The 53,814-nt window shown below is 70.0% G+C and carries 61 protein-coding genes, 1 tRNA gene and 5 pseudogenes (1 of these 67 only partly in view); 44 read left to right on the forward strand and 23 right to left on the reverse strand.

The annotated features are described in order from the left end of the window. The first annotated feature begins 138 nt into the window (after positions 1–138). Both B116_RS0103055 and ndhC read left to right on the forward strand, forming a co-directional pair. On the forward strand, positions 139–783 hold the full coding sequence (locus B116_RS0103055; protein WP_027659178.1) for a C39 family peptidase: 645 nt from the start codon (positions 139–141) through the stop codon (positions 781–783). A 106-nt stretch (positions 784–889) separates the two neighbouring features. Then, a complete protein-coding gene (gene ndhC, locus B116_RS0103060; protein WP_018721334.1) occupies positions 890–1,267 on the forward strand; it encodes an NADH-quinone oxidoreductase subunit A in 378 nt (125 codons plus the stop codon). Between the two features lie 72 nt (positions 1,268–1,339). On the opposite strand, the gene folP is transcribed toward ndhC, so the two are convergent. Further along, on the reverse strand, positions 1,340–2,209 hold the full coding sequence (gene folP / locus B116_RS0103065; protein WP_027659179.1) for a dihydropteroate synthase: 870 nt from the start codon (positions 2,207–2,209) through the stop codon (positions 1,340–1,342). 153 nt (positions 2,210–2,362) lie between these two features. On the opposite strand from folP, the gene B116_RS0103070 reads away from it, so the two are divergent. From B116_RS0103070 to B116_RS0103085, 4 genes are all read left to right on the forward strand, one after another. Then, the gene (locus tag B116_RS0103070) at positions 2,363–2,998 is read left to right on the forward strand and encodes a DivIVA domain-containing protein (protein ID WP_018721332.1); all 636 of its coding nucleotides are present in this window, start codon (positions 2,363–2,365) and stop codon (positions 2,996–2,998) included. Next, entirely contained in the window at positions 2,995–3,516 is a 522-nt protein-coding gene (locus B116_RS0103075; RefSeq protein WP_027659180.1) for an SRPBCC family protein, read from the forward strand. Before B116_RS0103070 ends, B116_RS0103075 begins: the two co-directional genes overlap by 4 nt. A 79-nt stretch (positions 3,517–3,595) precedes the next feature. Beyond that, positions 3,596–4,195, forward strand: a complete 600-nt coding sequence (locus tag B116_RS0103080; RefSeq protein ID WP_026321537.1) for a DNA-3-methyladenine glycosylase I — start codon at positions 3,596–3,598, stop codon at positions 4,193–4,195. After that, positions 4,192–4,803, forward strand: a complete 612-nt coding sequence (locus B116_RS0103085) for a hypothetical protein (RefSeq protein ID WP_018721329.1) — start codon at positions 4,192–4,194, stop codon at positions 4,801–4,803. The genes B116_RS0103080 and B116_RS0103085 overlap by 4 nt, the downstream gene beginning before the upstream one ends. Before the next feature lie 28 nt (positions 4,804–4,831). Here B116_RS0103085 and B116_RS0103090 read toward each other — a convergent pair whose 3' ends face one another. Continuing rightward, complete coding sequence (locus B116_RS0103090; protein ID WP_018721328.1) at positions 4,832–5,623, reverse strand: enoyl-CoA hydratase-related protein; 792 nt, start codon at positions 5,621–5,623, stop codon at positions 4,832–4,834. Between the two features lie 4 nt (positions 5,624–5,627). Then, entirely contained in the window at positions 5,628–6,446 is an 819-nt protein-coding gene (locus B116_RS0103095; protein WP_018721327.1) for a PaaX family transcriptional regulator, read from the reverse strand. 190 nt (positions 6,447–6,636) lie between these two features. On the opposite strand from B116_RS0103095, the gene B116_RS26170 reads away from it, so the two are divergent. Together B116_RS26170 and B116_RS0103105 are read left to right on the forward strand one after the other, a co-directional pair. Then, a complete protein-coding gene (locus B116_RS26170) occupies positions 6,637–6,804 on the forward strand; it encodes a DUF3117 domain-containing protein (protein WP_018721326.1) in 168 nt (55 codons plus the stop codon). 246 nt (positions 6,805–7,050) lie between these two features. After that, positions 7,051–8,517 carry a leucyl aminopeptidase family protein gene (locus B116_RS0103105; RefSeq protein WP_027659181.1) on the forward strand — a complete coding sequence of 489 codons (1,467 nt, stop codon included), beginning with the start codon at positions 7,051–7,053 and terminating at the stop codon, positions 8,515–8,517. A gap of 102 nt (positions 8,518–8,619) precedes the next feature. Here B116_RS0103105 and B116_RS0103110 read toward each other — a convergent pair whose 3' ends face one another. After that, positions 8,620–9,207 carry an O-methyltransferase gene (locus tag B116_RS0103110; RefSeq protein WP_027659182.1) on the reverse strand — a complete coding sequence of 196 codons (588 nt, stop codon included), beginning with the start codon at positions 9,205–9,207 and terminating at the stop codon, positions 8,620–8,622. Between the two features lie 330 nt (positions 9,208–9,537). Here B116_RS0103110 and B116_RS0103120 point away from each other — a divergent pair, with 330 nt between their 5' ends. The 3 genes and pseudogenes from B116_RS0103120 to B116_RS26175 all read left to right on the forward strand — a co-directional run. Then, positions 9,538–10,821, forward strand: a complete 1,284-nt coding sequence (locus B116_RS0103120; protein ID WP_082312680.1) for a S1C family serine protease — start codon at positions 9,538–9,540, stop codon at positions 10,819–10,821. A gap of 72 nt (positions 10,822–10,893) precedes the next feature. Further along, the gene (locus B116_RS0103125) at positions 10,894–11,310 is read left to right on the forward strand and encodes a Sec-independent protein translocase family protein (RefSeq protein WP_018721322.1); all 417 of its coding nucleotides are present in this window, start codon (positions 10,894–10,896) and stop codon (positions 11,308–11,310) included. A gap of 226 nt (positions 11,311–11,536) precedes the next feature. Beyond that, positions 11,537–11,671 (forward strand): annotated as a pseudogene (locus B116_RS26175) (tyrosine-protein phosphatase); the annotation flags it as partial. A 50-nt stretch (positions 11,672–11,721) separates the two neighbouring features. Here the strand turns inward: B116_RS26175 and B116_RS0103135 are convergent. From B116_RS0103135 to B116_RS0103145, 3 genes are all read right to left on the reverse strand, one after another. Beyond that, a complete protein-coding gene (locus tag B116_RS0103135; protein ID WP_018721320.1) occupies positions 11,722–12,870 on the reverse strand; it encodes an Mrp/NBP35 family ATP-binding protein in 1,149 nt (382 codons plus the stop codon). 85 nt (positions 12,871–12,955) lie between these two features. After that, positions 12,956–13,561: a DUF1003 domain-containing protein gene (locus B116_RS0103140; RefSeq protein WP_020608250.1), complete on the reverse strand. Its 606-nt coding sequence runs from the start codon at positions 13,559–13,561 to the stop codon at positions 12,956–12,958. Then, complete coding sequence (locus B116_RS0103145; RefSeq protein WP_027659185.1) at positions 13,554–14,840, reverse strand: magnesium transporter MgtE N-terminal domain-containing protein; 1,287 nt, start codon at positions 14,838–14,840, stop codon at positions 13,554–13,556. The genes B116_RS0103140 and B116_RS0103145 overlap by 8 nt, the downstream gene beginning before the upstream one ends. A gap of 33 nt (positions 14,841–14,873) precedes the next feature. On the opposite strand from B116_RS0103145, the gene B116_RS0103150 reads away from it, so the two are divergent. Both B116_RS0103150 and B116_RS0103155 read left to right on the forward strand, forming a co-directional pair. Continuing rightward, positions 14,874–15,743: a PhzF family phenazine biosynthesis protein gene (locus B116_RS0103150; protein WP_027659186.1), complete on the forward strand. Its 870-nt coding sequence runs from the start codon at positions 14,874–14,876 to the stop codon at positions 15,741–15,743. A gap of 100 nt (positions 15,744–15,843) precedes the next feature. Continuing rightward, complete coding sequence (locus tag B116_RS0103155; RefSeq protein ID WP_027659187.1) at positions 15,844–16,353, forward strand: hypothetical protein; 510 nt, start codon at positions 15,844–15,846, stop codon at positions 16,351–16,353. A 2-nt stretch (positions 16,354–16,355) separates the two neighbouring features. Here B116_RS0103155 and B116_RS0103160 read toward each other — a convergent pair whose 3' ends face one another. After that, positions 16,356–17,090, reverse strand: coding sequence for an HAD family hydrolase (locus tag B116_RS0103160; protein WP_027659188.1), 735 nt, complete (start codon positions 17,088–17,090; stop codon positions 16,356–16,358). Positions 17,091–17,188: 98 nt separating this feature from the next. Between B116_RS0103160 and B116_RS0103165 the strand changes: the two genes are divergently transcribed. After that, a complete protein-coding gene (locus tag B116_RS0103165) occupies positions 17,189–18,100 on the forward strand; it encodes a DMT family transporter (protein WP_020608249.1) in 912 nt (303 codons plus the stop codon). Here the strand turns inward: B116_RS0103165 and B116_RS0103170 are convergent. Beyond that, positions 18,088–18,942: an SDR family NAD(P)-dependent oxidoreductase gene (locus tag B116_RS0103170; RefSeq protein WP_027659189.1), complete on the reverse strand. Its 855-nt coding sequence runs from the start codon at positions 18,940–18,942 to the stop codon at positions 18,088–18,090. The genes B116_RS0103165 and B116_RS0103170 overlap by 13 nt on opposite strands. Before the next feature lie 152 nt (positions 18,943–19,094). Here B116_RS0103170 and B116_RS0103175 point away from each other — a divergent pair, with 152 nt between their 5' ends. Then, positions 19,095–20,051 carry an HpcH/HpaI aldolase/citrate lyase family protein gene (locus B116_RS0103175; RefSeq protein ID WP_018721312.1) on the forward strand — a complete coding sequence of 319 codons (957 nt, stop codon included), beginning with the start codon at positions 19,095–19,097 and terminating at the stop codon, positions 20,049–20,051. Between the two features lie 58 nt (positions 20,052–20,109). Here the strand turns inward: B116_RS0103175 and B116_RS0103180 are convergent, their stop codons facing one another. Beyond that, on the reverse strand, positions 20,110–20,616 hold the full coding sequence (locus tag B116_RS0103180; RefSeq protein WP_027659190.1) for a DUF4190 domain-containing protein: 507 nt from the start codon (positions 20,614–20,616) through the stop codon (positions 20,110–20,112). Between the two features lie 122 nt (positions 20,617–20,738). Here B116_RS0103180 and B116_RS0103185 point away from each other — a divergent pair, with 122 nt between their 5' ends. Then, positions 20,739–21,647, forward strand: coding sequence for an SDR family NAD(P)-dependent oxidoreductase (locus B116_RS0103185; RefSeq protein WP_018721310.1), 909 nt, complete (start codon positions 20,739–20,741; stop codon positions 21,645–21,647). Positions 21,648–21,723: 76 nt separating this feature from the next. Here B116_RS0103185 and B116_RS0103190 read toward each other — a convergent pair whose 3' ends face one another. Continuing rightward, positions 21,724–22,245 carry a DUF4190 domain-containing protein gene (locus B116_RS0103190; RefSeq protein WP_027659191.1) on the reverse strand — a complete coding sequence of 174 codons (522 nt, stop codon included), beginning with the start codon at positions 22,243–22,245 and terminating at the stop codon, positions 21,724–21,726. 164 nt (positions 22,246–22,409) lie between these two features. Between B116_RS0103190 and B116_RS0103195 the strand changes: the two genes are divergently transcribed. Next, positions 22,410–23,606, forward strand: coding sequence for an acyl-CoA dehydrogenase family protein (locus B116_RS0103195; protein WP_018721308.1), 1,197 nt, complete (start codon positions 22,410–22,412; stop codon positions 23,604–23,606). Positions 23,607–23,614: 8 nt separating this feature from the next. Here the strand turns inward: B116_RS0103195 and B116_RS0103200 are convergent, their stop codons facing one another. The 3 genes from B116_RS0103200 to trxA all read right to left on the reverse strand — a co-directional run bounded on the left by B116_RS0103200 (position 23,615) and on the right by trxA (position 25,632). Continuing rightward, complete coding sequence (locus tag B116_RS0103200; RefSeq protein WP_027659192.1) at positions 23,615–24,022, reverse strand: CoA-binding protein; 408 nt, start codon at positions 24,020–24,022, stop codon at positions 23,615–23,617. A 133-nt stretch (positions 24,023–24,155) separates the two neighbouring features. Continuing rightward, on the reverse strand, positions 24,156–25,205 hold the full coding sequence (locus B116_RS0103205; RefSeq protein ID WP_018721306.1) for an Rv2578c family radical SAM protein: 1,050 nt from the start codon (positions 25,203–25,205) through the stop codon (positions 24,156–24,158). A 64-nt stretch (positions 25,206–25,269) separates the two neighbouring features. Beyond that, positions 25,270–25,632 (reverse strand): thioredoxin, encoded by a 363-nt coding sequence (gene trxA, locus B116_RS0103210; protein WP_018721305.1) that lies wholly within the window; start codon positions 25,630–25,632, stop codon positions 25,270–25,272. 556 nt (positions 25,633–26,188) lie between these two features. Between trxA and B116_RS0103215 the strand changes: the two genes are divergently transcribed. The 9 genes and pseudogenes from B116_RS0103215 to B116_RS0103250 all read left to right on the forward strand — a co-directional run bounded on the left by B116_RS0103215 (position 26,189) and on the right by B116_RS0103250 (position 31,936). Next, a complete protein-coding gene (locus B116_RS0103215) occupies positions 26,189–26,704 on the forward strand; it encodes a MaoC family dehydratase (protein ID WP_018721304.1) in 516 nt (171 codons plus the stop codon). Between the two features lie 116 nt (positions 26,705–26,820). Continuing rightward, positions 26,821–27,336, forward strand: coding sequence for a hypothetical protein (locus B116_RS0103220; protein ID WP_018721303.1), 516 nt, complete (start codon positions 26,821–26,823; stop codon positions 27,334–27,336). Positions 27,337–27,371: 35 nt separating this feature from the next. Then, positions 27,372–27,995: a TrmH family RNA methyltransferase gene (locus B116_RS0103225; RefSeq protein WP_018721302.1), complete on the forward strand. Its 624-nt coding sequence runs from the start codon at positions 27,372–27,374 to the stop codon at positions 27,993–27,995. Between the two features lie 15 nt (positions 27,996–28,010). Beyond that, positions 28,011–28,247 (forward strand): annotated as a pseudogene (locus tag B116_RS28060) (DUF6758 family protein); the annotation flags it as partial. Between the two features lie 77 nt (positions 28,248–28,324). Further along, positions 28,325–28,483, forward strand: a complete 159-nt coding sequence (locus B116_RS27755; RefSeq protein WP_018218449.1) for a hypothetical protein — start codon at positions 28,325–28,327, stop codon at positions 28,481–28,483. Between the two features lie 6 nt (positions 28,484–28,489). Next, positions 28,490–29,353, forward strand: coding sequence for a PH domain-containing protein (locus B116_RS0103235; protein WP_018721301.1), 864 nt, complete (start codon positions 28,490–28,492; stop codon positions 29,351–29,353). A gap of 130 nt (positions 29,354–29,483) precedes the next feature. Beyond that, a complete protein-coding gene (locus B116_RS0103240; RefSeq protein WP_027659193.1) occupies positions 29,484–30,338 on the forward strand; it encodes a PHP domain-containing protein in 855 nt (284 codons plus the stop codon). 40 nt (positions 30,339–30,378) lie between these two features. After that, positions 30,379–30,993 carry a MarC family protein gene (locus B116_RS0103245; protein ID WP_027659194.1) on the forward strand — a complete coding sequence of 205 codons (615 nt, stop codon included), beginning with the start codon at positions 30,379–30,381 and terminating at the stop codon, positions 30,991–30,993. Between the two features lie 31 nt (positions 30,994–31,024). Further along, on the forward strand, positions 31,025–31,936 hold the full coding sequence (locus B116_RS0103250; protein ID WP_018721298.1) for a RecB family exonuclease: 912 nt from the start codon (positions 31,025–31,027) through the stop codon (positions 31,934–31,936). A gap of 23 nt (positions 31,937–31,959) precedes the next feature. Here B116_RS0103250 and B116_RS0103255 read toward each other — a convergent pair whose 3' ends face one another. Further along, on the reverse strand, positions 31,960–32,388 hold the full coding sequence (locus tag B116_RS0103255) for a Fur family transcriptional regulator (protein WP_018721297.1): 429 nt from the start codon (positions 32,386–32,388) through the stop codon (positions 31,960–31,962). A gap of 163 nt (positions 32,389–32,551) precedes the next feature. On the opposite strand from B116_RS0103255, the gene B116_RS0103260 reads away from it, so the two are divergent. Further along, positions 32,552–33,034: a DUF2231 domain-containing protein gene (locus tag B116_RS0103260; protein WP_027659195.1), complete on the forward strand. Its 483-nt coding sequence runs from the start codon at positions 32,552–32,554 to the stop codon at positions 33,032–33,034. A gap of 3 nt (positions 33,035–33,037) precedes the next feature. Here B116_RS0103260 and B116_RS0103265 read toward each other — a convergent pair whose 3' ends face one another. Next, entirely contained in the window at positions 33,038–33,472 is a 435-nt protein-coding gene (locus B116_RS0103265) for a hypothetical protein (protein ID WP_027659196.1), read from the reverse strand. A 94-nt stretch (positions 33,473–33,566) separates the two neighbouring features. On the opposite strand from B116_RS0103265, the gene B116_RS0103270 reads away from it, so the two are divergent. Both B116_RS0103270 and B116_RS28065 read left to right on the forward strand, forming a co-directional pair. Continuing rightward, entirely contained in the window at positions 33,567–33,749 is a 183-nt protein-coding gene (locus B116_RS0103270) for a hypothetical protein (RefSeq protein WP_027659197.1), read from the forward strand. Positions 33,750–33,907: 158 nt separating this feature from the next. Next, positions 33,908–34,186, forward strand: a complete 279-nt coding sequence (locus tag B116_RS28065) for a hypothetical protein (protein WP_027659198.1) — start codon at positions 33,908–33,910, stop codon at positions 34,184–34,186. Between the two features lie 14 nt (positions 34,187–34,200). Here B116_RS28065 and B116_RS28070 read toward each other — a convergent pair. Beyond that, positions 34,201–34,566, reverse strand: a pseudogene (locus B116_RS28070) (FmdB family zinc ribbon protein); the annotation flags it as partial. Continuing rightward, positions 34,457–35,086 carry a 5-formyltetrahydrofolate cyclo-ligase gene (locus B116_RS0103285; protein ID WP_033667264.1) on the reverse strand — a complete coding sequence of 210 codons (630 nt, stop codon included), beginning with the start codon at positions 35,084–35,086 and terminating at the stop codon, positions 34,457–34,459. The gene B116_RS0103285 and the pseudogene B116_RS28070, both read right to left, overlap by 110 nt. Positions 35,087–35,210: 124 nt before the next feature. On the opposite strand from B116_RS0103285, the gene B116_RS0103290 reads away from it, so the two are divergent. From B116_RS0103290 to B116_RS0103315, 6 genes are all read left to right on the forward strand, one after another. After that, on the forward strand, positions 35,211–37,388 hold the full coding sequence (locus B116_RS0103290; protein WP_155255715.1) for a GGDEF domain-containing protein: 2,178 nt from the start codon (positions 35,211–35,213) through the stop codon (positions 37,386–37,388). A gap of 9 nt (positions 37,389–37,397) precedes the next feature. Beyond that, positions 37,398–38,354, forward strand: coding sequence for a UTP--glucose-1-phosphate uridylyltransferase (locus tag B116_RS0103295; protein ID WP_018721290.1), 957 nt, complete (start codon positions 37,398–37,400; stop codon positions 38,352–38,354). After that, positions 38,351–39,664, forward strand: a complete 1,314-nt coding sequence (locus B116_RS0103300) for a molybdopterin molybdotransferase MoeA (protein ID WP_027659201.1) — start codon at positions 38,351–38,353, stop codon at positions 39,662–39,664. Before B116_RS0103295 ends, B116_RS0103300 begins: the two co-directional genes overlap by 4 nt. 43 nt (positions 39,665–39,707) lie before the next feature. Continuing rightward, positions 39,708–40,355, forward strand: a complete 648-nt coding sequence (locus B116_RS0103305; RefSeq protein ID WP_026321531.1) for a GNAT family N-acetyltransferase — start codon at positions 39,708–39,710, stop codon at positions 40,353–40,355. A gap of 178 nt (positions 40,356–40,533) precedes the next feature. Beyond that, positions 40,534–41,352, forward strand: a complete 819-nt coding sequence (gene sepX / locus B116_RS0103310; protein WP_027659202.1) for a divisome protein SepX/GlpR — start codon at positions 40,534–40,536, stop codon at positions 41,350–41,352. A gap of 193 nt (positions 41,353–41,545) precedes the next feature. After that, a tRNA-Ala gene (locus B116_RS0103315) sits at positions 41,546–41,619 on the forward strand. Positions 41,620–42,012: 393 nt separating this feature from the next. Here the strand turns inward: B116_RS0103315 and B116_RS0103320 are convergent. Then, entirely contained in the window at positions 42,013–43,008 is a 996-nt protein-coding gene (locus tag B116_RS0103320; protein WP_027659203.1) for a CDP-alcohol phosphatidyltransferase family protein, read from the reverse strand. Between the two features lie 594 nt (positions 43,009–43,602). Here B116_RS0103320 and B116_RS28075 point away from each other — a divergent pair. Beyond that, positions 43,603–43,869 carry a CDP-glycerol glycerophosphotransferase family protein gene (locus tag B116_RS28075; RefSeq protein WP_027659204.1) on the forward strand — a complete coding sequence of 89 codons (267 nt, stop codon included), beginning with the start codon at positions 43,603–43,605 and terminating at the stop codon, positions 43,867–43,869. A 42-nt stretch (positions 43,870–43,911) separates the two neighbouring features. Here the strand turns inward: B116_RS28075 and B116_RS0103330 are convergent, their stop codons facing one another. From B116_RS0103330 to B116_RS28080, 4 genes and pseudogenes are all read right to left on the reverse strand, one after another. Further along, positions 43,912–44,226: a hypothetical protein gene (locus B116_RS0103330; RefSeq protein ID WP_223874499.1), complete on the reverse strand. Its 315-nt coding sequence runs from the start codon at positions 44,224–44,226 to the stop codon at positions 43,912–43,914. A gap of 16 nt (positions 44,227–44,242) precedes the next feature. Then, positions 44,243–44,641 (reverse strand): annotated as a pseudogene (locus B116_RS24655) (mycothiol transferase). Positions 44,642–44,709: 68 nt separating this feature from the next. Continuing rightward, complete coding sequence (locus tag B116_RS0103340; protein ID WP_027659206.1) at positions 44,710–45,378, reverse strand: esterase/lipase family protein; 669 nt, start codon at positions 45,376–45,378, stop codon at positions 44,710–44,712. Between the two features lie 216 nt (positions 45,379–45,594). After that, positions 45,595–45,898: pseudogene (locus B116_RS28080) on the reverse strand (alkaline phosphatase D family protein); the annotation flags it as partial. A gap of 210 nt (positions 45,899–46,108) precedes the next feature. On the opposite strand from B116_RS28080, the gene B116_RS0103345 reads away from it, so the two are divergent. The 8 genes in view from B116_RS0103345 to B116_RS0103380 are tightly spaced (at most 5 nt apart) and all read left to right on the forward strand, a layout consistent with a single transcriptional unit that may run on beyond the window. Beyond that, positions 46,109–46,432, forward strand: coding sequence for an NADH-quinone oxidoreductase subunit A (locus B116_RS0103345; RefSeq protein WP_018721282.1), 324 nt, complete (start codon positions 46,109–46,111; stop codon positions 46,430–46,432). After that, a complete protein-coding gene (locus tag B116_RS0103350) occupies positions 46,423–47,535 on the forward strand; it encodes a hypothetical protein (protein ID WP_027659207.1) in 1,113 nt (370 codons plus the stop codon). The genes B116_RS0103345 and B116_RS0103350 overlap by 10 nt, the downstream gene beginning before the upstream one ends. Then, complete coding sequence (locus tag B116_RS0103355; protein ID WP_018721280.1) at positions 47,528–48,457, forward strand: complex I subunit 1 family protein; 930 nt, start codon at positions 47,528–47,530, stop codon at positions 48,455–48,457. The genes B116_RS0103350 and B116_RS0103355 overlap by 8 nt, the downstream gene beginning before the upstream one ends. A gap of 3 nt (positions 48,458–48,460) precedes the next feature. Beyond that, positions 48,461–49,024 (forward strand): hypothetical protein, encoded by a 564-nt coding sequence (locus tag B116_RS0103360; RefSeq protein WP_027659208.1) that lies wholly within the window; start codon positions 48,461–48,463, stop codon positions 49,022–49,024. After that, positions 49,021–49,323 carry an NADH-quinone oxidoreductase subunit NuoK gene (locus B116_RS0103365; RefSeq protein WP_018721278.1) on the forward strand — a complete coding sequence of 101 codons (303 nt, stop codon included), beginning with the start codon at positions 49,021–49,023 and terminating at the stop codon, positions 49,321–49,323. Before B116_RS0103360 ends, B116_RS0103365 begins: the two co-directional genes overlap by 4 nt. Then, on the forward strand, positions 49,320–51,185 hold the full coding sequence (locus B116_RS0103370) for a proton-conducting transporter transmembrane domain-containing protein (protein WP_027659209.1): 1,866 nt from the start codon (positions 49,320–49,322) through the stop codon (positions 51,183–51,185). Before B116_RS0103365 ends, B116_RS0103370 begins: the two co-directional genes overlap by 4 nt. 4 nt (positions 51,186–51,189) lie before the next feature. Next, complete coding sequence (locus tag B116_RS0103375; protein ID WP_018721276.1) at positions 51,190–52,680, forward strand: complex I subunit 4 family protein; 1,491 nt, start codon at positions 51,190–51,192, stop codon at positions 52,678–52,680. Between the two features lie 5 nt (positions 52,681–52,685). Beyond that, a protein-coding gene (locus tag B116_RS0103380) for an NADH-quinone oxidoreductase subunit N (RefSeq protein ID WP_026321528.1) crosses the window boundary here: on the forward strand, positions 52,686–53,814 show its 5' portion. It continues 272 nt past the right edge of the window; only the first 1,129 of its 1,401 coding nucleotides appear in the window; it begins with the start codon at positions 52,686–52,688; its stop codon lies off the right edge, out of view.

A 53,814-nucleotide genomic window follows, 5' to 3' on the forward strand; every position in this document is an offset into this window, starting at 1 on the left:
CCCGGGCCGCCCGAGTAGCACCCCCTCCGGGCGAGACCCCCCCTTTGTTCGATCTCTTCTCGAACCACCCCTTGCGACCCACCGGCGCACCCCCCTCTTTGCGTCCGTGGCACCCCCGAGCGGAAGGCTTCGATCATCATGCGTACCGACATCCTNCGCAAGACCGCCCTGACCGCTGCTGGCCTGATCGCCACCGGCGGCGCCATCGCCGCCCCCGCCAGCGCCGCCTTCGCCGCCCCCACCGCGCAGCCCACCGCGCAGAGCGAGCGCGACGGCACCCGCGTACTCCCGGTCGACTACGAGGCCCAGCCGAACTTCTACTACTGCGGCCCCGCCGCCGCCCGCAACGCCCTGTCCGTACAGGACAAGGAAATCGACATGGACACGATGGCCAAGCGGATGGGCACCACCGAATCCGGCACCGACTCCATCAACGACATCACCCCAGTGCTGAACACCGAAACCGGCAGCGACGTGTACCGCAGCGTCGAGATCTCCACCCCCGCAGCCGACGACAAGCAGACCGACACCCTGCGCGAAGACATCATCCGCACCGTCGACGACGGCCGCGCCGTCGTAGCCAACATCGCCGGCACCGCCACCGACACCAACGGCGAGAGCCACTCCTTCGCCGGCGGCCACTACATCACCGTCAACGGCTACCGCGACGCCGGCAACGAAGTGAAGATCGCCGACTCGGCGAACCCGAACACCGCCGAGTACTGGATCACCACCGAAGCCCTCGCGGACTGGATCGCCACCCGCGGCTACTCCACCAGCTGACCACCACCAGACCAGGGCCGGCCCCCACCAAGGGGCCGGCCCTCGTCGTTGTCCGCCGAGGCCGGATGGGTGCGGGCCCGGGGTTGGACCGGTAGTCTGAGCCACCGTGACCGGTTACCTGGGCTCATACGCGATGCTCGGGCTCCTGCTCCTCGCCAGTCTGCTCTTCTTCGTAACGGCCTTCTCGGCCAACCGGATCCTGCGCCCGGCCCGCCCTGCCGAGCCGCCGGGTAAGCGCGCTACCTACGAGTGCGGGCTAGACCCGGTGGGCGGTGATTGGGCGCAAGCCCAGATTCGTTACTACGTGTACGCCTACCTGTACGTGTTGTTTGCGGTCGAGGCGGTCTTTCTCTTTCCCTGGGCTGTGATCTTCAACCGGCGTGGCTACGGGCTGGTCACCGTCGTGGAGATGGCGATCTTCGTGGCGGTGCTGGCGCTGGGCATCCTCTACGCCTGGCGGAAGAACATTCTGCGCTGGACCTGACCGCTCGGCAGCGGCTTCCGGGTGGTGGCGGTGCGCTCCGTGAGGCCGCGCCGGGTGGACGCAGGTGGTGCGTTACGCCAGACCGCGCCGGGTGGACGCGGGCGGGCGGTCTCCGCGGATGGTGGCCACCATGTCCAGGACCCGGCGGGTCGCCTGCACCTGGTGCGCCCGGAACACCCGGGCGCCCAGCCAGGCGGAGATGGCGGTGGCGGCGAGGGTGCCCTCCAGTCGCTCGACGGCCGGTAGGTCCAGGGTCTCGCCGATGAAGTCCTTGTTCGACAGGGCAACCAGCAGCGGCCAGCCGGTCCCGGCGAGCTCGTCGAGGCGGCGGGTGAGCTCCAAGGAGTGGTAAGTGTTCTTACCGAAGTCGTGGGCCGGGTCGATCAGAATGCCGTCGGGCCGTACCCCCAGCGACACCGCCCGCTCGGCGAGGCCGGTTACGGTCGCCACCACGTCTGCCAGTACGTCGTCGTAGGCGACCCGGTGTGGCCGGGTACGCGGTGCAAGCCCGCCCGCATGTGAGCAGAGCAGCCCGGCGCCGGTCTCCGCCGCGACCTGAGCCAGCGCTGGATCGGTGCCGGACCAGGTGTCATTCAGCAGGTCCGCGCCAGCGGCCACCGCCGCCACGGCTACCTCAGCACGCCAGGTGTCGATCGAGATGACCACGTCGGGGAAGGCAGCGCGGACCGCGGCGATGGTGGCCACGGTCCGGCGGATCTCCTCGGCCACGTCGACCTCGGCGCCAGGGCCAGCCTTGACCCCGCCGATGTCGATGATGTCCGCGCCCTCGGCAACCGCGCGCTCCACCGCGCGTAGTGCGCTCTCCTGCCCGAAGGTCGCGCCCCGGTCAAAGAACGAGTCCGGGGTGCGGTTGATGATCGCCATGACTCCGAGCTCACCGGGGCCGAAGGTTCGTCGGCCGAGCCGCAGTGCGTCCGCCATCCCGCCTCCCGAGGGTGTCGCCGGACCTCCCGGCCGTCCCGACGCTAGTCGGTGCCCGCCGAGCTGGCCGGACCGGCGGTCGATTCGCCTGCTCACCGGGTATCTGGGGTGGTGGGGTCGCCCCGCCCCGGGTGACGTGCCACGATCTGGTGCATGGGTCAGGTTCTGCTCCTGCTGGTCGTGGCGCTCACCGTCGCGGCGGTGGTCTTCGGCGTGGCGGTGTTGGTCACCGGTCGGGATTCGGGTCTTGTGCCAGCCGAGCCGGACGGGACGGCGGTGCCGCTGCCCAGCACCCGCCCGCTGCGGGAGTCCGATATCGGCCAGGTGCGGTTCGACACCGCGCTGCGTGGGTACCGGATGGCTCAGGTCGACCAGGCGATGCGCCGGGCGGCGTACGACATCGGCTACAAGACGGAGCTGATCGGGGTGTTGGAGGCAGAGGTAACCGCGTTGCGTGAGGGGCGCAACGCCGACGCTGAAGCACTCTTACGCGCCCGCGAGCAGGCGGCCGGAGCGCACTCCGGGGCCGCCGTTGATCCACCCAGTGGCGCAGCGCAGCGGGCCCAACCGCAGACCGGCGAGGCCGCTGGCGAGTCGGCGGATGAGGCCCGCTCCGGGGGCGAGGTCCGGTCCGGCGGTGAGGTCCGGTCAGAATCCGAAGCTCGGTCGGTTGACGAGACCCGATCAGACGCCGAGGCTCGTTCCGGCGGTGAGGTCGTGGGTGAGTCGGCGGAGGATGCTCGGTCAGCGGGCGTAGCGGACTCGACAGCCCGGTCGGAGTCGGTGTGACCGCGGGGGACGACGCCGAGAAGTGGGCCACCGCCGACGGCGCTGGCCTACCCGAGGTGGCGCGGCCAGGGGCCGCCGAGGTCACCGCGGCGGTGATCGTTGACGCGTCGGCCGAGCAGGTCTTCGCGGCGCTTGTCTCCTGGGAACGACAGGGAGAGTGGATTCCCTTCACCCAGGTCCGGGTGATCGAGGGGGACGGCGGCGAGGGCAGCCTGGTCGAGGCGGTCACCGCGATCGGACCGGCCACACTCCGCGACGAGATGCGGGTGGTCCGGGTGGACGCACCGTACGAGGTGCGTGTGATCCACTGCGGGAAGCTGCTGCGCGGCCCCGGCGTGCTGCGATGCACCCCGCTTGCCGGAGCGCGGACCCAGGTCGTCTGGCACGAGTGGTTCCAGCTTCCGGGCGGGGCGGCTGGACGGGTGGTGTGGCCCTTCTTGTGGCCCGGCTCGAAGGTCGGCCTCACGCAGGCCCTCCGGCGGTTCGGGCGGCGGGTGGAGCAGGGGCGCCTCCCCTGATCTGGGCGGCGGGTGGAGCAGGGCCGCCTCCCCTGATCTGCGTGGCTGGGGTGTCGGTGCGGTGTCGTAGCGTTGATGCGTGACTGATCTTGTGATTGGTGTCGATGGATCGCCCCGCTGCGCCTGGGGGGCGGGCACACCCGACTACGCCGTTTACCACGACACCGAGTGGGGTCGCCCGCTGCGCGGCGACGACGCCCTCTATGAGCGGATGACGCTGGAGGCGTTCCAGTCCGGGCTGTCGTGGCTGACCATCCTGCGGAAGCGAGCCGCGTTTCGGGAGGCGTTCGATGGGTTCCGGATCGAGTCGGTAGCAGCCTTCTCGGCGGCGGACGTTACCCGGCTACTCAATGACGCCGGCATCGTCCGTAACCGGGCCAAGATCGAGGCGGCGATATCCAACGCGCGGGTCGCGCTGGAGCTTCCGGTCGGTCTCTCCGCCCTGCTCTGGTCGTTCGCGCCGCCACCGCGGCAGGCCCGGCCGGCCTCTTTCGCGCAGGTGCCGGCGCTGACCGCCGAGTCCACCACGATGGCGAAGGCGTTGAAGAAGCGGGGTTTCCGGTTTGTCGGCCCGACCACTGCGTACGCGTTGATGCAGGCCACCGGCATGGTTGACGACCACCTCGCCGGTTGCCATGTGCCGGCGATCGATGCCGACGTGATGGGATGGAGTACATGACGACCGACACCGTGGACCGGGCCGACCAGGAGCCCCGCACCGACGGCGCGGACGCCTGGGCCGTGCTGCTGCCGCCGGGGCGGTACGAGGCGGAGCGGCTCGTGCACCATGACACGTTCGAGCTGAACAGTGCCGAGGGAACACAGCCGCGCCTGGGAGACCAGGTCGCGGTGCTGGTAGATGCGCCGTCCAGGCTGGTCGCACTGGGTCGGGTCACCGACATCGGCGACCTGCGTCCGGAAGGCCCGCCCGTGGAGCGGGTCGAGCCGCGGCTGGTGATCACGTATACCCGACGGTCTTTCGACACTCCGGTGTCGGCCGATGGCCTAGCGGTTGACGGGCCGGTCACACCGCTGGACCCGACGGCGTTCCAGGCGCTGGCCGACCAGCTCGGCCCGCCCCCGCCCCGACAGCCCTGGATGGTCAGTCTCAACCTGCCGATTGAGGCCGTGTCAGCGGCGGAGGCGGTCCGGGAGTTCTGGGCCTACGTGCAGGAGTTGGGCCCCCGCGAGCTACCCGCATTCGTCTGGCCGTCCGGCAACGAGCTGGCCATGCAGACGTTCGTCCTCGGCGAGGAGGCCAACCAGGACCCGGAGGAGGATGACTGACCGGGGGCAGACTTCGCCCCCGGCGCCGTCAGCGGCCCTCGAAGACCGGCTTCTGTTTGGCGACGAAAGCCATGGTGGCTGACCGGTGGTCGGTGGTGGCGCCACAGATCGACTGAGCCTGTGCCTCGGCGGCCAAGGCGTCGGCGAGAGTGCCCGCGTCCGCGATGGAGAGCTGCCGTTTGATCGCCCCGTACGCGATGGTTGGGCCAGCCGCCAACCGGGCGGCCAACTCCTGTGCCGCCGGCAGCACCTCCTCGTCGGTCGCGACCAGCCGGTTGAGCAGGCCGAGCTGGTGGGCCTCCGTCGCCCGTACCGGCTCGGCGAGCATCAGCAGCTCGACGGCCTTGGCGTGGCCGACGAGCCGGGGCAGCGTCCAGGAGGCGCCGGTGTCGGCGGCGAGCCCAACCTTGGCGAACGCCATCAGGAAGCTGGTGGAGGGTCCGCCGACCCGGATGTCGGCGAGGAAGGCCAGTGAGGCACCCGCCCCGGCGGCCATGCCGCCCACGGCGGCGACGACGGGTTTGGCCAGGCCCGCCAGCCGGGCAGCGATCGGGTTGTAGTGCGTTCCCACGGTGTCCAGTGGGTTACCCTCGCCGGACTCCAGCGTCTGTACGTGCTCGCGCAGGTCCTGACCGGCGCTGAACGAACCGCCCGACCCGGCCAGCACCACCGCCCGGCAGCTTCGGTCGCTCTCCAGCTCGGCCAGGGCGTCCCGGAATGCCTCCTTCAGCCCCGAGTCGAGCGCGTTCATGGCCGTGGGCCGGTTCAGGGTGAGGGTGACGACGGCGTCGGTGCGGTCGATGAGGAGTGGCTCGGTCACGGTGTCAATGACCTTTCTGTCCAGTTATGCGGTTACCGGCGTCGAGGCATGTCTCGACGTAGCGGTCGGCGGCCGGCCGTAGCCGGGCCGCGTGACGGTCGAAGAAGCTGCCCGCGGCGGTGCCCGGCCAGCGCTCCGGGAGCAGCGCCGGCGGCAGCTGCGGGTCCCGGAACAGGAAGGTGCGCCACGCGTGTACGAGCCGGAACCGGGCGGCGTACGCCTCCTCGTCCGGACTGCGTACGGTGACCCCGCCGAGTAGCGCCCGCTGTTCGGCGACGAACTGCTCATATGCCCGGCCGATCTCGGCCAGGTCCCAGGCGCGGCGGACAACGCCCATCGCGCCCGGCGTGCCGGCGACGTGCGCTGCGGTGAACCGCTCGTAGTGCACCCCCGCTTCGTCGAGGAGCAAGTCAACGTCCTCACCCGGTCGGGTGGCCACCCACGTGCACTCGTCGAGTGTGCCGTAGCCGAGGAAGCTCAGGTTCGCGGCGAGGCGCTGGCGTTCCCGGCGGGTGGTTGGTGCCGACACGACAAGCAGGTCGAAGCGCCCGTCCCAGCCAGTTTTGCCGGTGCGGTAGATCCGCGTGGCCGCCTCGTCCAACCGGCGAGCGGCTTTCGGGGTGATCGCGTAGCCGGGTCCGGTGGCCATCCGGAGGGGTTCGAGCCAGCCCTGACGCACCATCCGGGAGACCGCCGTGCGTACCGCTGGCGGTGCGATGCCCAGTGGTGCCAGCAGCTTGACCAGCGCAGCGACCTGCGCCCGGCCACCTCGGGGCCGGAGGTGGTCGCCGTATAGGTCGAAGAGTGCCGACCGTGCCTGCATGACCGCACATTGTGACAGGCCTTCTCGGGATAAGCTAGGTTCTGTTACATCAATACCGCCTCGGTTTGGGTCCGGCGGTGTTCATCAGGGAAAATCGTTGGTCGACACCCCGGTGAAGGTTGCGGGTGGTCGTGGCGAAGTGGCTGTGGGGCAACCCACCGACCCTGGTTCAGGTCTGAGGGGAGACAACATGGCGGCGATGAAGCCGCGGACGGGCGACGGTCCGCTGGAAGTCACCAAGGAGGGCCGTGGCATCGTCATGCGAGTCCCACTGGAGGGCGGTGGCCGGCTCGTCGTCGAGATGACTCCGGACGAGGCCAACGCGCTCGGTGAGGCGCTGAGGGCGGCTGCCGGCTGAGTACGGACCGTCTGCGCCTCGCGTGGGCGGTCCATCCGCCTCCTGATCCACCGGCGTTTCCCGCGCCGGTGGTCGTAGGCGTTGCTGAAGCGGGACGGCGAGGCGGTGGCTGCCCGGGACTCCGGGCGGCCACCGCCGGTCGTCGCCGACCCCACCGCGCTGCCCCGGCAGTCGGTTAATGGATCTTCTCCTGACCTGCGGAGGTAGCTCCGCGGGCTTCACTTCTCCTGGAAGGTACGGCGTCGCGTGCTCGCCATCCGTCTACTCGCCGAGCCTGAGCGGCTCGATGTCCTGGCCCTGCCCGTCCGACCCGCTGCCGAGGCGGAACCGTCAGCTCAGCTGGTGTCCGTCGCGGCGGCCCTGCCCGATGGGGTCGCCGACGAACTCGCCGGGCTGCTGCCGGTCGCGCGGCTGAGCGGCGATGCCGGCCAGACCTGGGACCAGATCCGACCCGGACGGGTACCGGTCCGCCTGTTCCCGTTCGGCATCGGGGCCGGGGACGAGGCGGCCTGGCGGACCGCCGGGGCCGCCCTCGCGCGCGCGGCGGCCAGTGCGGAGCACGTCACGCTCCCGCTACCGGCGGCTGCCACCCCAGCGGCCGTACGGGGGCTGGTGGAAGGGCTGCTCCTGGCGTCGTACCGGTTCCGGCTCGGCGCCGACGAGGCCGCCCCCGCCCTGGCCGCGGTTGACCTGGTGGCGTCGGATCCAGCGGAATACGCCGACGTGGTCGCGGGCGCCCGCACCACCGCGGAGATGACCCGACTCGCCCGCGACCTGGTGAACATGCCCTCGTCGGTTAAGCACCCGGAATGGTTCGCCGGGCAGGTGGCCGACGCCGCGGCCGACGTCCCCGACCTGCACCTGCGGGTCCGGGAACCGGAGGAGCTGGCCGCCGAGGGCTTCGGCGGGATCGTCGCGGTGGGCTCCGGCTCCGCCAACGGTCCCCGACTGGTCGAGCTGGACTGGCACCCGGCCGGGGCGCGGATGCATGTCGTGCTGGTCGGCAAGGGGATCACCTTCGACACCGGGGGGATCTCGATCAAACCCCCGGCCGGCATGAAGCTCATGCGCAAGGACATGGCCGGCGCGGCGGCGGTGGTGGCAGCCACGTTGGGGGCGGCCCGGCAGCGGCTGCCGGTCCGGGTCACCACCCTCGCCCCGCTCGCCGAGAACATGGTCAGCGGCGCCGCGTTCCGGCCGGGCGACATCATCCGCCACTACGGGGGCGTGACCAGCGAGACCACCAACTCCGACGCCGAGGGCCGGCTGGTCCTCGCCGATGCGCTCGCCTACGCCGTACGGGAACACCAGCCTGACCTGGTCATCGATCTGGCCACGTTGACCGGTGCGAACGCGGTGGCGCTGGGCAAGCGCACCGGCGCCCTGTACAGCGAGAACGACCGCCTCGCCGGGGATCTGTTGGCGGCGGTCAACGCAGCCGGTGAAGCGGCGTGGCGGATGCCGCTGCCGACCGACTATGTCGACTACCTCAGCAGCGAACTCGCCGACCTGTACAGCGCGCCAACCCAGGGAGCCGGGTCGGTGGTGGCGGCACTCTACCTGCGCGAGTTCCTCGGCGACCTGCGGGACCGGTGGGTGCATGTCGACATGTCGGCGCCGTCCTGGTCGGAAGGGGCGGACGCGGAGTTGACTCCGGGCGCCACCGGTTGGGGCGTCCGTTCGCTCCTGCGTTGGCTGGACACGCTCGGCTGACGCGGGTCCGCCCGCCCGGGCGGTTGCGCCGGCCCGGCCCCGCTCTCCGCTGGAGCTCCGGCTGTCCGCTGGAGCTCCAGCAGACAGCCGGTGTCCGGTCGCCTAGCAGCGCACCGCGGTGAGTAGCCCGTGGCCGACTGGGAGCAGGGCGGGGATCCAGTACTCGGACTCCCGGATTGCCTTGATCGTCTCCCGGGTGGTCACCGTCTCCACGTCCCGGGCGGTAGGGTCGGCGATCCGGCCGTCGGCCAGGGCGCCGTTGAGGGCGAGCACTCCACCCGGTCGGAGCAGCCGGTGGGCGGCCTCCACACAGGCGGCGAAGCCAGTTGCCTCGGTGTCAGCGAACACCAGGTCGTACGCGCCGTCGGCGAGGCGTGGCAGCACGTCCAGCGCGCGACCGGTAATGATCCGGCTCCGGCCAGCCGGGAAACCGGCCTCGGTGAAGATCCGGCGGGCAATGCGCTGATGCTCGACCTCACCGTCGATCGTGGTCAGCACCCCGTCCGGGCGCATCCCGCGCAGCAGCCAGACACCGCTGACGCCGGTACCGGTGCCGATCTCCACTACCGCGCGGGCGTTCCCCGCCGCGGCCAGCAGCCGCAGGGCCGCACCCGCACCGGGGGTTACCGCATCGAGGCCGACCTCGTGGGCGAGCGCGCGGGCGGTGCGCAGTACGAGATCCTCGGTCACGTACGACTCGGCGAGCTGTAGCGCCTGGGTCGAAGAGCCGGAATTGGCGACCGTGGCGATGGGGCACCTCCGGACGGCGTTCGGGTCGGAGCGGGCTCCGGGTGCTGCGGCAGCATGATCGGAACACGCCCTTCAGGGGTGAGTGGGGCACTGTGAGCCTAGAGGCGATGTGCACGGGGCGCAGCCGCGCGTCCCGGCATTGACGATCACGGTGGGCAACCGTGACTCCACCCCTGGCTTCCGTGCAATCCTGGAGGCGGTGCCCGAACGAGTGCGACGGGTCGAGCGTGGTTGGCGCGGATGGGCCCGGGACGAGTGGGAGGCAGCGACGTGACCGATGGCTGGGACTGGCGCCAGCCCGGGACGGGTGCCGCAGCGGCGGGCTCGTCGTCGGCCTCTCCTCCGTCCGGTGGACCGGGTTCGCCCTGGTGGTCCGACGCGTTGGCCGACCCGTGGCGGGACCCGATGGCACCGGCAGCGGTGGTCGTGCCCGCCGCGCCGGTTCCCGGCACCGAGCCGGAGCCGGTTACCGACCCGGACTCGTCGGCCCGCCCCACACTGTGGCACCTGCTGATCATTCCGTTGGTTGCGGCCCTGCTCGCCGGTGCGCTGGGGGGTGCGCTCGGCTACGCGTTCGCGATCCGGGGCGGTACCGCCCCGGTCCTCGGTGGCGCTCCGATCCAGCCGCCGGAGCTAGCCCAGCGCCAGCCGGAGTCGCTCGCCGGGGTGGCTGAGCGGGTGCTGCCGAGCGTGGTCACGGTTCGGGTGGCGGGTCCCGACGGGATGAGTGAGGGTTCCGGCTTCATCGCCACCACCGACGGCTATGTGATTACCAACGACCATGTGGTGGCGGGTGCGACCGGGCCAGCCACGGTGATCTTCAATGACGGGAGCTCCGCCCCGGCCACCCTTGTCGGCCAGGATCCGGAGTCGGACATCGCGGTCATCAAAGTCACGAAGGAGGGGCTCCGCCCGGTGGCGTTCGGTGACTCGGAAGCGCTCGCGGTCGGCGATCCGGTGTTGGCCATCGGGTCGCCGCTCTCCCTGGCCAACACGGTCACCGCCGGCATCATCAGCGCCCTCGACCGGACGATGCAGGCGGGCGAGCCGGGCGGCCCCACCCGCTACTACGCGGCGATTCAGACCGACGCGGCGGTCAACCACGGCAACTCCGGTGGCCCCCTGGTGGACGGTGCCGGACGGGTGATCGGGGTCAACTCCACGATCAAGTCGCTGGTCGCCGAGGGGCAGGAGGCCGGCAACATCGGGCTCGCGTTCGCGATTCCGATCAACCAGGCCAAGCGGATCACCCAGGACATCATCAGCACCGGCAAGGCCCGTCGTACGGTGATCGGCGCCCAGGTGGGCGGCCGGGGTGTGGGTGCCGGGGTGGGGGTCCGGTTGGTCTCGGTGGAGCCCTCCGGTCCGGCGGCCAGCGCCGGGCTGCGGGCGAATGATGTGATCGTCGCGCTCAACGGGCGGCCGACGAAGGAGCCGACCGACCTGATCGCCCTGGTCCGTAAGTTCGCACCCGGATCCGTGGTGGTGGTGGAGTACCGGCGTGGCACGTCGCGGCGGAATGCCTCGGTGACCCTGGTCGCGGATCTGAAGTGAGCCGCCGGGCCCCTGCCGAGTTAGCCTGTGACGTGCGTAGGCTTGCGCTGAAGCCGAAGGGAGGATCGTGCGGTGTTCGACAACCTGAACGTGTGGGAGCTCGGTGCGCTGCTGCTCCTGGCGCTGTTGATCTTCGGTGACCGGCTGCCCTCGGTCATCAGTGACGGTCTGCGGATGGTGCGTAACCTGCGCCGGATGGCGACCAACGCCACCACTGACCTGAGTCGGGAACTGGGCACCGACATCCAGCTCCAGGACCTGCACCCGAAGGCGTTCGTTCGCAAGCACCTGCTCAGCGAGGAGGATGAGGCGGCGATTCGGAAGCCGTTGCAGGGGGTTTATGACAACCTGCGGGCCGATGTCACCAGCGTGCACGAGGAGCTGAAGGACGTCGCCACCGCCGTTGACCCGGCCAGCCGCCCAGCCCCGACAACCGGCGGTGCCTCGCCCGCGCCCACTCCTCGGATCAGCTACGACGACGCGACCTGACTGGCGCGACCAGCCATGACGACGCGACCTGACTGAAGGCGCAACCAGCACGACGGCCCGGCTGAGTGACGGCGTGACCAGCTACGACCTGACGGACGCCTCGGCAGGGCCTGGTTGCAAGGCCGAACTATGGTGCCGTGGCATGACTAGCATCGACTGCGGATCGACGCCGCCCGTCAGTGCCGCCGGCGATGACCCAACGGCGGCGCGGGGCAGGGAGCTCTTCCTGGCGACTCGGAACACCACCGTCGAGGCATCGCTGAGCTCCACAGTCGCCGTCCTGACGATGCCCGGCTACCTCCTCGAGAATGGCCTGACCGCAGCCGAGATCAGCAACCTACGTGCCCGCCTGATCGGCTGACCGGCGGGCCCAGCAAGAGATCTGGGGGAGTAGGGCTCGACCAGGTTGAGCTAGCTGCCGGCCGGCTTGAGGCCCAGCGGTTTGCCGAGCAGCGACTCACGTCGTACCGCGAGCCGGTCGGCGACCTGGCCCAGCGCCGCGGCGGCGGGGGAGGCCGGCTCGGCGAGCACGACCGGGTTGCCCTCGTCGCCGGCCTCGCGGACTCGGGTGTCGAGCGGGATCTGACCGAGCAGCGGCACCTGCGCACCGATGGCCTTCGTCAACGAGTCGGCGACCGTTTGGCCGCCGCCGGCCCCGAAGACCTCCATCCGGGTGCCGTCCGGCAGCTCCAGCCACGACATGTTCTCGATGACACCGACCACCCGCTGGTGGGTCTGCAACGCGATCGCGCCGGCCCGCTCCGCCACCTCGGCGGCGGCGGTCTGCGGCGTGGTGACCACCAGGATCTCGGCGTTGGGCAGCAGCTGGGCCAGCGAGATTGCCACGTCTCCGGTGCCCGGGGGCAGGTCGAGCAGGAGCACGTCCAGGTCGCCCCAGTACACGTCGGCGAGGAACTGCTGTAGCGCCCGGTGCAGCATCGGGCCGCGCCACACCACGGCGGCGTTGCCGGGAGTGAACATCCCGATCGAGATGACCTTCACGCCGTGCGACTCGGGCGGCATGATCATGTCTTCGACGCGGGTGGGCCGCCCCTCGGTCCCGAGCATCCGCGGCACCGAGTGGCCGTAGATGTCGGCGTCAACCACCCCGACGGAGAGTCCCCGGGCGGCCAGCGCCGCCGCCAGGTTGACCGTCACGCTGGACTTGCCGACGCCGCCCTTGCCGCTGGCCACCGCGTACACCCGAGTGCGGGAGCCGGGCTGGGCGAACGGAATCACCGGCTCCTGGTCGGTGCCGCCGCCGCGGAGTTTGGTCTGGAGTTCCTTGCGCTGCTCGGGGCTCATCACGCCGAATTCGATCTCCACCCCCGTCACCCCCGGCACCGCGCCCACGGCGTCCGTGATGTCCGAGCGCAGCTTCTCTTTCAGTGGGCAGCCGGCGACGGTGAGTAGCAGCTCAACCTGAACCACGCCGTCGTCGCCGATCTCCGCGGAGCGGACCATGCCCAATTCCGTGATGGGACGGCGGATCTCCGGGTCGTTGACAGTGGCCAGGGCGGCCTGAATCGCGTCGGAGACGGTATTGGCGGGTGCAGACATGACGGCAATGCTACGTCGGGGACGACGTGGCGCCGTTCTGGGCGGCAGTGGTGTGAGCGAATCGATCACGGACCGGGGTCGGCGGTCACCGGTTCCCGGCGCCGGTGCGGCCGTCCCCGGCCGAGTCGGTCTCCACCTCATCCCGGGGTTCGTCGAGCCCGTCCCCGTCAACCGGCCACCCCGGAGCCCGGTGTTGCCGGTGTAACCGGCGTTGGGCGGCGTCGTCCAGCTCCTCGGCGAGCCGGGCCAGCTCGGAGCGGAGGAAGTCGCGGGTGGCGACCTCGCCCATCGCGTTGCGGAGCGCGGCGATCTCCCGGGCCAGGTACTCGGTGTCGGCCTTCTGAGCGGTCGCCCGACGTCGGTCCTCCTCCAGCGCCAGCCGGTCCCGGTCCGCCTGGCGGTTCTGGGCGAGCAGGATCAGCGGCGCTGCGTAGCTTGCCTGCAACGACAACATCAGAGTCAGGAACGTGAAGGTGTACGGGTCGAACCGAAGATGCGCGGGGGCGAGCGTGTTCCAGATGAACCAGGTGGCGATCACCACCGTCATGTAGACGATGAAGTGGGCGGTGCCCATTCTCCGGGCGATCGCCTCCGACCACCGGCCGAAGGCCTCCGGGTCGAACCGGGGCAGCTGGACGCGGCGGACCTCGCGTGGCTGGTCCAACCGCTCCGGCCGCCGCCGCTCAACCATCCGCACCGTCCGACGACTCGCCGGTGACGATCGGGGCGGGCGGCCGCGCGTCTCGGTCCCGCCAGTCCCGCGGCAGCAGATGGTCCAGCACGTCGTCCACTGTGACCGCGCCCACCAGGCGGCTACTGCGGTCGATCACCGGCATGGCGACCAGGTCGTAGGTGGCCATCCGGCGGGTGATCTCAGGTAGCGGAGTAACCGGCCGCAACGGGTCGATGTCGTTGACCACCACCCCACCCAACAGGTCGGCCGGCGGTTCCCGCAGCAGCCGTTGGAAGTGCACGATTCCGAGGTAGCGGCCGGTCGGTGTGGTCATCGGCGCCCGGGTGACGAAGACCTGGGCGGCCACCGCGGGGGAGAGCTGGGGTTCGCGGATTCGGGCCAGTGCCTCGGCGACCGTGGCGTCCGGGGGCAGAATCACCGGCTCGGAGGTCATCACCGAGCCGGCCGTGCCCGGCATGTACTTGAGGAGCTGGCGTACGGGATCGGCCTCCTCCGGCTCCATCAGATCGAGCAGGACATCCTGCTCCGGTGGCGGCAACGCGCCGAGCAGGTCGGCGGCGTCGTCCGGGTCCATCTGCTCCAGCACGTCCGCGGCCCGCTCTCGGTCCAGTGCGGCCAGGACCTCCACCTGGTCGTGCTCCGGCAATTCGCTGAGTACGTTGGCCAGCCGTTCGTCGTCGAAGGCGGTAGCGATTTCGTTGCGCCGTTCGTCGGGCAGGTCCTGCAGGGCGTTCGCCAGGTCCGCGGGGCGCATCTCATCTAGGACCGCCAGCAGGTTGGCGGTCCCCCGGTTGTTGGCGATCCCGCTCAACCCGCGGACCCGGTCCCACTCGATCTGGCGCAGGTTACCGCGGCGGGTGAGTCGACCGGTGTGCTCGCGGACGGCGACCCGGGCCAACGTCCACTCGTCGCGGGTCGCCTCCATGGCGATATCCACCACGACCCCGGCCAACCCGTCCGGGTGGATCTGCACCCGGCGGTCGAGTAGTTCCTGGAGGACGAGCAACTCGTTCGGGCGCTTCTCGAAACGGCGCAGGTTGAGGGTGCCGGTGCCGAGAACCACAGCGTCCGAGTCGATCGAGGTGATCCGGTTGATCGAGAGGAAGATCCGCCGCCGCATCGGCATCTCGGCGACCAGGCCGACCACCTCCGGCGGGTGCTTTGTGGCCCGCAGCCGAGCTACCGCGTCGCGGACCCGGCCCACCTGGTCGCCGTTGGGGTCGTAGACGGCGACTCCGGCGAGCCGGGCGATGTAGACCCGGGTCGGCGTGCTCACGCAGACCAGCCTAAGCGCCTACTGTCTATCAGCATGTCGACCCTGGATTACGAGATCGTGGACGTCTTCACCGATCGCCCCTTCGCCGGTAACCCCCTGGCGGTGGTGTTCGGCGCCCACGGGTTGGCCACGGAGCAGATGCAGGCGCTCGCACTGGAGTTCAACCTCTCCGAGACGGTCTTCGTGCTCCCACCCACCCGGGCCGACGCCACCTATCGGGTACGAATCTTCACCCCGGTTGACGAGTTGCCGTTCGCCGGTCACCCGAGTGTCGGCGCGGCGGTCGCCGCCAGCCGGCGGGGTCTCTTCGCCGCCAGTTCGGTGCGGCAGGAGTGCGGTGCCGGTGTGCTGCCGATCGAGGTGACCGCGACCGGCGCGACGCTGACCGGCGGTACGCCGACGCTCGGCCCCGAACTGGATCCGGGGCCGCTGCTGGAGGTGGTTGGCCTCACCGGGGTTGACCGGGCGGGGCCGGCGCCCCGGGTGGCCGGCTGCGGCCTGGAGTTTCCGTACCTGTCGGTGCATCCGCATGCGGTACCACGCGCCCAGCTGAATCCGGGGGCAGCGCAGCGGTACGGAATAGAAGACGTCGCGGTCTTCTCCTGGGATGCCGAGTCGCGGACCGCGCACACCCGGGTCTTCGTCCCCGGGCTGGGTGTGCCGGAGGACCCGGCGACCGGGTCGGCCGCCCTGGGGCTGGGGGTGTGGTTGGTGGCCAGTGGGTTGCTACCTGGTGCGGGCCGAACCGGTTACGCCGTCCGCCAGGGCAGCGAGATCAACCGGCCATCCTCGTTGGCCTGCACGGTCACCGCGGCCGACGGGGCCGCCCTCGGCGCTACCGTCGCCGGTCGGGTGGCACCGGTGGCCCGAGGCGAGATTGTGATCCCGCCGTTCGTCGGTTGAGCGGCGCGGGCGTTGTCTTGGCTGCCGCGGTGGCAATGCGAATCTGCGTCAACCCCCGACCGTGGGTGCGGACCTGCGGTGGGTGCGGGAGGATGCGGGGGTGAGTGACGCGGTACGACGCAGCAACCTGCTGGTTGACGAGGCGCTAAAGAAGGCGGCCATCGCCTGGGTCGGTGTCGCTGACGGCCCGGCGTCCGCGATCTGGTGTGTGCCCCAAGCGGGCGCGCTCCTCGTGGTCAGCGGGCCAGGGGAGCAGTCTGCCCCCGGGCTCGCCGACGCGAGGCGGGCGGAGGTCACGCTGCGGGGTGATCACGGCGGCCGGATCGTCACCTGGCCCGCGGAAGTGACCCGATTGCTGCCCGGTACCGAAGACTGGGAGACCAGCGCGCCACTGGTAGCGGCTAAGCGGTTGAATGCACCGGGTTCGGCTGCCGACCTTGTGGCCCGCTGGGCGGCGGCCGGTTGCGCGCTCAACCGCCTCGTTCCCGCCGGCGATCCGCTGGCCGGCTCGGCACTTCCCACCGCTTCGCTGGCCCAGCCGCCCCGCCCGGCGGCGGTGGTTCGGACTACCCGCAAGCCGTTCCGGCTGCACCGCGTCCGACGGCGCTGATCTCAGCCGGCGACGACTTCGACCGCCTGGTGCTGCGGAGCGGCCCCCGGCGATCCGGCGTCGATCAGGTCGACCACGGCGGACAGGGAGGCCAGTTCCGGCCCGGTCCAGCCGGTGTCGGGGTTGAAGGTCAGATGGTCGGCGAGGTCCGGGGCCGCCAGGCGTACCGCGCGTAGCCCGGCCCGCTCCGCCCCGGTCAATTCCTGACTACCCCCGTCCCCGACGTACAGGCAGGCGGCGGGCGGTAGTCCCAGGTGTCGGCAGGCGGCCCGGTACAGCTCCGGGTCAGGCTTGCAGCGGCCGACTTGGACCGAGAGGACTCGGACGTCGAGGAACGGATAGATCGGTAGCTGCGGCAGGAACGCGGGCAGTTCGTGGGTGCAGTCACTGACCAACCCGATCCGGAGCCCGCGCTGGCGCAGGGCGGCGAGGGTTGCTACCGCATCGGCACGAAGGCGGGTGTCCGCGCGGATGGCGTGGAACCGGGCGATCACCGCCGACCGGAGCGCCTCGGTTGAGGGCTGAACCCCGGCCTGCGCACAGACCCAGCGCAGGGTCGCCTCGGCGGCGCCCAGGGCGCCGGTAGCGCGCTGGTAGTAGGTGCGGTTGAGGACGTTGACGAACACCTCCGGCGGGCAGCCGAGCAGCTCAGCCGTCGTACGGTGGGCGTTGCCGCGCCGTATGGCGCAGGTCAGTGTGCCAAAGAAGTCGAAGAGCACCGCCTGGAACCTGGGCATCGGGGCCTTTCGGCGGTGAAGGGTCGGCGGTGAGTCGCGGACGATCGTAATCGAAGGCTGATCGAGCCGGCTTCGGATACGTGTGACTATTGCTCTTTGTGCCTGCCCTGCCGTCCCGATTGCCACCGGAGCCGCTGACCGTCGGCGCGCTCGCCGTAGCCGTGCTCGCCGTGTCGTCCTCCGCGCCGCTGGTGGCCTTCGCCGCGGCACCGGCCCTGGCGGTCGCCTTTTGGCGCAATCTGCTCTCGACCGTGGCGCTCGGTCCGGCCACTCTGCTCCTTCGACGGGCGGAGCTGCGGGCGTTGGTTGCTCCGGCTGGACGACGGGCCGGCCGGTACTGCGTCTTCTCTGGTGTCGCGCTCGCCGCGCACTTCGCCACCTGGATGCCGAGCGCCAAGCTCACCACGGTGGCGGCGGCTACTGCGCTGGTCGCCACCCAACCCGTCTGGCAGGGGCTGATCGCGCAGGCCCAGGGGCGGCGACTGCCGAGGGCGGTGTGGGTCGGCGTCGGGGTGGCGGTCGCCGGCGCGGCACTAGCCACCGGGGCCGACTTCGCGCTCTCCGGGCCGGCGTTCCTCGGTGACCTGCTCGCGATCCTCGGCGGAATGTTCGGCGCGGTCTACACGGCGCTGGGGGAGCAGGCTCGTCGAACGGTCAGCACCACCACGTACACCACCGTCTGTTACGGCGTCTGCGCCCTGATCCTGCTCGTGGTCTGCTGGGTCGGTGGGGTGCAGTTGTCCGGCTTCGACACCCATACCTGGCTCGCGGTGCTGGCCCTGGTGGCCGGTGCCCAGCTGCTTGGTCATTCGATGTTCACCTACGCGCTGCGTCGGGTCTCGGCCACCACGGTCAGTATGCTGATCTTGTTGGAGGCGCCCGGTGCAGCGCTGATCGGCTGGGTCTGGCTGGGCCAATTGCCGCAGCCGTTAGCGCTGCCGGGCCTGGTGTTGCTTCTGGCGGGTGTCGCGGTGGTGATCCATAGCAGCGCGCGGAGCTATCGCGCCTGACCTGTCCCGGAGTCCGGGCTCCCGTCGATGCCGACCGCCGTTGCGCTGGCTGCCCAGAGTTGAGCAGCCAACTGCGGATCAGTTGCTTTCCGGACTGGTTGGCGGAGCCGAAGATCCTGGTAGTACCCGCCGCTGTGGAGCCGTTCCGGAGCCTGTTTGGCGAGCCAGACCAGGGTCTCGGCCCCCTTTTCCGCGCTGCGGGCCGGCAACAGGCGCATGGCGAAGGTGATCAGCCGGCTGTCACCGCCGAATCGGGTCCGCACCACGCCCGGGTGGAAGCAGTACGTCGGCAGGTCCGGCCAGCGTCGGGCTGCCTCCGTGGTGAACAGGATGTTCGCCTGTTTGCTGGTGCCGTAGGCGCTCATCGCGCGGTACCGGCGCAGCGGCTGGTTGAGATCGTTCGGGTTGAGCGACCCGCTGCGGTGGGCGGCGGACGCGGTCACCACGACCCGGCCGAGCCGATCCCGCAGGAGATTGGTCAACAGGAACGGCGCGAGATGGTTGGTCTGAATCGATAGCTCGTAGCCGTCAACGGTGGTGGTCGGCGTGAGCGCGATCGTCCCAGCGTTGTTGGCTAACACGTCGATCCGGTCGTATGCGGCGCGCAGCCGTTCTGCCAGGGCACGGACATCGTCGAGGACGGCGAAGTCCGCGCGGAACACCTCCGGCAGTTCGCCAGCAGCGTCCCGGACCTGCTCGGCGGCGACGTGGAGGCGGGCCGCATCGCGCCCGACGAGTACCACCTGGTCGCCCCGGCAGGCCAGGTCAATGGCGGCGGCGAGGCCGATGCCGGAGCTGGCTCCGGTCACCACTGTCAGCCGACGCCCAGTGAGATCTTCCACAGGTCCGTTCACCCCAGTCACGGCACGAGGTTACCGTGACGTCCCACGTACTTTGAGCATCGTTAAGCCGTCTGTTTGGATCGCTAAGTCCACATACGTCTGCTGGTTGAGGTGGCGCCGGCCTGTCGCCGGACGCTGGAAGGAGCGCTTACATGACCGCAGTCGGTCGCCCCCGTCGGTCCTGCCTCGCAGTACCGGGTTCCAGCGTCAAGATGTTGGGGAAGGCGCAGGGCCTCCCCGCCGATCAGGTCTTCCTCGATCTGGAGGACGCGGTCGCCCCGCTCGCGAAGCCAGACGCGCGGAAGAACATCGTCGCCGCCCTCAACGAGGGCGACTGGACCGGCAAGACCCGGGTGGTCCGGGTAAACGACCTGACCACTCCATGGACCTACCGGGACGTTATCGATGTCGTCGAGGGCGCCGGCGCCAACCTGGACTGCATCATGCTGCCGAAGGTGCAGGACGCCGGCCAGGTGCAGTGGCTGGATCTCACCCTCACCCAGGTGGAGAAGACCCTCGGTCTCCAGGTCGGGCGGATCGGTATCGAGGCGCAGATCGAGAACGCGGCCGGCCTGGTGAACGTTGATGCGATCGCTGCGGCGTCGCCCCGGGTGGAGACCATCATTTTCGGCCCCGCCGACTTCATGGCATCGATCAACATGAAGTCGCTGGCGGTCGGGGCGTTGATTCCGGACTACCCGGGCGATCCCTACCACTACATTCTGATGCGCATCCTGATGGCCGCTCGGATGCATGACAAGCAGGCGATCGATGGCCCGTTCCTACAGATCCGGGACGTTGACGGGTTCCGCGATGTGGCTAAGCGGTCCGCCGCGCTCGGCTTCGACGGGAAATGGGTGCTGCACCCGGGCCAGCTGGAGGCCGCAAACGAGGTCTACTCGCCGGCCCAGGACGACTACGACCACGCCGAGCTGATCCTCGACGCCTACCAGCACTACACCTCGGAGGCCGGGGGGAAGCTCGGTGCCGTGATGCTCGGCGACGAGATGATTGACGAGGCGTCGCGCAAGATGGCCCTGGTGATCGCGGCGAAGGGCCGAGCAGCCGGGATGGTTCGTGCCTCCTCCTTCACCCCGCCGGCCCAGTAGCAGGCCGGCCCCCGGCGGCCTGGGTTCTCCCGGGGCGGCCCGCTGCGGCTGGGTGGGCTCAGACAGTGCTTGCGGTTCCGGCAGTGGCGATAAGGACGATCACCACCACGTACAAGACGGCGAAGAGAACTCCCAGGCCGGTCAGGATCCAGCCGACGATGATCGCGGCCTTCGCCATACCGGCACCGCTCTCGCCGGTTTCCCGGATTTGCTTCTGCGCGACGTGGCCGAGGATTGCCCCGACCGGCGCGGTGATGCAGGACATGAGCCCGACCAGCGACAACACCAGGGCGGCGATGGCCAGACCGTTCGTCTTCGGCTGCGGGTAGCCGTAGCCCGGGTACATCGGCTGTGGGTAGCCGCCCGCCGGGTAGGCGCCCGGGTACGGGCCGGTCGGGGGGTATTGGGCGCTCCCGGCAGGTTGGCCGGGGGCGGGTTGGCCGCTTGCCGGGGCGACAGGAGTGGACTGCTGCCCCGGAATGACGTGTTGCTGACTGTCGTCCGGCAACCCGGCGAGGGGTCGAGTGGGGTCCTGCCAGTCGCCAGAGGACGGGGGGTAGGTCATGGTCGTGTTCTGCTCTCCATCAAGGTACTGGTGAGCCGTCAGGGTAATCAGCCGAATGAAACTCGGGGAAACCGCCACCGCGCCGCATTGCTCGGCCCGGGGCAAACAGGCAGGATTCTGACATGGTGATTGACGCGAGAGCCGGCAGCCGACCGAGACGAGACGCGAGTCGTCGCGGCGCGGCCCGCCGTAGCCGGGCGACGGGTGGTGGCCCCGACGGGCCGGACGGTCCGGGCGGGCAGGACGAGCGTGTACCCCTGCCGGAGCCGGTCACCATGCGGCTCGACGGAAGGGTGGCGTTGGTGACCGGAGCCGGCAGCCCGGACGGAATCGGGTACGCGACCGCGCGTCGCCTCGCCGACCTGGGCGCGCGCGTCGCCATCGTCTCCACCACTCGCCGCATCCACGAGCGGGCGGCCGAGCTGGGGGTCACCGGATTTGTGGCTGACCTGACCGACGAGTCGGAGGTCGGTGCGTTGGCGGATGCGGTCACCGAGCAGCTCGGTGACGTGGAGGTGTTGGTCAACAACGCCGGCTTGGCGAGCCGGGCGAGCCCGGAGGTATTGCGGCCGGTTGCCCAGCTCAGCTACGAGGAGTGGCGCGGTGAGATCGATCGCAACCTCACCACAGCCTTCCTGTGTAGCCGGGCGTTCATCGGCGGGATGGCCGAGCGGGGTTGGGGCCGGATCGTGAGCTTGGCGGCGACCGCTGGCCCGGTCAACGCCTTGCCAACTGAGGCCGCCTACGCGGCGGCCAAGGCTGGCGTCGTCGGGCTGACCCGGGCGTTGGCGATGGAGATGATTGCGGACGGGGTGACCGTCAACGCGGTAGCGCCGGGGACCATTCACACCGCCGCGTCAACGATGGCCGAGCTCAAACAAGGACTCGGTACGCCGGTCGGCCGGCCGGGCACGCCGGACGAGGTGGCGGCGTCCGTCGCCTTTCTCTGCTCGCCGGCTGCCTCCTACATCACCGGCCAGATGCTGGTGGTGGACGGCGGCAACAGTGTGCGCGAGGCGCAGTTCCGCTGACCTTGCGACACTCGGGTGGGCGGGACTGCCCCTCGGCGGCCGGGCCCACGCCCCCGGGGCCCGTCGGCGTTCCGACTTAGTACGTGCCGTTGTCGTTGCCGCCGATGGCGGCCAGGACCGTCCATCCGCAGCAGGCCAACAGGCCGAACGCGGTGAAGATGTAGCTGAGGATCAGGCCCACGGTGGCGAGTTGGCCGCCGGACTCGCCGCTGGTGCGCAGCTGCCGGCGGGCCAGGTGGCCGAGGACGATGCCCGCGGGTGGGAATACGAAGGCGAAAACCAGGGAGAGGACGGCGAGGACGTTCGTCGCAGAGCTCTTCGGCGGGCCGTAGAGATGGTGCTGTTGCTCCCACTGTTGCTGCTGCCCCCACTGGGGCTGCTGCTGCCCCCACTGGTGTTGCTGTTGTTCCCATTGTTGTTGCTGTTCCCACTGCTGCTGCCCCCACTGGGGCTGGCTGCTCTGTGCGGCATCGTGCTCCGGCGGCTGGTCTGGGCCGGCTCGGTGCGAGGGAGGTGGCTCCGGGCCGGCGGTGGGCTGTTCCCAGGGAGACGCGGGCCGGTCGGGATCCGGTGGACCGGACGACGGTGGCTGGCTCACGATCTTCTCCTCCTGCCGAGGTCCCTATGGCCGGACGCTACCCCGGCCGGTGAAACTTTTCACAGCGGTTGGGGGGACTGGTCATCTTGGCGGCAACGCCCGCGCCGCCGATACTGGCCGGGCATTTGGTTACTCCCGAGTAGTGGATCGACCCGGAGGCGGATATGGCTCGACTCGCCCAAACACCCGGCCTGACGGACGTGCAACAGTCGATTCTGGAAACCGTCCGGGAGTTCGCGAACAAGGAGATCATCCCGCACGCGCAGCGGCTGGAGCGCGCCGACGAGTACCCGGCCGACATCCTGGACGGGATGCGCGAGATGGGGCTGTTTGGCCTGACCATCGGCGAGGAGTACGGCGGCCTGGGAGAGTCTCTGCTGACCTACGCGCTGGTGGTCGAGGAGCTGTCCCGTGGTTGGATGTCGATCTCCGGGATCGTGAACACCCACTTCATCGTGGCGTACCTGATCTCTCAGCACGGCTCGGTTGACCAGCGGGCTCGGCTGCTGCCGAAGATGGCGACCGGCGAGGTGCGCGGAGCGTTTTCGATGTCCGAGCCGGAGTGTGGCTCCGACGTCTCGGCGATCACCTCGCGGGCGGTCCGGGACGGTGCGGATTTCGTCCTCAACGGCCAGAAGATGTGGCTGACCAACGGGGCGTACGCATCGGTGGTCGCCACCTTGGTCAAGACCGACACCGGTGCCGATTCGGTGTACGGGAACATGAGCACCTTCTTGCTGGAGAAGGAGCCGGGCTTTGGGGAGACCGCTCCGGGCCTCACCATCCCGGGAAAGATCGACAAGATGGGCTACAAAGGGGTCGAGACCACCGAGATGATTCTCGACGGCGTGACCGTCCCCGAGTCCGCGGTGCTCGGCGGAGCGGAACAGGTCGGTCGCGGCTTCTACCAGATGATGGACGGAATCGAGGTGGGCCGGGTAAACGTGGCGGCCCGGGCCTGTGGCATCTCGATCCGCGCCTTCGAGCTGGCCGCCGCGTACGCGCAGCAGCGCCGTACCTTCGGTCAGCCGCTCGCCCAACACCAGGCCATCGCGTTCAAGCTGGCCGAGATGGGAACGAAGATCGAGGCCGCGCATGCGTTGATGGTCAACGCCGCCCGGCTCAAGGACGCCGGTCAGCGTAACGATGTCGAGGCCGGCATGGCCAAGCTACTCGCCTCCGAGTACTGCGCGGAGGTGGTCCAGGAGGCGTTCCGTATCCACGGTGGCTACGGCTACTCCAAGGAGTACGAGATCGAGCGCCTGATGCGGGAGGCCCCGTTCCTGCTCATCGGTGAGGGCACTTCGGAGATCCAGAAGACCATCATCTCCCGTGGTCTGCTCAAGGAGTACCGGCTCTGACGTCCTGGTCAGGCTCGGCGGCTCAGGCCGGCCGCGGCGCGTTCGATGGCGAGGCAACGGTCCTCGACGTAGTCGATGCCAGCGTCGGCGGCGATCCGCCGAGCCGTGGGGGAGACGATCCCGAGTTGCAGCCATACCGCCGGTGCGCCGATCGCGACCGCCGCGCGGACAACCTCCACCGCATCGTCGGCCGGGCGGAAGATGTCCACCAGGTCGACCGGGTGCGGGAGGTCGGCGAGGGACGGGTATGCGCGCTCGCCGAACAACTCGTCCACGGCCGGGTTGACCGGGATGATTCGCCATCCGTGCTGTTGAAGTTGTAGCGGCACGGTGTGCGCGGGCTTTCGCAGATCACGGGACGCGCCGACCACGGCGATGACGGCGGCGTCGGCGAGGATCTGCTGGGGCGTGCGCATCCATCGACTCTAACGCCGCTGGTCGTGGCGGGCCGCTAGGAGCGCGGGTGAGCCAGCGGGGTGCCGCCGGCAACGTCCGCGCCGAGGGGGTTCGGTAGGGGACGGGATCCCAGGGGGGGTTCGGTAGGGACGGCTAGAGCAGGCTGAGCTGCTCGGCGGGTGGCCGTTCGGGTGGCCGTTCGGAGGGCCGGGGGGCGTCCCGGGAAGCGCCTGGGTGTAGGCCGTGCCGGCGTGCCGCGATCCGGACCCGGGCGGTCAGCTCCCGCTGGTACGACTGCGGGGAGTACGCGCCTGCCCCGTACAGCTCGCGGTAGCGGGGGACGAGGTGCGGAAAGGTGCGTCCGAGCCAGCGGGCATACCAGTCCCGGGCCCCGGCGCGTAGGTGTAGTGCGATCGGGGTCACGCCGGTCGCACCGGCGGCGGCGATCGCCGCCACGGTCGCCTCGATGGATTCGTCGTTGTCGCTGAGGCCGGGCAGGATCGGTGCCATCAGCACCTCGACGGCGAAGCCGGCCTCGGTGAGTTGGCGGACCACGTGCAGCCGACGACCTGGGCTCGGCGTGCCCGGCTCGACCGCCCGCCAGAGCCGTTCGTCCACGAAGCCCAACGAGCAGGCCAGGCTGACCCGGGTCACCTGGGCGGCCTGGCGGAGCAAGGGAAGGTCGCGCAGGATGAGGGTGCCCTTGGTGAGGATCGAGAAGGGGTTGGCGAAATCCCGCAGAGCGCTGATGATCTCCGGTAGGAGTCGGTAGCGCCCCTCGGCTCGCTGGTAGCAGTCCACGTTGGTGCCCATCGCGATCTGCGCGCCTCGCCAGCTGGGTGCCGCCAACTCCCGGCGGAGCAGCTCACCAGCATTGGTCTTGACGATCACTCTTCGATCGAAGTCGGCGCCGGCGTCGAGGCCGAGGTAGGTGTGCGTGTTGCGGGCGAAGCAGTACACGCAAGCGTGGCTGCAGCCCCGATACGGGTTGATGGTCCACTCGAAGGGGACCCGGGAGGCGCTGGGGACTCGGTTGATGATCGACTTTGCCTGGATTTCATAGAAGGTCATCCCGGCGAAGTCGGGCGTGGGGAAGCTGCGGGCGGTGGCGCCGGTGAGCGCCAGCGGCAGGGGTGGTGTCGCTGGCGCTGACCCGTCGAGGCCGATCGTGCTCGGATCGGCGGCGAGGTTTTCCCAGCGCATGGCTGGTATTCGAACACAGGTACGAACAGGTGGCAAGCGCTGTGGGCGCGGAGGTCCGGGCAGGTCAGTGCGGGTGCTCGGCGAGCTTCTTGCGGACGTCGTCCATGTCCAGCGCCTCGACCTGCTCGATCAGGTTCTCGAGGGCCGACTCGGGTAGCGCGCCGGGCTGAGCGAAGACGATGACCCCGTCGCGGATCGCCATGATCGTTGGGATGGAGCGGATGTCGAACTTTGCGCCCAGCTCCTGCTGTGCCTCGGTGTCGACCTTGCCGAAGACGATGTCTGGGTGCTTCTCCGAGGAGCGCTCGTACACCGGGGCGAACCGCTTGCAGGGGCCGCACCAATCGGCCCAGAAGTCAACCAGCACGATTCCGTCGCCGCCGGTCAACTCGTCGAAGTTCGCCGTGGTCAGCTCAACGGTTGCCATCTCAATCTCTCCGATCGCGTGGAACAGCTACCTCTGGTCGAACCGAGGCGTGCCGCGTGGAATTCCCGGGTTCCGATGGCCGAAACGTCGCCGTAGCTGGTTCGGTTACGGCGGGGGTCGAACTCATCGATGCTCGTCGTTTGTCGATTGGGTGCTGCAATACGCAAGTGCATGTCGCATTTGCGTTACCGCTGGTGATGGGAGCGCTCTCACCGGGCCAGGGCAACTCTCCGCCCGCATGTCGGTTACTTGAGCCTTGACATGGAGCTATTGGATTTACCGTGATCACTTGCAGGGTGGGTATGGGTTACGCAGAGTTATGTAACAAAAAGACAACTGTGATCCCCGTCTCTGTTCGACTGTGTCGTCGTACGGCAGAATCTGTCGCATCAGAGCGTGGGCGGCGGGTGCCGGGGAGGGCCCCGCCGCTCATTGCGTCCGGCCTCAAGTGGCACTGGTGTGACTTTTCTCGACCACCGTCGTCCCCTGGTTCACCTTTACCATCGGTAAGGCATGCTGTGCCGAACTCATCACCGCCCGTCGAAGGGGGATCAGGATGCAGTTCGGCCGCTACTACGAGGATTTCGAGGTTGACGCGGTCTACCGGCACTGGCCGGGCAAGACGGTCACGGAGTACGACGACCATCTCTTCTGCCTGCTCACGATGAACCACCACCCGCTCCACCTGGACGCGCACTACGCCGAAACCGCAAGCCAGTTCAAGCGCAACGTCGTGGTCGGCAACTACGTCTACTCCCTGCTGCTCGGCATGTCGGTGCCCGATGTCAGCGGCAAGGCGATCGCGAACCTGGAGATCGAATCCCTGCGCCACGTCGCCCCGACATTCCACGGCGACACGATCTATGGCGAGACCACGGTCCTGGACAAGCGGGAGTCCTCCTCGAAGCCGGACCGCGGCGTGGTCGCTGTCGAGACCCGGGGTTACAACCAGGACGGCACGCTGGTGTGTGTGTTCCGGCGCAAGGTCATGGTGCCGAAGAAGGTGTACGCCGAGGCCGCGGCCGCCGACGGGGTGGATCTGGAGCGGCCGAGTTTCCCCACGCCACGCTGACGCGTTGTCACGCCGGCGGTTCAGGGTGGCTTCCGGCGTGGCTACCCCCTTTAGGGCTGTAACGGATTTATCCGGCACTCCCCGTTTTGCTGGTCTTTTCTCAGTAATTGGGGCTTATGCTGGCGTCGGAGGTTCCCATGAGCCACGCCGTCGCCGGCGAGCCGCCCGCCGCCGCCCACCGTGCCGTGTCGTTGATCGTTGCGCCCTACTCCGCCGCGGAGTGGGATCTGCTCTCCAGCCTGCCCAACTGGACCGTCGTCGTTTCCTTCACCCAAGCGCCGGAGCGGGGGGTCGCCGCCGGGCTGGCGGGCCTCGACGCCGTCGCCGCGGGCCGGTCCTTCGACAGTGACCTGGTTCGCGCGGTGGTGGCCACGATCTATGCCCGGCATGATGGTTCGGCGAGCGCACCACGTGGGTCCCTCGCCGATGCCGCCGAGCTGCTCGCCGTCGCCCGTGCGGCGGCCCGGCTGCTCGAGCGGCGAGCGGACCCGGCTGACTCGGCCGCCTATCGGCAGTGGGTGCAGTCGGTCGCCGCCCGGGTTTGCCGAGCCGGGCCGAGCCCGGGTCGGCCGGTAGCCCGCAGCGACCGCCGGTTCCTTGATCGACTCGGGGACGCCCTGGGGCTGGGCTGAGTGGCACGCCCGGCTGGCCGTACCCTCTAGGACCCGTGACCGGTGAGCAGTTTGAGGTCGGGGTGGGCCCGTGGCAGGGCACCCCGCCGGATGACCCGCGCTACGACCCAGATCTGCTGGCGCACGGCGACCGACGCAACGTCGTTGACCGGTACCGCTACTGGCGGCAGGAAGCCGTCGTCGCGGACCTGGACCAGCGGCGGCACGACTTTCACGTGGCGATCGAGAACTGGCAGCACGATCTGAACATCGGCACCGTGGTCCGCAACGCCAACGCGTTCCTCGCTGCCGAGGTCCATATTGTCGGCCGTCGCCGGTGGAATCGACGCGGCGCGATGGTGACCGACCGCTACCAACATGTGCGGCACCACGAGACGATCGAGGGCTTCGTCGCCTGGGCGGCGGACGCCGGGCTTTCGGTGGTTGGCATCGATAATCTGCCCGGCTGCCGACCGCTGGAGACGGCCACACTGCCCCGAGGGTGCGTGCTGCTCTTTGGTCAGGAGGGCCCGGGTCTCTCCGAACCCGCCCGGGCGGCCTGCGATCAGCTCTTCTCGATTGCCCAGTACGGCTCGACCCGTTCGATCAACGCCGGCGTGGCCAGTGGCATCGCCATGCACGCCTGGATCCGGTCCTACGGCGGGCCAGCGCCGGCCTGAAAGCGGGGCCGTCGCACTCCACTGTGTGGTGTGAGATCACCGATGGATCGAAGCGCGTCGGCCGGTGAAGCTCGGGGATCGTGGCCGTATGCGATAACCTGGCCGGCGAGTGCGGGGTCGTTGCTCGTGGGTCGGTTGCGCGACCTCTCGAAGTGGACGCGCCCCGGGCTCAGGCACGGTGCACCAACTCCGAACCAGTCGGAGGGCTTGACAAGTCCCCCGGAATGTCGGAGAACGGACACTGTGAAATAACTGTACGACATCACGCTGATACTCTGAGTGTCGCTGCGGTAATCGGACCCGGCGCCCGCGCGAGAGGATGGCCCGTCATGGTCAAGAAGGTCCTCACCTGGGCCGGTATCGCATTTCTGATCTTCTTCGTCGCCTACCGGCCGAACTCCGCGGCGGATGTCTTCAAGTCACTCGGCGGCGGCCTCGTGGACATCGCCCAGGGGTTTGGCGAGTTCGTCACCAACATCGTCGCCTAGCCGACGATGGGCAGCCCCTCCGGTCCCCCCTTCGACCCCGACGACCCCGACCGGGAGCGTCGGGAGCGCGACACGGAGTCGATTCCCCGCATCGACCCAGAGGACGGATCCGGCTACGGATCCGGTCCACCCCCGTTCCAGGGTCCCGATCCATATGACGAGGCGAGGCTGGGCGAGGGGCCCGACAGCCGGTCGGGGCGGACCTGGATTCCAGACCCCGAAGCCGAATACCAGCCGCCGCAGATCTCCGAGGATGAGCTCGCCGGCCTACGGGCGGACGCGGCTGGCATGGCGCCGCGCCGGGTCCTGCCGCTAGAGGATGAGCCCAGCTCCCTCGTCGCCCGCTACCTCTTCCCCACCGAGCGGTACCGGGGTGAGTGGAAGCGACACTGGATTCACCTCGCCACACCGCTACTCATCGGCGTCGTCGCCACCTTCGTGCTGGGATACCTCTCCGGCTTCCTCGCCGGGCGGGATGTCGGTGGGCTGACCACTGTGGCGGTACTGGCCTGGTTCGCCGTGATGGGTTGGGTGGCGTGGCGGGTCGCCGACTGGTGGTACGACCGGTTCATCTTGACCAACAAACGGGTGATGGTGGTCAACGGCATCATCACCCGCCGGGTGGCGATGATGCCGTTGGTCCGAGTCACCGACATGAAATACGAGCAGACGCCGGCCGGGCGAGCGCTCAACTACGGCACGTTCGTCCTCGAGTCCGCCGGTCAGGAGCAGGCGCTGCGTGAGATCAAGAACCTGCCCAACCCAAACGAGCTCTACCTGCGTGTCGTCGAGGAGATGTACGAGCCGCAGGCGGTCGAGGCGCGGCTGGGCAAGGAAGCCGACGAGGCGAAGGCCGACGACGGCGCCTGAGAAAGCGCCTGAGGCGGCGCCGGAGCCGTGGGCGGTCTCGTCCCGGGGGGAGGCGGAGCTGGCGTCCGAGGGCCGGTGTGCCCGGGGATCGGTCCGGCTGACCGGACAGCCCAGCCGATAGCGTCGGGCGGTGAGCACTCGGATCGATCTACACGCCCATTCCACCGCCAGCGACGGCACCCTCACCCCCGGTGAGCTGGTCCAAGCGGCGGGAGCCGCCGGCCTCGACGTCATTGCGATCACCGACCACGACACCACAGCCGGCTGGGAGCCGGCGGTCCGGGCACTCCCGGCCGGGCTGCGACTCGTCCGTGGTGCGGAGCTGTCCTGCCGGTGGGAGGGGGAGGATCCCGCCGTGCCACTGCACCTGCTCGCGTACCTCTTCGACCCGGACGACCCGGACCTCACCGCGGCGCTGAGCCGGGTCCGGCACGCCCGGGTCGAACGGGGCGAGCGGATCGTCCGGCTGCTCCAAGCCGACGGTCTAGCGGTGAGTTGGTCGGAGATCCTGGCCACCGCGCGGGGCGGGACGGTCGGCCGGCCGCACATCGCCCAAGCCCTCATCCGGGCCGGCCTGGTCGCGACGACCAGTGAGGCGTTCGGTCCGGACTGGCTGGGCAAGCGATATCGCCTGCCCAAGGAGGACATCGAGGTCTTCGAGGCGGTCCGGTTGGTCCGGGCAGCCGGTGGCGTCCCGGTGTTCGCCCATCCCCGGGCCAGCCGGCGTGGTCGCGTGGTTCCCGACGAACTCATCGCGGACCTCGCCGCCGCCGGTCTGGCCGGGCTGGAGGCCGACCACGAAGACCACACCCCCACCGAGCGGGCGTACGTACGGGCGCTCGCTGCCGACCTGGAGCTGCTGGTAACCGGCGCGTCAGATTTTCACGGCACCCACAAGACGGTTCGGCTGGGCGCCTTTACCACTGACATGGAGAACTACGAGCGGATCGTCGCCGCCGGCGTGACCAGCGTCGCTTCCGGGTGAGGCGACGCGCCGTCCGGTCCGGCGCCGTTAGGTTGATCCAGTGGATATCAAGCTCTTCGGCGAGGTCTTCGTAACCCTGCTCGTGATTGTTGACCCGCCGGGCGTGATGCCCATCTTTCTGGCGCTGACCGGACCGCTGTCGGCCCGGGACCGGCATCGGGCGGCCTGGCAGGCAGTGGCGCTGGCGCTCGGGGTGATCGCGATCTTCGCGGTGGCGGGCTCGACCCTGCTCGACTACCTGCACGTGGACCTGCCCGCACTGCAGGCCGCCGGTGGCCTGCTGCTCGTACTGGTCGCTCTGGAGCTACTGACCGGCAAGGCGGACGACCCCAGCCAGCAAGTCACCTCGAACATCGCGCTGGTGCCGCTGGGCACCCCGCTGCTCGCCGGTCCCGGCGCGATCGTGGCCACGATGCTCTTCATGCAGCAGGCCGATGGTGCGGCCGACATCACCGCGATCGCTGCCGCGATCGTCGCCGTGTTGCTCGCCGTCTGGGTGGTGCTCCGCTTCTCGGGCGGAATCGTCAAAATCTTGCGTCCGGGTGGGATCGAGGTGCTGACCCGGATCGCCGGACTGCTGCTAGCGGCGATCGCGGTCCAGCTGATCGCCGACGCGGTGGCCGCCTTCGTCACCCAGTACACGACCGCGGGCTGACTTAGTCGGGGGTGGATGGCAGGATCGCGGTGTGCGACGAGCTGGCCGACCTTCCACCACCACCCCGCCGCGACCCCGTGCCGCCGAGCCCGAACAGCTCGGCTTCGAGGGCATGCCGGAGCGGCTGTTTGTCTGCACCCCCAGCAAACTCGGCGCCTACGCGGACTGCCCGCGGCGCTACCGCTACTCCTACCTGGACCGTCCCGCCCCGCAAAAGGGGCCGCCCTGGGCGCACAATTCGCTCGGAGCCAGCCTCCACACCGCGTTGAAGAACTGGTACGCGCTCCCCGTTGACCGGCGGCGGTCGGCGGCGCTGGCGACGCTGCTCAAGGGCACCTGGATACGCGACGGCTACCGGGACCACGAGCAGGAGCGGGCCGCGTTCCGAAAGGCGCTGGGCTGGTTTGAGGCGTACGTGGCGACGCTGGACCCGGAGACCGAACCGCTGGGGGTGGAGCGGGTGGTCGCGGTAAAGACCGGGGTGCTGGCGTTCAACGGCCGCGCAGACCGGATCGACTCCCGGGTCGGACCGGCGGGGGCGGAGCTCGCCATCGTGGACTACAAGACCGGCCGGGCTGGGCTGGACACCGACGACGCCCGCGGCTCGCAGGCGCTGGCGCTCTACGCGTACGCGGCGGAGCGGGTCTTCCGCAAGCCGTGTCGTCGGGTGGAGCTACACCACCTGCCGACCGGGACAGTCGCCGCGCATGAGCACAGCCCGGAATCGCTTGCACGGCAGGTGTCCCGGGCTGAGGAGACCGCCCGGGACATCATCGCCGGCGAGCGATCGGTCGCCGCCGGCGATGACCCGGACCAGGCCTTCCCGACCGCTCCGGGGCCGCGCTGCGGCTGGTGTGACTACCGGCGGCACTGTCCGGCCGGTGCGCAGACACCGGGGAAGGATCCGTGGGCCGCCGTGGAGCGGGTGACCGACGGCGGGTGACGCTGGCTGCAGCCGGTTCGCCGTCAGTCCTCGGCGAGGCGGCGGGCTTGGCAGCGGGGGCAGAGGCCCCAGAAGGTCACGTCGGCCTCGTCCACCTCGAAACCGTGGGAGGTGTTCGGGTCGAGGCAGGGGGCGTCGCCGACGGTGCAGTCCACGTCGGCGATCTCGCCGCAGCCCCGACAGACCACGTGGTGGTGATTGTCGCCAACGCGGGCCTCGTAGCGGGCGGGACTGCCGGCTGGCTCGATCCGGCGGGACAGGCCGGCCCGGGACAGCGCGCCGAGCACGTCGTAGACCGCCTGCGTGGAGACCGAGTTGAGGCGTTCCCGGACCCGGTGGGCGATCTCGTCCACCTCCAGGTGGCCCCCGGCGGCGAGCACGTCGAGGACCGCGAGGCGGGGGCGGGTTACCCGCAGCCCCTTCGACCGGAGCAGCTCCTCACCACTGGACATGCGCCAATGACAGCACGCGACAACCGAGAGCGACAACCGAGAGCCGAACTGACGGGGGACCGGACTGATCACGACTGCGTGTAGCTCGAGTGCGGAACCTAGGCGGGTGGGCCGGGTGACCGTAGGCTGGCACGTCCCGTGCGGGCAATCACCGGAGGTGTGCATGTTCAAGGAGTTCATGGGGTTACCCGCCCACGTTCTTGTGGTGCACGCGGTAGTCGTCTTCGTGCCGCTGCTCGCACTGGCGTCGATTGCCTATGTCGCGCTGCCTCGGTTGCGGTCCCGGATCGACTGGGCGCTCGTCCTGCTGGCGGTGACGGCGCCGGCTACCGCATGGGTTGCGGTGCAGTCCGGCGCGGAGCTGACCGATGTCTTCGACGCCCGCGGGCTACAGGGGCCGATCGTCGATCAGATCGCGGAGCACTCTCGGTACGGCGACCTGACCTTCTGGTACGCACTGGCGTTGGCCGTCACCGCCGTCGTGCTGCTTGTGGTGTCCAGCGGCCGTCCCCGGGTGCCGAAGCCGCCGCGTTGGGTGACTCACGTGCTGTCGGTGGCGGTGATCGCGCTCGCCGTGGTCAGTCTCGTCTACGTCGCTCTCACCGGGCACACCGGCGCCGAGGCGGTCTGGGGGAACACCCTTTGACCCTCAGCCCACCAGCCGGAGACAGAACGCGCAGCTGAGCGCCAGCAGAATCACGGCGGCGACCGCCCCGATGCTCCAAGTGAGGTGCTGCGCCCGCTGCTCGGCCAGGTCCAGGGCCGGCAGGTCCTGTCCAGGGAGCTGTCGTGGCGGCGGCGGCTGGAGGCGCAGCGGCGGCTGCCAGTCGGCCGGCGGCGGGACGGTCGGCGGCGGCCCGGTGTATCCGTCGGCGGGAGTCGGCGGCGCTGGTCCGGGCGGAGCAACGGTTGGATTGGGCGGGGCGGGCGGTGCGCCGGTCGGGTCGGGCTTGCCACGCGGCGCGCCAGCGGGGTTGGGAGTGCCGGCTGGGTCAGGCGCGTCGGTCGGGTCGGGCGCGTTGGCCGGAGCGCCGGCACCGGGGGGTCGCCAGAAGTCGTCCGCGGAGCTGCCGGGAGTCGTCACGCCCGCTGAGGCTACCAAGGGGCAGCAGGCGGTGCCGTCTGGTCGCGGACGCGCCGGGCCGAGGTCGGCACGCGCTGGGCTAGGGTTGGCGTTCGTGACCCACCAGGAGCCGGGAAGACCCGTGGTGCGTGCCGAGGACCGGCCGAGCAAGCTGCGCGATGACGGCGGCTCGATGCTGCCGGAGCGGGCTGCCGACGACACCGATCAGGGCTGGGGGGAAGCGACCGGCGGCAACGACGCCTGGTTGCTCGAGCAGCGCCCGCCACACTGGGACTGAGCATTCGTGAGCCGCGTACCCAGTCGGGCAACCCTGCCAGCTCGACCGAGCTGAACCAAAACGATCACGGGTAGCCCCGGCGTGATGACGGTTCCGAGGAAGGACCCGTTTCACGACCAGGGCTGCCCCCGCGATCGACGTGAACGAGCCGGGGCGGGATCGACCCGCCCCATGCTCAGCTGGTGCCGCTGGCCGCAGGGGTCTTCGTGCCGCCGGAGGCGGAGGAGGTGCCCGTGCTCTTTGCGGTTGAGCCGCCCGCTCCAGAACCGTTCGAGGTCGATCCGCTCGACGTCGATCCGCTCGACGTCGATCCGCTCGACGTGGAGTCGCTCGACTTCGATTCGCTCGACGAGCCGGACTCGTTGCTCGCGGCGGCGGGCTTGCTGGCCGTGCTCCCCGAGCCGGAGCCGGAGTCAGTGCGGGAGTCGGTGCGGTAAAACCCCGAGCCTTTGAACACGATGCCGACGGAGTTGAACAGCTTCCGCAACCGCCCCGCACAGGTCGGGCACTCGGTCAGCGGCTCATCGGTGAAAGACTGCACCGCCTCGAGCTGGTGGCCGCACGCGGTGCAGGTGTACTGGTACGTGGGCACGTTCTCCTCCGGAACTGGCACTGTCGGTTGGCACTCGGCATATTCGAGTGCCAATGGTGCGTCATCACCCCCGGGTTCGTCCAGCGGACGTGTGGGGCGCGACACCGGCGCGGGTTCAGCGCGGTGCGGCACCGTCCAGCGTACGCAGGCCGTCGGTCGGGGTGACCACAGCGTGGACCGGACGGTCGTGCGGCTCCGCCGGTAGCGCGTTGACCAGCTCACCATCGTGCAGTGGTACGACGGTCAGGGTGGTCGCCGGGACCCGGGCGAGCGCCCGGTCATACGAGCCGCCACCCCGCCCCAGCCGCACGCCCTGCCGGTCCACCGCCAGCGCCGGCAGCACCACGAGGTCGGCCGTTGCGACCGCGGCCCGGCCGAGCGGGGGCGCGGTCGGCTCCCGCATCCCCCGCCCGGCGACGGCCAGATCGCCGGGCCCGGTCCACGGCGCCCAGTCCAGGTCGAGGTCGGCCCGGAGCACCGGCAGTAGCAGTTCGGCCCCCTCCGGCAGCGCGGCGTGCAGCGCCGTCGGCAGGTCTGCGCCGCCCGGTTCGGTGCCGATCGGCAGGTATGCCGTCATTCGGCGCGGACGCAGTCGGCGTACCAGGTCCACCAGGCCGGCTTGGACCTGCCGGGCGGCGGCGGCCCGCTCGGCGTCGCCGAGCCGCCGACGGTGGGCCAGCAGTCTGGTCCGCGTCGTAAACTTCGCATTGCGGGTCACTTCCCCTCGATCAGAAAAATCTGGCACGCAACACTCCTGACGCAGGATTCATCCGGGGGTGACTCTGTGTCAGCATCGCAAGCATCGGCCGGCGAAGTCCCGGGGGGACCGAGTGACACTACGGGCACGCGTAACCGCAGCCTTCCTCACGGTGGTGCTCGGCCCGGTGCTGGTCGGGGCTTACTTCGTGGGGTCGGCCGTGACCACCATCGATCGAAGTCGGTCCGCCGACCGGCTCGCGGTTGCCGCGACCGCCGTCCAAACCGCGGTTGACACGCTCTGCCAGCAGCTGCGGGCCGCGGCGGAGGTGGTCGCCCTCGCCGCCGATCGGGCGGTCGCTGCGGGGCAGGTGGTTGATCGGGGTCTCGCCGCCGCCGTGCGGGTCACCGACGTGGGGGGGCAGGTACTCCACGCCACCACACCGCTGCCCGCCGCGCCCTGGCGGGACTGCGCGGCCCGTACCCCGGCCCCCGCTTCGCCCGGTGCGCTGGCCGTCCGGGTGGACCTGCGAGACGCCACCGGAGTCGCCCGGGGTGCGGTCACCGCCGCGCAGCCGGTCGATCCCGCGTTCGTGGCGCGGCTAGCGGTGCTCACCGGGGCGGCGGTCACCCTGCTCGACGGCTCAGGTATGGGCAGCCCGCGCCAGCACACCACCGAGTCGGCGGGAGGACGCGAGGCGGTACTCGGCGCCGTCGGTGGATTGGACGGTGAGCAGGTGGTGGGCACCGCCGACGGTCGGTACGTGCGGCGGGTCGGCCCGTCCGCCGGGCAGCCGCTGTCGCTGGTGCTCTCCGTTCCGAGCGACCGGCCCCCCAGCCTGTACGCCGCTCTGGTCGCCGCCGTGCTGTTGGCCGTGCTGTTGGCGGTTGTCGTCGCCGGGCGGCTGGCCCGGGTCACCAGTCGACCCTTGGTTGAACTGGCGGGGGCGGTGGACCGAGTGGCCCGGGGTGACCTGACCGCGCGGGTGCCCGTACGCGGCCGGGACGAGATCGGGCGGCTGGCCGGAGCGTTCAACCGGATGGCTCGGGAGACCGGGACCTACGTCGCCGCGCTCACCAGCAGCCGGGACCAGCTGCGCGGACACTTGGAGGTGCTGGGGGACACCCTGGCCAGCACCCATGACTTGCAGCGCATCCTGCGGGTCATCCTGCACAGTGCAATTGCGGCGACCGGGGCCCGCGCGGGAGCGGTACTCATCGTCGACTCGGCTGGACTCCTGGTCGCGCAGGCCACCGAAGGGCTCGAGGTGCCGGCCGGTGGGCCGGGGCCGATCCAGGTGCCGCTGGGCGACCTGGTGGGCGCGGTTACGGTCAGCGGCGAGGCTCGCCGTGGCCGGGTGGAGCCGTCCGTAGCACCGCCGGGGGAGCCCCCCTGCCGGACGTACATCGCGGTGCCCTTCGCGGCTCCACGGGACGGCGGCGCCGTGCGGGCTGACGGCCCGTCCCCCCGCGCGGGTGGCCCGCCGGACGGTGCGGCGCCGGCGACATTCGGCGTGCTCGTCCTCTACGACCGGCTCGGTGGGGAGGAATTCGACGACGATGACCTGGGTACGCTGCGCACCTTCGCCGGCCACGCCGCGGTGGCGGTGGACAACGTCCGGGTGCACGAGGAGACCCAGCGGCTGTCGCTGACCGATCCGCTCACCGGTCTCTGGAACTACCGCTACCTGCGCCAGTCGCTTCGCCGCGAGGTGGAACGGGCCACCCGGTTCGGCCGAATGCTCAGCGTCCTCGCTCTCGACCTGGACCGTTTCAAACACGTCAACGACACCCACGGGCACGCCGCCGGGGACCGGGTGCTGATCGAGTTCGCCCGGCGGATCTGCGGTGAGATCCGGGAGGTCGACCTCGCCTTCCGGCTGGGGGGAGAGGAGTTCGTGGTGCTGCTCCCGGAGACCGACGCCGTGGGTGCGGCCATCGTCGCGGAGCGGCTCGGTGCAGCGGTACGGGACACCCCCGTCGCCGTCGGTGGGTTCGCTGCCCCGGTCCTGGTGTCGGTGACTGTCTCTATTGGTATCGCTGTCCACCCCGACCACGGCGGCACCGGACAGGAAGTGCTCAATGCTGCTGACGAAGCGTTGTACGCGGCGAAAGCCAGCGGCCGCGACACCTGCCGGGTCGCCGGGGCGGCGAAGGCGGCTGCGTCCGTGCTGCCGGTGCCGGCTGGCTCGGACGAGAGACCGTCCCGAGCCGACGCGCGACGCGAGGCGCCGGCGCATCCCGGTGCCGGGAACAGGTCGGAGACCGAGCTGGCGCCGGGGTCCGGGGCAGGCACTCCCCATGGCCCGACTTCCGGTCCTCACCCGCCACGGCAGAGCCGTGGCCGATAGTCTCGCGGCATGTCGGAGTACTCAGCGAACCCTCCATCGACGGCTACCGCGGCCGGCGGTCCCCGCGCGGTCAAGGCGGTCATTCCGGCCGCCGGGCTTGCCACCCGCTTCCTGCCTGCCACCAAAGCGGTGCCCAAGGAACTGCTCCCCGTGGTTGACCGGCCGGTGTTGCAGTACATCGTTGAGGAGGCCACCCAGGCCGGGATCACCGACGTCCTGCTGATCACCGGGCGGGGCAAGACCTCCATGGTTGATCACTTCGATCGCCGCCCCGACCTGGAAGAACGGCTCGCGAAGAAGCCGGAGCTGCTGGCCGCGGTCAAGCGGACCGAGGACCTGGCCGCCATCTACACCTGCCGGCAGCCGGAGCAGCTCGGGCTCGGCCACGCCGTCGGCTACGCCGAGTCCCACATCGGAGACCAGCCCTTCGCGGTGCTGCTTGGGGACGAGTTCGTGAAGCCGACCGAGCCGCTGCTGCCGGCCATGTTGGAGCTACAGGCCCGTACGGGCGGGATCGTGCTGGCCTTCTTCGAGGTCGAGCCCGACCAGACCACCCGCTACGGCATCGCCTCGGTGGCTTCAGCCGAGGCGGAGTTCGCCGACATCGGCGACGTGGTCCGGGTGACCGGCATGGTGGAGAAGCCGAAGCCGGAGGAGGCCCCCAGCAATCTCGCCGTGTTGGGCCGCTACGTCCTTCCTGGTCGCATCTTCGACGCGATCCGCCGGACCGGTCCGGGCAGCGGCGGCGAGATCCAACTGACCGATGCGATGGAGATCCTGCGCGCCGAGGGGGTACCGGTGCACGCCATCGTCTACCGGGGTACCCGGTACGACACCGGCATGCCGTTGGGCTATCTCCAGACCGTCGTGCAGATCGCCGCAGAACGCGACGACCTCGGCGCTGAGTTCCGTAAGTGGCTCGCCGACTTTGTTAGCGCGGGCGCCTCGGGTGGTCCGCGTACATGACCGCGACGGCCGACGCCGAGGCGGCCGTGAACGAGTTGACGCCGCTCGCCGACTACCTGGGCAGTGTGCTGCGCAGGTTGCGTGCGCTGCCGCCACTCGACCTCGACCTCACCCGGGCGTACGGCAACGTCCTCGCTGAGGATGTCGTCGCGACGCACTCCGTTCCGGCCTTTGACCAGGCGGCCGTGGACGGGTACGCGGCGTGCTGGGAGGACATCGCCGCCGGTGGCCGGGGTGTCGGCTACCTGCCGGCCCAGGCCGGCTCGCCGGGCGGGCGGGTCGTGCAGCTTAACGTCGTCGGTGACCTGGGCGCCGCGAGTTGGCGCCCGGTCCGGCTCACCCCGGGGGCCTGCTTCTCGGTGGCCGCCGGGGCGCCGTTGCCGATCGGCGCGGACGTGGTGGTTCCCGTCGAGTGGACCGACCAGGGCATGGCCTCGGTGGAGATCCACCGAGTACCGAAGCGGGGGTACAGCGTCCGCAAGGCCGGCGAGGAAGTCCCGGCCGGCACGTTGCTCGCCCGGGCCGGTACCTACGTCTCGCCGGCGCTGGTCGCCGTACTCGCCGCTACCGGAATCGGCCATGTGGTGGTCCGGCCCAGCCCGCGCGTGGTGGTCATGGCGACCGGTGACGAACTCGTCGAGGTGGGGCGGGGCAGCCAACCCGGCCAGGTGGTGGACGTGAACTCGCACGCGTTGACTGCGGCGGCCGCGGAGGCCGGTGCGCTCGCGTATCGGGTGGGCATCTGTGACGACGACCCGGAGGGGCTACGTGGGCTGCTGGAGGATCAGACCCTGCGGGCCGATCTGATCATCACTACCGGCGGCACCGGCACCGGGCCGGGCGACATGGTCCGTCGGATTCTCTCCCGTCGGGAGGGGAACCGGACCGGACCGGTGGCCTTCACCGAGGTGGCGCTCTACCCCGGCACCGCGCTTGGGTTCGGCACGGTTGGCCCGGAGGAGGTGCCGGTGGTCTGCCTGCCCGGCGATCCGGGGGCCGCGCTGATCGGCTTCGAGGTACTGGCCCGACCGGTGATCAATGTGCTGGCTGGCGCGGAGCCGGTCTTTCGCCCCGGCGTTCGGGCGCACCTGCTGGAGACGATCTCCTCGCCGGCCGGGTTGCGTGAGTTTCGGCCGGCGCAGGTCGCGGAACGGCGCGGCGGCGGCTACACCGTCCAACCGCTGCGTGGTGGGTCGCTGGCCCTGTCCGGGTTGGCCGAGGCGAACGGGTTGTTGGTGCTCGGTGAGCGGGTGACCACCGCCGCGGCGGGTTCCACCGTGGACGTTCTGCTACTGGACCGCCGTCGGTGAGGATGCTTGCCCCGGCCGGCGCCGTGGGCGGAGGATCGGCCGGGTGAACCTTCTGGGACGCCGCACGCCGGGATGGCCCGTCGTGTTGGCGGATGGTCCGGTGTTGTTGCGGCCCTACCGGCGCTCAGACGCCGTGGCGTGGTCTGAGGTGCGCCGCGCCAACGAGGCGTGGCTCGCCCCCTGGGAGGCGTCTCTCCCCGGTGCCTGGGCGGACCTGAACTCACTCGACGCCTACCGCTGGGTGTATCGGGAGCAGCGTCGCTCGGCCCGGGTCGGCGAGAGCATGCCATTTGTGGTCTGCCTCCGCGAGGGAGGACGGGAACGTCTGGTCGGACATCTGAATGTCGGCAGCATCGTGCGTCAGACGTTCTGCTCGGGCAGTGTCGGCTACTGGGTGGATTCCCGGGTGGCGGGGCGAGGCGTCATCCCTACCGCGCTTGCCCTGGCCGTGGACCACGCCTTCGGGCCGGGCGGGCTGCACCGGGTCGAGATCAGCATCCGTCCGGAGAACCAGCCGTCGCGTCGGGTGATGGAGAAGCTGGGCTTTCGCGAGGAGGCGTACCACGTGCGCTACATGCACATCGACGGCGCCTGGCGTGACCACATCGGGTACGCCCTGACCAGCGAGGACGTGGCGGCCGAGGGGGGCCTACTGGCCCGTTGGCACCGGCTGCGGGCCGCGACTGGCTGAAGGGTCCCGACTGGGCCGATCGGCGCGGCGTGCCACCATCCAGTGCCTTCGCCCGTAACCTCAGGTAACTGCAAGCTACGGCATTTGCAGTCCACCCGTAGGATCTTCGGCTCCAGGTCGGAAACATGAAAGATCGTTCGGTTGGTCTGTGTTTACCTGAAATTCGGTGACGGGAGGGGTGAGGGTGCCGACCTCGGTGCTCCTCGCCGTCCTCGCCGCTGCCGGCCTGCTCGCCCTGGCGCCGGCCCTGGTCCGCCGGTACGACGCGACCGAGCGGCTGGCGGCGGAGCGGGCGAAGTCGACGGCGCGGGTGCTTCAGCGCCGTCGACGACGCCGTACTGTCCCAGGTCGCCGGCCAATAAATCCGCCGCGTTCACTTTCGGTTACTTTAAGAGAAGATTCGGACTCCGGTGCCGCCGCCGCCGAGCCGGCAGCAGGGTCCCGTCGGTCGGACCAGCTGCGCGCGGTTCCAGCGAACCCCAGTCGGCCGCGTCGGCTCGGCGGGCGCCCGGGAGCCGGGGCGCGCCGGCCCCAGCCGCGCCGCCGCCAGCACCCCCCAGCCATCTACCGGCGGCGGCGGGTGCTCGCCGCGCTGTTCCTGCTCAACGCCGTCGAGCTGGTCGGTGTGCTGTTCGTCAGCCCCGGATTCTGGATCAGCTTCGCGGTCACCGGCGCCCTGCTCCTGGCCTACGTCGCCCACCTGCGCTCTCGCGCCCTCGCCGGCCAGCGCCGCCGACGCGCCGAAGCCCGCGAGGCAGCCTGGCTGGCCGCCCGTCAAGCCGAGGTGCGGCGCGAGCAGGCGCGCCGGGCCGCGGCCCGGCGTGAGGCACAGCGCCGCCTGGCGGCCCAACGAGAATCGGTGCGGCGTACCGCGATGGGCCTGGACCGGCCGGCGGACCTGCCGGCGGCGGCGAACGGCGGGACCGTCTCCTACCGGCGTGCCGGCGGCCTCCGTGGGCGTCCCTACCAGTCCGGCCGTGGTGCCCACCCGGCCTGACCTCGGAGGTCGCCCACCCGACAGGAACCGCTGCCCCCACCTGCCCGGCAGGACCGGGCGCCCCACCCACCCGGGTGGGTTGCACCCCTTCGCCGCGTCGGGGGCAATTCGCCGGGCGGTCCGCGACCTGTTAGCCTTATCGCCGGCCCGCTCGGTGAACGCCGAGTGGGACCTACGCCGGTCCGCCGGCGGAGGGGCTGTGGCGCAGACCGGTAGCGCACCTCGTTCGCATCGAGGGGGTCAGGGGTTCAAATCCCCTCAGCTCCACCCATACCCTCAACGACCAGTGGAAGCACTGGTCGTTGATCATTTGGGCACAGATTCGGCACAACTCAGCCCGGAAGCGCCGCCCCGAAGCGGTTGCCCGCAGCTGACCCACCCCAGTTGAAAGGCCGTTTCCGCTCGTCGGAGAGGGCCACCTTCCGGTCTTGAACGCAGCGAAGTGCAGTTTTGGCGCTCAGTGTCGAATTGATCGTCGAGGCGCTTGAGCGCGGTTTGGGTGGCCGGAGCGCGTCGCGGACTCGGAGCCGATGCCGGGGTGGCTTGGCTTGTACTGACCCAGCCAGGACCGCGTTCCGCATCCTCGAGCCCCATGTCGGGACCTCCAGGTCCCGTGTCGGGGCTATCAGGCGAAAACCGGATAGCCCCGGGAACCTCAGGTTAGCGGGCGGTGTTGGCGCCCTGCGGCGCCGCGCCCACAGCGATGGTCTCGGCTTCCAGTGCTGCCGTCGTCAGGTGGTCGTGTTCTTCCCCGATTCCGGCGATTTCTTCCTCGGCGGCGAGGGAGCTGTCGTAGTGCGCGTACGACCTGGTCGACAGCCAGAGCTTGAAGATGAGCGCGAACTCGAACAGCAACAGCAGCGCTGCGGCCACTATGGACACACCAAGTACGGCCCCGGTGATCGGGGCGATGATGAAGACCGTCATCTCGAACTCGATGCCGCTGAAGATGTGGATCCGTACCCGGGAGCGGATGAGTAGGTCGCGGAGGCGGGTGAACCCGGTGAAGCGCGAGCGGAAGTCCCGCTCCAACACCAACTCGGGACGTTGCATGACGGCGACCACGCCGGGAGCGGCGCCTTCCAGGTCGGCCTCGTCGTAGTCCGGGGTAACCACGCTCGTCTGATCCGGTGTGGCGTTGATCCGCCTGCGCAGAGTCCGGCGCATCTTGCGCTTGACCTTCGCCAGTTGCGAGGCGTTGAGGTAGCGGAACATGTCGAGGAAGACGATTCCGCCACCGACGATCAAGAAGTTCACGTCGTCGGTTCGCGCGTACTGCCCGCCCATCAGCGCGATGGTGCAGAACAGTACGCGGACGCGGTCCAGGATGAAGTCCAGCCAGATCCCGAACAGGCTGCCGGTGCCGTTCAGCCGGGCTACCTTGCCGTCCATGCAGTCGATGACGAAGCTCAGGTGGAAGAGCACCGCGCCCATGATCAGCCACCCCGGTGTCGCCGCGGCGAAGGCCGCAGCGGAGCCGAGTCCAAGTAGGAACGCGGCTACGGTGAGCCGGTTGGGGGTTACCCAGGGGTAGCGGGCGACGAGCCAGACGAGCCTCGACGCGAGCGGATCGACAAGGAAGACGGTCCACCAAGAATCGCGTTCCTTGTATGTCCTGGTCTGAACTTCCGCAACAGTTAAGCCGCTGGCCATCATCCCGCCTCCGCACCGAGCCCAAAATCCGGCAAGAGGCTACCTCAGGTTTGCCTCGCAGTTGAAGTATCGTCACCTGCCGGTATTGCCCTCGTATGCTAGTAGACGTGTGTATTTATGAAGAATCGGCCTCTCCGGATTCTGTCGATGTCCAGGCAAGCTGGAGCCGGACGATGTGACCCGATGCGGTGGCCCGGCGCGGTGACCTGGTTGAAGGCCATTCCCGGGTCGAGCAATCCTCCGATCGTAGACTTGGAGTCTTCCGGAGGATGGCGGAAGCTACCGGTTCTCCGGGTGCTGGCGACGGGATTCGGCAGCGTCCCCTTACCCTGTCTGAGCGATCAGGCGGGTGATTTCCCGTCAAGGTGCTAGCGCTTCGGCCATCGGTACTGCCCATTGACGCGAGTCCGCACCCCGGCAGCGCCGCCTTCGCACACCCCAGTGCGTGCAGGCCGTCGGTCGGACGCGGGAACCCGGGGGCGACCAAGCAAGACGGAGCGCAAAAGCGTGATCGGGTGGTTGCAGGCAGATGGAGAACGCGGGGGGCCTTCTCACGGTGTGGTGACGGAATCCCCCGACAGTTTGAGCAACCGAAGCATGAGCGACAGCGGACTGTTCAGCATCGTCGTACCCGCCCATGACGTCGAGGCGTTCCTCGCCGAATGCCTCCACCCGATCGCCGGTCAGACCTACCGCAACCTCGAGGTGATCGTCGGCACCTCTTCCGAGTTGGTTGAAGCAGTTCGCTCCGTCGATGTGGCCTCCCGCCCGTACCAGGAGCGTTACGACGCCTTCGTCGCACGCTTCTGCGACCTGGACGACGGCAAGGCGACCTCGCGGGTCATCGAACGGCTGTTGAGCTGAGCGAAGCCGGCGGTGGCGGCGCGATCCGGCCCTGCTGCTCAGTCACTCGATGTACCCCGTGTTGGGATCGACCATGGCCAGGAAGCTGCGGATGTTCTCCCGGTGCTCGTCAAGCGACAGCTCCGGGGCCGGACTCACACCGAAGCCGTAGCCGCGGTTCGGTCCGCTGAGCCACGTGTAGCTGGTGCCAGCGAAGTTGTCACTGCGGATGACGAATTCCTCGCCATCGACGTCAAGCGTGAACGACGTGGCGTCGTCGCCTTCGGTGTTGGGGCGCAAGCCGGGCACGGCCTCCGGGTCGGCCTCCCCATCGCCGTGGTCGCCGTCTGAGTAAACCGTCTTCACGTGGCCATCCATCCTCGTGGTGCTGCGGTCAGAAAGCTCCGGTCGATCGTCGGTCAGCTCACGAAGGATGCCGGCCTGGCGGGCTGTCTCTTCGACCATGTGCAGCAGGATCCAGCGGAGCGAGACCTCGCCGAGCTGTGGCTGCGGCACCACATGATCGAGGTCGAACCGGGTGCCCACGGTTCGGGAACCGAATGCACTCTGCCTCGTAGGCCGTCGCAAGCCGCTCGACGGTGTCCTCGTCGGTCAGGGTGAAGCTGGCCAGTGCGCTCTCCTCGGTGGCCAGGACGACATCACCGCTACTGGGGTCGAGGAGCGCAGCGTTCGCTGCCGGCGCGAGCCTACACGAGATCAACGGTGGGATTGATGTTCCTCGGATAGCTTCCCTTCGGCCGGGGAGGCGTACGCGGTCGGGGGCGGGTCTCAGCTGCGTGAGAACCCACCCCTGACCGGTGGTCTGAGCGCGATGGCCGAGGAAGCCTCAGTCCGGAGCGCTCAGGCGATGAAGTCCCGGACTATGATGTAGTTACTGGAGTCGTCGTTCATGTCGGTGTGCCCCTTGCAGCCCACGGAGATGTTTTCCGCGCCGTCGAGCTTCGCCGAACTGTCGGGGTTGATCAGTGCGTCACAGGTCGACCGCAGAGTGGCGTAGTTTACGTTTCCGGGAGTTTCGTCGCCAGAGTTCAGGGAGTCGAGGAAGCTGCTACCTCTGATCATTTCCCGGCACGATATGTAAAAGAAGCAGAACAACGAGACGTCGGTTCCGTGGTTTACCCCAGCTACGGAGACGAAGTCGTCCACGGTGGCGGTCCCGCCGCCGTTCTTCAGGTACCAGCGGGAGCTCAGGGCGCCCATCGAGTGCGCGACGAGGTCAACCTTGGTGGCGCCGGTCTCGTCGAGAATGTCCTGCACCTTGTTGACGAGTTTCGCGCCGGTGGTCGCGTTGGACTTCTTCCAGTCGTAGGACCAGGTGTAGAGCTCGGAGCTCTGGTAGCCATCCGCCTTGAACTTGTTGATCCAGGTGTTCCAGGTGCTGGCGGAGCTGCTCAGGCCATGGACGAAGAGGACGGGATTTCGGACTGCGGCCTGTGCGGCGGAAGGGGCGACCAGTGCCGCCGTCGCCACCAAGGTGGCGGCGATGACGGTTCGGACGAAGCGTCTCATGGGGGTCTCTTTCGATCCAGGCAGGTCCGCAATTTTCGGACCTGGCGGCGGTGGGTGGGACCATTATCCAGTGACGAACGTCAATGTGACATGAAGGTGACCGGGGATGCTAGTGGTGTTATGTTTCGATCAGATAACAACGGCCGGCGTCCGGTGGTGATGTAAGTCGGGGTAGGGGCGAATGCTCTTGGTGTAGCTTCGCCGGCCCGGCGTTTGTGGGTCCGGTGGGATCGTTCCCTGTGTCAGCAACGTGGTGAAGTCTGGGTCGACGGAGATCTGCCAGGGTGCCTGCGCCTCGGGGCTGAGTTCGGAGCCGGGCCGGGCCTCGGTCGGCGTCAGTCGGGTCCAGGGTCGGGCGCCGTTGGGTAGGGGTCGCCGGTGGCGACGTCGCGCCGAAAGGCACCGCCAGCAGCCTGGGCGGGGTTTGTCGCTGGCGATGGCGGCGCTGACGAGCGTGGCGGTGCCAGCGGATGCGCCGGCCGCGCGGGAGCAAGGTGCGGCGATCAAGTCCATTTATCATTGGCTATGTCTACCGGAGCCTGTGTCGGTTCGCTACCGCTGACTACGGCGTCGGTGGCGCCCCGCCGCGAGAGGTCACGGCGGCGGGCCCCAAACGGGTGAGGAGGCTCGTCTCTCCGGTGGAAAGTCCCGTTTGGTTCCTAACGTGATAGCGCGCCCTCGCGGGTGGGGCAGGGCGGGGTGAAGCGCGATGTACGCAGGGGCCGCGGGTATGGCGCTGGTCGCCGTGGGGGTCGTGGCGGGCTGCTACCTGGCGCACCGTGCGCTGGCGATCGCTCGGCGGCCGCTGCTGGTCTCGCCGTTTCAGTCCGGCTGGCGCCCCGAGGAGCACGCCCTGTCTCGGTACCACGTCCGTTGGTATCTGGTGACGGTGCTGTTCCTGGCGTTCGACGTGGAGATGCTGTTCATGTATCCGTGGGCGGTGGTCGTCGCCGAGCTGGGGGCCACCGCCGTGGTGGAGATGTTCGTCTTCCTGGCGGGTGTGCTCGTCGCGGTGGTGTGGGCCTGGCGGGAGGGCGCGCTGCGATGGGTGTGAGCGGTGCGCTGGCACGGCTCGCCACCCGGCATGCCCATCTGCTGGTCATCGAGGTACCCGGGCACTGGCTGACCCGGGTCGCCGTCGAGCGGCAAGCGGGCGTGCGGGGGTGGCGGCTGGCGGTGTCACCGGCGGACGCGGACATCCTGGCGGTGTGTGGATCGCCCGGACCGGAGCTGGCGCTGGTGGTGGCGAACCTGTGGGAGCAACTGCCCGGACCGCGGGCCCGGATCGATGTCGCCGCGCCGGAGCTGGTAGCCGCGGCCCTGGATCAGGCGGAGGCCACGTTGCGCGACACGCCCCGCCAGCGGCGGGACAGCGCGGGCCGCGACGGGCCGGGACGCGACGAGGCTCCGGGCGGGGACGCCGCCCTGGCGCACGGCAGCGAGGATCGCGATGGGCTGGAGATGGACGTGCTGCATGTGCGACTCGGCCCGGTACTGCCGGACTGGCCGGCCGGCCTCGTCCTCCGCACTCATCTGCACGGCGACCTCATCGTCGAGGCGCAGGCGGGTGTCGTTGACGTTGGGCAAGGTGGGCTGGCCGGCGGAGCTCCCGTAGTCGGTGGTGACACATCCGGCGAGGCCAGGCGGCCAGACGCCGGAGAGCTCGCTGCCCAACGGTGCGACAACGTGGCCCGGCTGCTGGCGTTGGCGGGCTGGTCGGACGCGGCCGGGCTCGCCCGCGCCATTCGTGATCACCTCTTGATCGGCGAGCGGTCGGCGGCGACCACGGAGTTGGCGCGGCTGCGGCGCCGGGTACGCCGCTCGTGGCTGCTGCGCTGGTCGCTGCGGCGGGTGGGGCTACTGCCCTCCGACGAACTGGCCCGATTGGGGCTCGCCCCGAATCTCACCGGTGACGTGTGGGACCGACTCAACGGCATGCTCGACCGGGCGACTATCGCGGCCGGTGGTCCTGCCGGTGTCGCGGCGAGAGGTCCTGCCGGCGTCGCGGCCGGTGGTCCCACCGGTGTGGCGGCCGGCGTGCCGGTCACCCCACCGGCGGCGGTCGCCAGCGTGGTGTCCGGGTGGGACGTGGCCACCGCCCGGCTCATCGTGGCCAGCCTTGATATTGCGGCGCTGGGTGTGGTCACCGATGGCTGAAGTGCCGGCGGCCGTCTCCGGCGGCTGGGCGCCGGTCGCGGCAGGGCTGCTGGGGACGCTCGCGGTCGCCGCGGCGCTGCTCGACGGCGCCTTGGCCGGACGGGCCGCCGGTGTCCGGTCCGGGATGGGGCGGTCGGCGGGTGAGGTGGCGCGGTTGCTGCGGCAGCGCCGGCGAACCACCGTCGCCGCGGACCGCCTGCTGTGGCGGATCGGTGGGGCGGGGCTCCTCGTGATGGCGCTGATGATCGTTACGGTGGTACCGCTCGGACGGTGGACCCTGTTCGACCTGGACGTCGGGGTGGTGTGGGTAAACGCGCTCGATGTCCTGGCGTGGGCGTTCGTGTGGTTGACCGGCTGGGGCGCCAACTCCGCGTACGCGTTGGTCGGCGGCTACCGGTTCCTCGCGCACGGCTTGGCGTACGAGTTGCCGCTGATGTTCGCGCTGGTCGCGCCGGCGGTCGCGGCGTCCAGCCTGCGGGTGGGGGAGGTCGCTGCCGCACAGCAGGGGCTGTGGTTCGTGGTGTGGATGCCGGTGGCCTTCGTCGTCTACTGCCTCGGCGTGGTGGCGATCGCGGTGTGGGGGCCCTTCTCGCCGGCGCTCGGTCGCGACGTGGCGGGTGGGGTGACGGCGGAGCTCTCCGGTGTGGATCGGCTGCTGTTTCTGGCCGGGCGGTACGCGCTGCTGGCGGCGGGCGCCGCCTTCGCCGTACCGATGTTCCTCGGCGGTGGGGCCGGGCCGCTGCTGCCGGCCTGGGCCTGGGTGTTGGTGAAGGCCACGGTACTGCTGGCGGGATTGGTGTGGCTGCGCCGTCGGGTACCCGCGCTGCGTCCGGACGTGTTCATGGAGGTGGGCTGGCTGGTGCTGCTGCCGGCGGTGCTGCTGCAGGACCTCCTCGTCGCCGTCGTCGTGATCGGAGGCTGAGGCGTGGTCACCCACCTCGTCTTCTGGGGCCTCGCGGTCGTCGCGGTGCTCGCCGGGGTCGCCGTCTTCGTCGTCAACTCGATGGCCCGGGCCAGCTACTCCCTGGCCCTGTCCTTCATCGCGGTCGGTCTTCAGGTGCTCTTGCTGCAGCAGCTCTACGTCGGCGTCCTGGTCATTCTGATGATGGTGATGGAGATGGCGATCATGGCTGTCTACATGAACATGTTTATGGGAATGAATCCGGCGATGATGTCGATGAACATGGTCCACGGTGCTCGCCACGCCCTACCGGTGTCGGTCGGGGTCTTTCTGCTCCTGGCCGCCGGGGCGCTGTTCGCGCCGTGGCCGAGCCGTCGTGGCAGCCTGCCGGAGGATGTCACCGCCGCTCTCGGCACCGAGCTGATGGGTCCGAAGATGCTGGCTATGGCGGCGGTGGGCGTGGTCATGGCGGCCACCATCGTCAGTGGGGTCGTCCTTGCCGCGCACCGCACCCGCTATGACCGTTTCGGGGATGACCTTCGTCGCCGCCCGGCGGCCGATCCGCAGCCGGGGGGAGTCGGACGATGACGGTACGCACTGTGCTGCTGGTAGCTGCGGCCCTGATCTCCGTCGGTCTGTATGGCGCCCTGTCCCAACAGGTCGTGGTGATGGTGATGATGGGCCTGGAGTTGATGCTGAACGGCCTGATCTTGGCCGTGGCCGGGCTCTGGTGGTTCTGCGCCCCCGACCCGTCCGGGCAGGTGCTGCTCCTGGTCGTCCTCGCGGCGATGACGGTCGAGATGGCGATGGGCTTCGCCGTCGCCACATCGCTACACCGCCTACGGCGGTCGGATCTGACCGACACGGCCGCGGACCTGTCCGGATGACCGCGCTCGGGACGGCAGCGTTGTGGGCGGTGGTCGGCCTGCCCGCGACCGCCGGCGCCGTGCTGGTGGTCGCCCGGCCAAGGGGTCGGGTCGCGGTGCGGGTCGCGTTGGCGGTCGCGGCCCTGGCCGTGCTGCTGTCAGCGCTGGTCGCTGTCGCCCGGCCGACGGTGGCGGTGCCGTTTCTGGCCGGCGCGGATTTCGTCCTGACGGTGGATGGACTGGCCGCGCTGGTCCTGCCGACGGTGCTGGTGGTGACGCTGCTGGTGCTGGTGGCCGCCGTCGGCGAGGCACTTACCCCGGCGGCACGGTTCCACGGCCTGATGCTCTTGTTCGCCGCCGCGGCCGCGCTCACCGTCACGGCCGGCACCCTGCCGACGTTGCTCTTCGCCTGGGAGCTGATGGGCGCCGCGTCGTACGCGTTGATCGGGTTTCGGTGGTGGGACGAGGCCCGAGTAGCCGCCGGTTTCACAGCGTTTGTCACTACCCGCACTGCGGATCTTGGCCTCTATCTGGCGGCCGGGGCGGCTCTGGCCGGCGGTGCGGGCCTGGCCCTGGCCGATCTCCCTGCCAGCAGCCCGGGGTGGCGACACGTGCTGGCCGCAGGAGTCCTCGTCGCGGCGCTCGGCAAGGCCGCGCAGCTACCGTTCTCCTTCTGGATATCTCGGGCGATGGCCGGGCCGAGCCCGGTCAGTGCGCTGCTGCACTCCGCGGCGATGGTGGCGATGGGCGGCTACCTGCTCCTGCGGACGCAGCCGCTGCTGGCCGCCACCGGCTGGGCCCCGTCGGTGGCCATGTGGGTCGGCGCGGGGACCGCGCTGTTGCTCGGCGCGGTCGCGCTTGCCCAGCCCGACCTCAAGCAACTCCTCGCCGCCTCCACCTGCGCGCAACTCGGGTTCGTGGTGTTGGCCGCCGGGGCCGGCGCGGTGGCGGGTGGGGCCACGCAGCTGGTGGCACACGCCGCGGTCAAGGCGCTGTTGTTCCTCGCCGCCGGGGCGTGGCTAGCCGCGCTGGGCACCAAACAGCTCGCCGGCCTGGCCGGGGTGACCCGACGGTGGTTGCTGGTCGGCTGGTCGGCCACGGTCGCGCTGCTCGCGTTGGCCGGGATCGCACCGCTGTCGCTCTGGGCGACCAAGGACGCCATCCTCGCTGCCGTCCGCGAAGAGTCGCCGGTGCTGTACGCGGTTGGCCTCGCGGCCGCAGCGCTCTCTGCCGCCTACGCGGGGAAGGTCCTCGTCGTGATCTGGCGGCGGGTCCCCGCTGACCAACAAGGCGCGGTGGACGCGTACCGGGACCAAGAGGAGACCGGCACCGGGCGGATCCCCCTGGCCGGGTGGCTGCCGCTGCTGGTGCTGGCGGTTGCCGCCGCGGGCGCCGGGTTGCTGGCGCTGCCACCGACCGGTGCCGTGGTCGCCCACGCCGTCGGTCAGCCCGGCGGCTACCACCCAGTTCCGGTACCGGAACTGGTCGCGTCCGCGCTGATCGCCCTGGCGACCCTCGTCGTCGTGGCGCGGTGGCGGGCGCCGGCACCACGCTGGGCGCGGCGGTGGCTGGGCCTTCGACAAGCGGTTGCGGTGCTGGTGACGCGTCCGACCCTGGCGCTCGGTGCCGCGGCGGCTCGCTTCGATGACCGGGTGCTGGATCGGGGTGTCGCGCAGGCGGCGCGGATCACGGTTGTCCTGGCTCGGCGGGCCGCGCAGGTCGATCAGCGTCGCGTCGACCGGATGGTGGAGGTTGTCGCGGCCGGATTGCGGCGGCTGGGGTACCTCGCGCGGCGGCCGCAGACCGGGCAACTACACCAGTACTACCTCCAGGCCGTGGTGGTGCTCGTCGTCGGTGCCGTCGTCCTCGTGGTGCTGGGGTAGTCGGATGCTCACAGTGATCGTCTTCCTGCCCCTGCTCGTCGCGGTGCTGTTGGCCGTCGTTCCCCGGTGCAGCGACACCGCGGCGCGGTGGGTCTGGGTGGGCGCGGCGACGATCGAGCTGGCGCTGATCGGTGTCGTCTGGGCAGGGTACGAGACGCCGCCGCCGGGACAGTTGGCTTTTGCCGAACGAGCGGCGTGGATTCCCGGGGTGGGCAGCAGCTACCACCTCGGTGTGGACGGGCTCTCCCTGCCCCTGATGGCGATGACCGCGGTGGTCTTCCTCGCCTGTGCGGTGTACGCGCTGCGGGAGCGGCACCGTCCTCGCGTACAGGCGTCGCTCTTCCTGTTCCTACAGAGCGTGTGCCTCGGGGTCTTCGCCGCGGCCGACCTGATCCTCTTCTTCGTCTTCTTCGACCTGTCCATCGTCGGGATGTACGCGGTGATCGCCGGCTGGGGGCACGGCGACCGGGCCCGGTCGGCGCTGAAGTTCTTCCTCTACACCTTCCTCGGCTCGCTGGCGCTGCTCACCGGGTTTATCGGGCTGTACGCGGCCGCCGACCCGCACACCTTCGACATGCCGACCCTCACCGCGGAGAACCCCTTCGCGGGGCGCCCCCTGGCCGGGGGAGTGGTGCTCGCCGCGATCCTGATCGGCCTGGCGGTGAAGACCCCCACCGTGCCGTTTCACACCTGGTTGCCGCCGGCGCACACCGACGCTCCCGCCGTCGGCTCCGCCGTTCTGGCCGGGGTGCTGTTGAAGCTGGGTACCTACGGTTTCGTGCGGATCGCCGCACCGATGTTGCCCCAGGCGTGGCGGGGTTGGGCGTGGGTCATCGTCGCCGTCGGGGTGGTGTCGGTCCTCTACGGCGCGCTGGTCGCCCTGGCCCAGACGAACCTCAAACGGATGATCGCCTACACCTCGATCAATCACATGGGTTACGTCGTGCTCGCGGTGGGCGCCGCCGGTCTGGTCAGCGTGGACACCGTCGAACCGCGGGCGGTCGCGGTGACCGGTGCGGTCACCCAGATGGTCAGCCACGGTCTGATCACCTCCGCCCTGTTCCTGCTCGCCGGGGTCCTGTACGAGCGGGCCGGCAGCTACGACCTGCACGCGTACGGCGGTCTCGCCACCCCCGCACCGATCTTCGCCGCGTTCTTCGCCGTCGGCGCCTTCGCCTCCCTCGGCCTGCCGGCCTTCTCCGGCTTCATCGCTGAGTTCCAGGTCTTCGCCGGCAGCATCGCCACCGCCCCCGTGACGGCGGTGGCTCTGCTCGGCATCCTCGTCACGGCCGCGTTGTTCCTCCGCGCCGGGCAGGCGTTGCTGACCGGCCCGACGGTCGGCTGTGCGAAGGGCTTCGGCGACCTGCGCCCCACCGAGCTCTGGTCAGTGGGGCCGCTGCTGGCACTGTCCCTGCTCATCGGGGTGCTGCCGCGCCCGCTGCTCGATCTCATCGAGCCCGCTGCCCGTACCGTCGTCGACCTTCTTGGCCGGTGACTCAGGTGGCGTCGGAGATGATGCGTGCCGAGCTGCTGCTGCCGGAGATGCTGCTCGCCGGCGGTGCGCTCGTCGTTCTGCTCGGCGGCTCGTTCACGCCCCGTCACCGGCAGTGGATCCTGCGGGGGGTCGCCGCCGCCGTCTGCGTTACGGTGATCATCACCGCCACGGTCGCGCTCTCCACACCGGCCAACACTGCCTTTGACGGCTCCTACGCGGTCGATACCGTCACCGGCGTCGCCCGGATCCTCGCCGCCACCGGCTGCCTCCTCGTCCTCGCCCTCGCCGGGGACGAACTCGCCGGCGCCGCCCGGGAGAGCGACGCCTACGCGCTGCTGCTCTTCGCCACCGCCGGAGCGGTGCTACTCGCCGGCGCCACCGACCTGCTCGCCCTGGTAGTGGGCTTTCTGCTGGCCAGCATCCCGTTGTACGCGTTGATTGGCTTGGCCGGCACCGGCGCCGGCGCCGAAGCGGTGCTCAAGACCTACCTCCTCGGCGCCCTCTTCGGCATCCTGCTCCTGTTCGGTGTCACGCTGCTCTCCGGGATCACCGGCACCACGGCCTACGCCGAGCTCGCGGCTCGGCTGCCGGACGCGCCGCGGTCGGTGGTCACCGCCGCCGCCGTTGCGGTCATCGGCGGGTTGATGTTCAAAGCCGGTGGATTCCCCGCGCACTTCTGGGTTCCCGACGCGGCCCAGGGCGGTATGGCGATGGCGGCGACGTTCCTCACCACCGTGCCCAAGATCGGTGCGTTGATCGCGATCCACCGGCTCGCCGGGGTCCTCCCCGGCACCTCGAACTGGCCGACGGTGGTGGTCGTGCTGGCCGTGGCGTCCATGCTGTTGGGTAACCTCGCCGCGTACTGGCAGACCGACGTGCGGCGGCTGCTCGGCTGGTCGACGGTGAGTCAGGTCGGCTACCTGCTGGTGCCGGTGGTCGCCACCGGACGCAGCGACCTCGCCCAACCGTCGTTGTTGGTCTATCTCGCCGGCTACACCGTCACCAACATCGCCGCCTTCGCGGTCGCCGCCGCGCTACCACGGCACCGCGACCGGATGTCCTGGCGCGGGGTGGCGGCGACCGCGCCGTGGCTGACCACCGCTCTGGTGGTGGCGCTGCTCGGGTTGGTCGGCA

The organism is Salinispora fenicalii, assembly GCF_000514815.1.
In the GTDB taxonomy this organism is placed as follows: Bacteria; Actinomycetota; Actinomycetes; order Mycobacteriales; family Micromonosporaceae; genus Micromonospora; species Micromonospora fenicalii.

Excerpts from the sequence above, each read along its gene's own strand:
- B116_RS0103300 (WP_027659201.1), top strand. The coding sequence starts at position 38,351 with ATGACCGCGACGGCCGACGCCGAGGCGGCCGTGAACGAGTTGACGCCG.
- B116_RS0103185 (WP_018721310.1), top strand. The coding sequence starts at position 20,739 with ATGGTGATTGACGCGAGAGCCGGCAGCCGACCGAGACGAGACGCGAGT.
- B116_RS0103135 (WP_018721320.1), bottom strand. The coding sequence starts at position 12,870 with ATGTCTGCACCCGCCAATACCGTCTCCGACGCGATTCAGGCCGCCCTG.
- B116_RS0103350 (WP_027659207.1), top strand. The coding sequence starts at position 46,423 with ATGGGTGTGAGCGGTGCGCTGGCACGGCTCGCCACCCGGCATGCCCAT.
- B116_RS0103140 (WP_020608250.1), bottom strand. The coding sequence starts at position 13,561 with ATGGTTGAGCGGCGGCGGCCGGAGCGGTTGGACCAGCCACGCGAGGTC.
- B116_RS0103375 (WP_018721276.1), top strand. The coding sequence starts at position 51,190 with ATGCTCACAGTGATCGTCTTCCTGCCCCTGCTCGTCGCGGTGCTGTTG.
- B116_RS0103260 (WP_027659195.1), top strand. The coding sequence starts at position 32,552 with ATGTTCAAGGAGTTCATGGGGTTACCCGCCCACGTTCTTGTGGTGCAC.
- B116_RS0103200 (WP_027659192.1), bottom strand. The coding sequence starts at position 24,022 with ATGCGCACGCCCCAGCAGATCCTCGCCGACGCCGCCGTCATCGCCGTG.
- B116_RS0103355 (WP_018721280.1), top strand. The coding sequence starts at position 47,528 with ATGGCTGAAGTGCCGGCGGCCGTCTCCGGCGGCTGGGCGCCGGTCGCG.
- B116_RS0103215 (WP_018721304.1), top strand. The coding sequence starts at position 26,189 with ATGCAGTTCGGCCGCTACTACGAGGATTTCGAGGTTGACGCGGTCTAC.
- B116_RS0103255 (WP_018721297.1), bottom strand. The coding sequence starts at position 32,388 with ATGTCCAGTGGTGAGGAGCTGCTCCGGTCGAAGGGGCTGCGGGTAACC.
- B116_RS0103150 (WP_027659186.1), top strand. The coding sequence starts at position 14,874 with ATGTCGACCCTGGATTACGAGATCGTGGACGTCTTCACCGATCGCCCC.
- B116_RS0103070 (WP_018721332.1), top strand. The coding sequence starts at position 2,363 with ATGGGTCAGGTTCTGCTCCTGCTGGTCGTGGCGCTCACCGTCGCGGCG.
- B116_RS0103095 (WP_018721327.1), bottom strand. The coding sequence starts at position 6,446 with ATGCAGGCACGGTCGGCACTCTTCGACCTATACGGCGACCACCTCCGG.
- B116_RS28075 (WP_027659204.1), top strand. The coding sequence starts at position 43,603 with ATGAGCGACAGCGGACTGTTCAGCATCGTCGTACCCGCCCATGACGTC.
- B116_RS0103160 (WP_027659188.1), bottom strand. The coding sequence starts at position 17,090 with ATGCCCAGGTTCCAGGCGGTGCTCTTCGACTTCTTTGGCACACTGACC.
- B116_RS0103085 (WP_018721329.1), top strand. The coding sequence starts at position 4,192 with ATGACGACCGACACCGTGGACCGGGCCGACCAGGAGCCCCGCACCGAC.
- B116_RS0103235 (WP_018721301.1), top strand. The coding sequence starts at position 28,490 with ATGGGCAGCCCCTCCGGTCCCCCCTTCGACCCCGACGACCCCGACCGG.
- B116_RS0103370 (WP_027659209.1), top strand. The coding sequence starts at position 49,320 with ATGACCGCGCTCGGGACGGCAGCGTTGTGGGCGGTGGTCGGCCTGCCC.
- B116_RS0103220 (WP_018721303.1), top strand. The coding sequence starts at position 26,821 with ATGCTGGCGTCGGAGGTTCCCATGAGCCACGCCGTCGCCGGCGAGCCG.
- B116_RS0103295 (WP_018721290.1), top strand. The coding sequence starts at position 37,398 with ATGTCGGAGTACTCAGCGAACCCTCCATCGACGGCTACCGCGGCCGGC.
- B116_RS0103330 (WP_223874499.1), bottom strand. The coding sequence starts at position 44,226 with ATGGATGGCCACGTGAAGACGGTTTACTCAGACGGCGACCACGGCGAT.
- B116_RS0103205 (WP_018721306.1), bottom strand. The coding sequence starts at position 25,205 with ATGCGCTGGGAAAACCTCGCCGCCGATCCGAGCACGATCGGCCTCGAC.
- B116_RS0103340 (WP_027659206.1), bottom strand. The coding sequence starts at position 45,378 with ATGAGACGCTTCGTCCGAACCGTCATCGCCGCCACCTTGGTGGCGACG.
- B116_RS0103365 (WP_018721278.1), top strand. The coding sequence starts at position 49,021 with ATGACGGTACGCACTGTGCTGCTGGTAGCTGCGGCCCTGATCTCCGTC.
- trxA (WP_018721305.1), bottom strand. The coding sequence starts at position 25,632 with ATGGCAACCGTTGAGCTGACCACGGCGAACTTCGACGAGTTGACCGGC.
- B116_RS0103345 (WP_018721282.1), top strand. The coding sequence starts at position 46,109 with ATGGCGCTGGTCGCCGTGGGGGTCGTGGCGGGCTGCTACCTGGCGCAC.
- B116_RS26170 (WP_018721326.1), top strand. The coding sequence starts at position 6,637 with ATGGCGGCGATGAAGCCGCGGACGGGCGACGGTCCGCTGGAAGTCACC.
- folP (WP_027659179.1), bottom strand. The coding sequence starts at position 2,209 with ATGGCGGACGCACTGCGGCTCGGCCGACGAACCTTCGGCCCCGGTGAG.
- B116_RS0103320 (WP_027659203.1), bottom strand. The coding sequence starts at position 43,008 with ATGATGGCCAGCGGCTTAACTGTTGCGGAAGTTCAGACCAGGACATAC.
- B116_RS0103175 (WP_018721312.1), top strand. The coding sequence starts at position 19,095 with ATGACCGCAGTCGGTCGCCCCCGTCGGTCCTGCCTCGCAGTACCGGGT.
- B116_RS0103180 (WP_027659190.1), bottom strand. The coding sequence starts at position 20,616 with ATGACCTACCCCCCGTCCTCTGGCGACTGGCAGGACCCCACTCGACCC.
- B116_RS27755 (WP_018218449.1), top strand. The coding sequence starts at position 28,325 with ATGGTCAAGAAGGTCCTCACCTGGGCCGGTATCGCATTTCTGATCTTC.
- B116_RS0103195 (WP_018721308.1), top strand. The coding sequence starts at position 22,410 with ATGGCTCGACTCGCCCAAACACCCGGCCTGACGGACGTGCAACAGTCG.